The organism is Hydrogenophaga sp., from assembly GCF_030656115.1.
Lineage (GTDB): Bacteria > Pseudomonadota > Gammaproteobacteria > Burkholderiales > Burkholderiaceae_C > Hydrogenophaga.
The window spans coordinates 1-55,580 of the sequence record NZ_JAUSOO010000044.1 but is presented as its reverse complement, the minus strand read 5'-3'; the positions used below and the strand labels follow the sequence as shown (position 1 = coordinate 55,580).

The window sequence follows — 55,580 nt, the reverse complement described above, 5'->3', positions numbered from 1 at the left end:
ATTGATCCACGTCCCAAGACAAAGGGGCCAGCTGGCCCCTTTGTCTTTGCTCCATATTCGAAGGTCTCCGCCACTCACGTGGCCCCAAATACGCTCAAAGGCTGAGCGTATTTGGGGCGTGTCCGAGCAACACCTCAAAACGTGCCTGGTCAAGGCGCCAAGCACGGCCCTCGCTCGGGCCAGTGAAGCGCATTTGCAACACGCAGCGCGGGTGCGTTTGAGGGGGGTGAGCGGGCATGAGCGAGGGGCCCTCAACCGCTCAGCTCTTCAACGCCACCAACACCTCGTCCAGCATTTTCTTGGCGTCGCCGAACAGCATGCGGTTGTTGTCCTTGTAGAACAGCGGGTTGTCCACGCCGGCATAGCCGCTGGCCATGCTGCGCTTCATCACGATGGAGGTGCGGGCCTTCCAGACCTCCAGCACCGGCATGCCGGCGATGGGGCTGGTCGGGTCGTCCTGCGCGGCCGGGTTCACGATGTCGTTGGCGCCGATGACGATGGCCACGTCGGTGTCGGGGAAGTCGTCGTTGAGTTCGTCCATCTCGAACACGATGTCGTACGGCACCTTGGCCTCGGCCAGCAGCACGTTCATGTGGCCGGGCATGCGGCCGGCCACCGGGTGGATGCCAAAGCGCACGTTCACGCCCTTCTCGCGCAGGGTGCGGGTGATCTCGAACACCGTGTGCTGCGCCTGCGCCACCGCCATGCCGTAGCCGGGCACGATGATCACATTTTTGGCGTCGCGCAGCAGTTCGGCGGTCTCGCCGGCAAGGATGGGATTCACCTCGCCCACCGGCTCGGCGGCGGCACTGCCCGCGGCCTTGGGTGCGGCGGCGGTGGTGCCGAAGCCGCCAGCGATCACGCTGATGAAGCTGCGGTTCATCGCGTTGCACATGATGTAGGACAGGATGGCGCCGCTGGAACCCACCAGCGCACCGGTCACGATCAGCAGGTCGTTGCTCAGCATGAAGCCCGTGGCCGCGGCGGCCCAGCCCGAGTAGCTGTTGAGCATGGACACCACCACCGGCATGTCGGCGCCGCCAATGGCCATCACCATGTGGATGCCGAACAGCAGCGCGATGGCGCTCATGATGAACAGCGGCACCATGCCGTCCTGCAGCGTCTCGGCCTGCAGGAACAGGCGGCCGAAATAGACCACCGCCAGCAGACCGGCCAGATTCATCCAGTGGCGCCCGGGCAGCAGCATGGGCTTGCCGCCGACACGGCCCGAGAGTTTGCCGAAGGCGACGACCGAGCCCGAGAAGGTGACCGCGCCGATGAAGATGCCGATGTAAATTTCCATCGAATGGATGGCATGCGCCGCACCTTCAAAGCCCTTGGTGGCCTCCGGATCGACATAGGTGGCGTAGCCGACCAGCACCGCGGCCATGCCGACCATGCTGTGCATGAGCGCCACCAGTTCGGGCATTTGCGTCATTTGCACGGTGCGCGCGGCGTACAGGCCGATGGAGCCGCCGATCACCATGGCGCCGATGATCCAGGGAATACCGGCGGCGGTGACCTGCGGGCCAAACACCGTGGCCACCACGGCCAGCGCCATGCCGACCATGCCGAACAGGTTGCCCCGGCGCGCGGTTTCCTGGTTGGACAGGCCGCCCAGGCTGAGAATGAAAAGAATGGTCGCGCCAATGTAGGCGACCGTGGCCAGACTTGCAGACATTCAGGGTCTCCTATTCTTATTTGCGGAACATCGCCAGCATGCGCTGGGTGACGGCAAAGCCGCCGAACATGTTGATGGCAGTGAGCACCAGCGCCAGCGCAGCCAGGCCGATGATCAGTGTGTTGGGCCGCTCGGTGGCGTGGGCCAGGGGCGAGATCTGCACCAGCGCACCAATGGCGATGATGGAGCTGATGGCGTTGGTCACGCTCATGAGCGGCGTGTGCAGCGCGGGCTTGACGTTCCACACCACCATGTAGCCCACGAAACAGGCCAGCACGAACACCGTGAAGTGCGACAGGAACGCGGCCGGCGCGTAGGCACCCACCAGCGCGAACAACACGGCGGTAACGCCGGCCACGATGGCCAACTTGCCCGCCGGCATGGGCCCGGACGGCTCGCCATGACCGTGGCCCTTCTTGGCCGCCACAGCAGCAGCGGGCTTGGGCGCGGGTTTGGGGGCCACCACCAGCGGCGGTGCGGGCCAGGTGATTTCGCCGTTCTTGATCACGGTCAGGCCGCGAATGGCGTCGTCCTGCATGTTGACGTTGATGACGCCGTCTTTGGTCTTGCACAGCTCTTCCGTCAGACGGAACAGGTTGGTGCCGTACAGCGTGGACGACTGGCGGGCCATGCGCGAAGCCAGGTCGGTGTAGCCGACGATGGTCACGCCATGGCGCACCACCGCCTCGCCGGGCACGGTCAGCTCGCAATTGCCGCCCTGCTCGGCCGCCATGTCCACGATCACACTGCCGGGCTTCATGCTCTGGACCAGCTCGGCGGTGATCAGCTTGGGCGCGGGTTTGCCGGGAATGAGTGCGGTGGTGATGATGATGTCGACCTCGCGCGCCTGCTTGGCGTACATCTCGCGCTGCGCGGCCTGAAAACCCTCGCTCATGACCTTGGCGTAACCGCCACCGCCCGAGCCTTCCTCTTCATAGTCCACCTTGACGAACTCGCCGCCGAGCGAAACCACCTGGTCGGCCACTTCGGCCCGCGTGTCGTTGGCGCGCACGATGGCGCCCAGGCTGGCCGCTGCGCCAATGGCGGCCAGACCGGCCACGCCCGCACCGGCAATGAACACCTTGGCTGGGGGCACCTTGCCCGCCGCCGTGATCTGGCCGTTGAAGAAGCGGCCGAAGGCGTTGGCAGCTTCGACCACCGCGCGGTAGCCACTGACACCGGCCATGGAGGTCAGCGCGTCCATCTTTTGCGCGCGGCTCAGCGTGCGCGGCAGCGCGTCGATCGACAGCGCCGTGACCTGCTTGGCCGCCAGTTGCTGCATCAAATCGGGGTTTTGGGCGGGCCACAAGAAGCCGATCAGCGTCTGGCCTGCGTGCATCAGCGCCACTTCGTCGGCCGTGGGCGCGCGCACCTTGAAGACGATGTCGCAGCCGCTCCACAGCTCGGCCGCGGTCGGCGCGATGCGGGCACCGGCTTCAACGTAGTCGGCATCGCTGCAGTTGGCCAGCTCGCCCGCACCGCTTTCCACCACCACGACAAAGCCCAGTTTGACCAGCTTGACCACGGCCTCGGGCACGGTGGCCACGCGTTTTTCGCCAGGGAAAATCTCGCGCGGCACGCCAATGCGCTGCGGAGTGGGTGCGGCCGCGCTGGCTGCGGCTGTTTCGGTCGATGCGCCAGAAGTCATGGGAATGTCCTCAATGCAGGAATGTCAGGTGTTGGAAATGGAGCCAGGCGGTGCGGTGATCCCACACGGCAAGCCGGTGGGCGGTGGCATGCGCCACCACCGACTCGCCGGTCCACACAAAGCTTCAGCGGGTGGCCACGCCAGCGTGGGCCTGCACCTGGGTGGTGTGGCCCGGAGTCAGATGCTTGTGGGCCGTCTGGGGTGCGACGGCGCTCTGGGTATGGCCCACCGGGGTTTCGGCGGGTACGCCAATCTGCATAAGGTCTCCTCACTCGCGCGGTTGAAATGATTTCTGGCGCAGCTTAACTGAAAGCCGCCCGAAACCGATCAGGGTTCATCCCCGCCGCCGCCTGAAATCTTCGGCGGGCGGGCATGAAATCTCATTTTGAAACAAAGCACTTCTGTTTATAAGTCATTGCTGATATTTTGGAAAGCCCGCAACCCGTTTCCCCACCGGTCACCCCGCTGCGGGCCGTTGATAATGCGCCCATGAACACCCGTTGGAAACCCAGCGCCACCGTGGCGGCCATCATTGAACGCGACGGCCGCTACCTGTTGGTTGAAGAACACACCCCCGAAGGCCTGCGGCTGAACAACCCGGCCGGCCACCTGGACCCCGGCGAAAGCCCCGCGCAAGGCGTGGCACGCGAAGCGCTGGAGGAAACCGCGCACCGCTTCACCCCGACCGCGCTGGTGGGGGTCTACCTGTCGCGCTTCCAGCGCGAGGCCACCGGGGAAGACATCACCTACCTGCGCTTCGCCTTCTGCGGCGAACTGGGTGCCTTGGAGCCCGAGCGCTCGCTGGACACCGGCATCGTGCGCACCCTGTGGATGACGCCCGACGAGCTGCGCGCCAGCGCCGAGCGCCACCGCAGCCCGCTGGTGTTGCAGTGCATGGAAGACCACCTGGCCGGCCGACGCTACCCGCTGGATGTGGTGACCACCCACGCCTCGGTGCTGAGCGGGCCGGCTTAAAACCCACCGCTGCCCAGGCGATCAGTCGGCCCCCGACACGCGGCCGCGCAGCTGTTTCACCTGCGAACGCGTGGCCTTGCCGGCCAGGCGGCGCTGTTTCGATCCGAACGTGGGTTGGGTCGCCTTGCGCGCCTTGGGCACATGGGCCACGCGGTCGATGAGGGCCTGCAAACGCTCCAGCGCCTCGGCCTTGTTGTGCTCCAGGCTGCGGCTGGTCTGGGCCTTGATCACCACCACGCCTTCGGTGGTGATGCGCTGGTCGCTCAAGCCCAGCAGGCGTTCCTTGATGGCCTCGGGCAGCGATGAGGCGTGGATGGCAAACCGCAGATGCACCGCGTTGGACACCTTGTTCACGTTCTGCCCGCCCGCGCCTTGCGCGCGGATGGCGGTGAATTCCACTTCAGAGGGGTTGACGCGGGGCATGTGCGGCAGTGTGCCATGGGCACAGCGAACCCGGCATCGGCGCCCGGGTCATTGGGCTTATGTCGGGCCTTTGATGCCCAAATCCCCCCTCTTTCTCCCCTCTTTTCCCCGTTCAATTGTTATTTCAACCTTAAAGGATGGACCTTTTTTTCGGGACTGTTGCCTGTGATTGATGCTGTGCGGTCACACAGGGCAATTGTTGACAAATATCAACAAAACCCTGTCCGTGAGGCTTAGGCTGTGCGCTCATCTTCACAGGATCCACCCATGAAAAAGCCCCATACGCAAGGCGGCCTGCTGGTCGCCGTGGCGTTGTTCGGAGGAGCCTTGCTGCTCTCCTGGATCACCCACGGCACCGGCGTCGTCCGCGACGACCCGAAGCGAAACATCAGCGTGCCCAAGCAGTTGACCGTGCCCCTGCAGGTGCAGGCCGCCTACAACGGCAGCGACATGTTCTTCCGCTACCGCTGGCCCGCCGGGAAGCCGGGCATCTTTCACGACGTCGTCATGTACGAGGACGGCAAGTGGGTCACCAAAGGCAAGGCGGTCGCGGGCTCTGAGCCCGATGGCCTGCACGAGGACCGCGTGGCCATGATGCTGGACGACGGCAGCGTGCCCGAGTTCGCGCGCTACGGTGGTTACCTGGCCATCGGCCCCGGCATAGCCACCTTCACGCAGCATGCGGGGGGCGACGATGTCAAGGCACACCCCTACCTGGGCAAGAAGCTCAAGCAGGAAGAGGTCAGCAAGCACCTGCCGCAGACCCGCACCGACATCACGGACTGGGCCAGCGTGCAGCCCGAAGACACCTTGAAGGCGCAACGGGCCGCTGGCTACTTTCTGGACCTGTGGCACTGGCGCGGTCATCGCTCCAACCCGATCAACATGTCCGACGACCAGGTGGTGGCCGAGGCGCGGATGGGCGATGCCGGCAAGAGCAGCGCGGCGTCCAACTGGGACGGTGAACTCAAACAACCCAAGCTGATGTTCAACAGCGCCACCACTGGCTACAAAGCCCTGAAGTGGGACGATGTGGTGGGCGGCAAGCTGTCGCAGGACAGCACCTACTTTCTGCGCGATGGCGAGGCGGTGCCTTTCGATCCTGCAGCCGGTTGGCAGAACGGCGACACCCTGCCACGGCGCATCCTGCGCACGCCAGCGGAATCGATGGCCGACATTGCCGTGCAAGGCACAGGGCGCTGGGCCGATGGTTTCTGGGACGTGACGCTCACGCGCAAACTCGACACCGGTCATCCGCTGGACGACAAGATCCTGAAAGACCAGGGCGCCTACGCGGTGGCGTTCTCCATCCACCGCAACGCCACCGGTGGGCGCTGGCACTACGTGTCACTGCCCGCCACGCTGGGCCTGGGTCGTGACGCCAATATCGTGGCGCAGAAGTTCGACGGCGCCGCGCCCGTCTGGAAAGACCAGTGGACCGCGGTGGAACTCTTCTACCCCGGCCAGGTGAGCTGGCCGCACCTCAACAGCACCCAGCACGCGGGCGCGAGGTTCATCAAACAGGGTCAGCCCGTGACCACACACCACAGTGTGGACCAGCTCAAGCACTACGGGATCGAAGCCGAGTTCGCCAGCGAAATCTACAACCAATGGCGCTGGACACTGCTCGCCGGCCTCGCGCTGATCACGGCATTCGGTTTGGCCCTCAACCAGTTGCTCAAGCGCAATACAGGAGTTTGATCATGGATGCCTATCACGTCTTGATGGTTCACTTTCCCATCGCGCTGTGGATGACCGCCACGCTGGCGATCTTCCTGCGCGTGTTCTCCGACGGCCCGCTCGCCAAGTCGGTGGACCACGCGCTGGTGCCGCTGCTCAGCGCCAGCCTGGTGTTCGGCATCATCGCGTTTGCCATCGGCCTGATGGTGTGGCCCTGGGAAACGATCTCCGCGTCGGCCCTGGGCCGCAACCACGTGCTGCTTGCCAGCTGGACCGTGGCCTACTGGGCCGAGATCCTGTTCGTGCGCTGGCGCCGTGGCGAGAGCGTGTGGCAAGGCACATCGCGCTGGGTCATGGCCGGTCTGGCCTTCCTCGGCAGCGCCCTGCTGGGCATCACCGGCACGCTGGGTGGCCACCTCGTGGGCATCTACACCGAGGTGTCTGACCTGCTGCGCCTGCTGGGCTGGGAGGTGTACACCACCTACTACGTGCCCAACACCACGCTGATCGCCTTGGGTGTGATTTCGCTGCTGCTGCTGGTCATGGCGTTCCTGAACCGCAAGACGGCCTGAGCGCCGCAGGGGAACGCAGAAGCCTGGGCCGGGCCAGCCCCCGGGGCATTCAGGGTCGCAGGCTCTGCGGCCCTGACGGCGGGGCGGGCAACTGCTCGTCCACATCGTCCTTGAGGGCAATGCCCGTGACCTGGCGCAGACGCGCCTGCTGCAACAAGGCCAGCAGTTTCCCCGCCGCACGCTCGGGCGGCAGACCCGCATTGCGCACGTTGGAAATGCAGTTGCGCTGCGCATCGGTCAGACCCACGCGCGGCGCCCAGCTGAAGTAGATGCCCAGGCTGTCGGGCGAACTCAGGCCCGGGCGCTCGCCGATCAGCACCACCACACAGCGCGCATTCAGCAGTTGCCCGATCTCGTCGCCAACAGCCACACGGCCCTGCTCCACCAGGGCCAGGGGCGCGAAGGTCCAGCGCTGCTGCGCATCCGCGCGCAGGCGCTGCAGCAGCTGCGCCAGCAAAGGCACGGCGTTTTGCATCACGCCCAGCGCCGACAGGCCATCGGCCACGACAAACGCCAGGTCCGCTGGTTCGGCACCCGGGTGCGCCTGGCGCCCGAGCAGCAGCCGCTCGCGCGACGTAGCGTCGAGGCGGCGGCCCCAGTCGGGTCGTTGCAGGTAGGCCGCGCGGTCGGGTGCTGCGCTGTGCAGCGGCAGCACGTCCAGCCCCAGCGCCTGCAATTCAGGGGACAAGGTGGCCACGTCCAGCGGCAGGTGCACGGCGTCGCGCGCCTGTGCATGCGCCAGCTGGAACGCCAGGTGCGCGGCGGTGGTCTGGCTGTGGCCGGCGCGGCCCAGCGCGATGCGCGCGTCGGTGAAGCGCTTCAGCCCGTCCCACGGCGCGGGCGTGACGGGCGTTGTGGGCAGATGGTTCATGAGCCCTCCAGCCGCCGGATCGCCGGCACAAAAGCCGCGGGCAGCGCGGGCGCGAGTTGCAGGGCGCCGCCCGCTTCACGGATGCCCATGCGCAGCAGCCAGTCTTCAAACTCGGGCGCCGCGCGCAGGCCCAGCAGCTGGCGCATGGCCAGCGCGTCGTGAAACGAGGTGCTCTGGTAGTTGAGCATGATGTCGTCCGCGCCCGGCACGCCCATGATGAAGTTGACACCCGCCGTGCACAGCAGCGTGAGCAGCGCGTCCATGTCGTCGCTGTCGGCCTCGGCGTGGTTGGTGTAGCAGACGTCGCAGCCCATGGGCAGGCCCAGCAGCTTGCCGCAGAAATGGTCTTCGAGGCCCGCGCGCAGGATCTGCTTGCCGTCGAACAAATACTCGGGGCCGATGAAGCCCACCACGGTGTTCACCAGCAGCGGCTGGAAGCGGCGCGCCACCGCGTAGGCGCGCGCCTCGATGGTCTGCTGGTCGCAGCCGTGGTGCGCGTTGGCCGAGAGCGCGCTGCCCTGGCCGGTCTCGAAATACATCACGTGCTGGCCGCGCACCGGCGCCGCATCGGCGCCGCCGACACCGTGCGCGTCGTCGAACAGCGCGCCGCGCTGCAGCGACAGCGCCGCCGCATGCGCCTCGGCCAGCAGCGCCAGGTCGATGCCGAAGCTGCGGTTGGCGGCTTCGGTGCCGGCGATTGACTGGAACACCAGGTCCACCGGCGCGCCGCGTTCAATAGCCTGCAAGGTGTTGGTCACGTGCGTGAGCACGCAGCTCTGCGTGGGCATGCCGTAGTGGCCGATCACCTCGTCGAGCATGCCGAGCAGGCGCACCACCTGCGGCACGTTGTCGGTGGCGGGGTTGATGCCGATCACCGCGTCGCCGCTGCCCATGAGCAGCCCGTCGATCAGGCTGGCGGCGATGCCGGCGAGGTCGTCGGTCGGGTGGTTGGGCTGCAGGCGTGTGGCCAGCCTGCCGGGCAGGCCGATGGTGTCGCGAAAGCGCGTGACTACACGGCACTTGCGCGCGATCAGCGCCAGGTCTTGCACGCGGCAGAGCTTGCTCACCGCGGCCACCATCTCGGGCGTGAGGCCGGGCGCCAGCGCGCTCAGTGTGGCGGTGTTGGCGGCGTCGCCCAGCAGCCAGTTGCGGAAGTCGCCCACCGTCAGATGCGCCACCGGCGCGAAGGCCGCGGCGTCGTGCGTGTCGACGATCAGGCGCGTCACCTCGTCGCTTTCGTAGGGCACCACCGACTCGCTGAGAAAGTGCGCCAGCGGCAGCTCGGCCAACGCCATCTGCGCGGCCACGCGCTCCTGGCTGTTGGCGGCGGCAACCCCCGCGAGGCGGTCGCCCGAGCGCGCGGGCGAAGCGCGCGCCATCAGCGTGCGCAGGTCGTCAAAGACGTAGCGGTGCTGGCCGACGGTGTGACTGAAGCGCATGCGTCACCCCGGGCTCTGCGGCTTGCGCCACAGCAGCATCAGCGCCAGCAGGGCCGAGGCCACCATGAGAAACAGGCTGATCGCGTTGAGCACCGGCGTGGCGCCCTCGCGCATGCGGCTGTACATCAGCACGGTGAGCGGTGAGTCCGAGCCCACCAGCATCAGCGTGGTGTTGAAGTTCTCGAACGACATCAGGAACGCCATGGCCGCGGCGCCGATCATGCTCGGCCGCAGGTAGGGCAAGGTGATGGTCCAGAGCACGGCGAGGCGGCTCGCGCCCAGGTTGTAGGCGGCCTCTTCGAGCGTGCGGTCAAACCGGCGCAGGCTGGCCGAGATGGTGAGCGTGGCGATGGTCACGATGTAGCAGAACTGGCCGAGGATCACCAGCGGCAGGCCGGGCCGCAAAAAGTCCAGCTCCAGGCCCCAGGTCTCGTCGGCGAAGTTGGCGATGCGGCTGGCGAAGGCGAGGATGGAGATGCCCAGGATCACGCCGGGAATCACCAGCGGCAACATGGCCAGCAGCGCGATGGCGTTCTTGCCCGGGAACTCGAAGCGCTCCAGCAGGAAGGCGTTGCAGGTGCCCACACCGACCGACAGCAGCGTCACCCACAGCGCCACCCAGGCGCTCACGCCCATGCTCCGCAGCAGCTCGCCATCGGCCAGCAGCCCCGTGCGCGCGTCGTTGTTGGCGGTGAACCAGTCGAGCGTGAAGCCCATCCAGGGCGGCGTCGGGTAGTCGGCGTTGTTGAACGCAAACACCGCCACCACCAGCAGCGGCACGAACAGGAACACGAAGAACCCGGTGACGAAGGCACCGAGGCCGAAGCGCTGCAAGGCGGGACGGGGCAGGCTGGGGATCATGTCTTCATGACAGCGCCGAAGCGCTGGCCAGTGAGTTTCAGACCCGCCCACACCAGCAGGCTGGAGAGGAACAGCAGCAGGAAGCCAAAGGCCGCGCCCTGGTTCCAGTTGAAGCGGGTGATGAACTGGGTGTAGATCTGCTCGGTGAACCAGAGCGAGTTCTTGCCGCCCAGCAGCGTGGGTGTGAGGTAGTTGCCCAGGCACAGCATGAAGACCACGATGCTGCCGGCCGCGATGCCGGGCGCCGCGTGCGGAATCACGATGCGGCGCACGATGTTGGCCGTCGAGCCGCCGAGATCGTAGGCGGCTTCGATCAGGCTGTCGTCGAGACTCTCCAGGCTGTTGACAAGGGGGATCACCATGAAGAGCAGCGATGCATAAACCAGGCCCACCAGGATGGTGGCGTCGTGGTACAGCAGTTCCACCGGCTGGTTCGCCAGACCCACGGCCTGCAGCAGGCCCGAGACCACGCCGGTTTCGCGCAGCAGGATCAGCCAGCCCAGCGTGCGCACCATTTCGCTCACCCAGAACGGCAACAGGCACAACACCAGCAGCACCATCTTGAGGCGCCCGCGCGCCACCTTGGCGATGTACCAGGCGGCGGGGAACGCCAGCAGCAGCGTGAGCCCAGTCGCCAACACCGAGATGACCGCGGTGCGCACAAACGTGTTCCAGTACAGCGGCTCGTCGACAAAGGTGCGGTACTGGTCCAGGCTGGGCGCGTATTCGCCCGGCCCCACGCGCGCCTGCAGCGAGAGCAGCAGCAGCTCCACATGCGGCAGGATCACCAGCCCGACCAGCCACAGCCCGGCCGGTGCCAGCAGCAAGCCCAACATCCAGCGACGGTGTGAGGACGGGCCCATGGCGTCAGGCCGTAAAACACCAGGCCTGGGAAGGCTGGTAGCCGAAGTGCACGGTTTCGCCGGCTTTCAGATCCGCGAGGCGGCCGGTGAGCGGCAGCGCGATGTGCAGTGGCGTCTGGCTCTTGTCTTCGAGCACCAGCACGGTGGAGTTGCCGCCATCGAACAGCACGCTCTGCACCGTGGCGCTCCAGGCCGGTTCACCGGCGGGCAACTCGCGCGGGCTGAGCCCGATCTCGATGGCCTCGGGGCGGATGAACAGGCTCGCCGACTGGCCCACGTCCAGCCCACCCTGGCGCTGTGACCACAGGCCCAGGCCACTGGCGGTGCGCAGCAGCACCTGTTCGCCGTTGCGCGATTCGATCGCGCCTTCGAAGCGGTTGTTGTTGCCCACAAACCCCGCCACGAAGGCGGTCTGCGGCTGGTAATACAGCTGCTGCGGCGTACCCAGCTGTTCAAAGCGGCCATGGTTCATGACCGCGACCTGGTCCGACATGACCAGCGCTTCCGACTGGTCGTGCGTGATGTAGACGAAGGTGGTGCCCACCTCGGCCTGCAGTTGTTTGAGCTCTACCTTCATGTGCTCGCGCAGCTTGAGGTCGAGCGCACCCAGCGGTTCATCGAGCAGCAGCAGCGCGGGCTCCAGCACCAGCGAGCGCGCGATGGCCACGCGCTGCTTCTGCCCGCCCGAAAGCTGGTCAATGCGCTTGCCTTCGCTGCCGGGCAGGCCGACGCGTTTGAGCATGTCGGTCACCTTGGCCTTGGCGGTGGCGCCCTTCACGCCACGGCGCTCCAGGCCGTAGGCGATGTTTTCGCCCACGCTCATCATCGGGAACAGCGCCAGGTGCTGGAACACCATGTTGACCGGGCGCCTGTTGGGCGCCACGCCGCGCATGGACGCGCCCTTGATCACGATGTCGCCGGCGTCGGGTTCGATGAAACCCGCGATCATGCGCAGCAGCGTGGTCTTGCCGCAGCCCGAGGGGCCAAGGATGGAGAAGAACGAACCCCGCCGCACGGAAAAGCTCAGGTCATCCACCGCGGCAAACGCGCCATAGCGTTTGCGCGCGGACCGGATGTCGAGATCGTGCGTGGCGGAGCCGCCCGCGGCCGGCGTGGGCAACGCCACGGCTTACTGGGCGGCCTTGACGCGGTCGAGCACGCGGCCTTCGATGTCTTCAATGCCGGCCGGCACGGCCGGGTACCACTTGATGTTCTTCAGCGCGGCTTCGGGGAAGCTGTCGGCGAACTGCTTCTTGAGCACCGGGTCCATCATCTGGTCGGCGCCCTGGCTGGCGGTGAAGTTGCCGGCCGACGAAGCGACCTTGGCGGCGATCTCGGGGCGCATGTTGAAGTTGATCCAGGCGTAGGCGGCGGCGTCGTTGCGGCCCTTGGCGGGGATGGCAAAGGTGTCCACCCAGCCCAGCGCGCCCGACTTCGGTGCCACGAATTTCACGTCGGCGTTGGCCTTGTTCAGCTCCCAGCCGCCGGTGTCCCACATCATGGCCGTGGTCAGTTCACCCGAGCGGATGCCGGCGAGCAGCTGGTCCTTGCCGTCCCAGTAGAACTTCACGTTCTTCTTGCACTCGGTGAGCTTCTTGCCCATGTCGTCCATCAGGGCGCTGTAGGCCTTGGCGTCGCCGTAGAGGGCGAACGGGTCCTTGCCGGAGGCGAAGGCCATGGCGATCAGCGTCGGGCGCTTCAGGCGCATGCTGACCTTGCCGGCGTTTTCGGCCGCGCACAGGTCGGCGTAATCGGTGGCCTTGGAGGTCTTGGTGTTGACCACCAGGCCGTCGGTGCCCCAGATGTGCGGCAGGCCGTAGACCTTGCCGCTGACGGTGGTGTTTTTCTTCGTCGCGTCGAGCATGGACGGGATGAACAGATCGGCCTTGATCTTGGACAGGTCCAGCGGCTTGTAGATCTTGAACTCGGTCTGCGGGCCGGCGATGCGGTCCTGGCTGGGCTGGGCGAGGTCAAAGCCGGCGCCCGCGGTGGCGCGCAGCTTGGAGATCATCTCTTCGTTGTTGGAGGTGGTCACCTCGACCTTGAAACCGGTCTCCTTGGTGAACTGCTCGATCACGTCCTTGGGCGCGTAGCCGCCCCAGGTCAGCAGGCGCAGGGTCTTGTCTTGCGCCTGTGCGGCGCCAGCGGCCAGCAACAGCGTGGCCAGAACGATCTTGGACAGGGGACTTTTCATGGGAACTCGCTTTCGGTGGTGCATTGAAGTGTGTGACAGTGATCCGCCCCAAGACGTTCTCAGGAGCGCGCCAGCGCCTGGGTTGCAAGCGTCAACGTCCGACACAGACCAGCGTATTTCAAGCGTGTGAAACAACGGTGACAGCACGCCATGCGTCATCCCACCGTCGAAACGCACCTCGTCCAAGTTTTGCGTCCGCCTCGGCGCTGTACCCAGCGGCGAGAAACAGATCAATGGCGCGCTGCGCCTATCGGACGCACAAGCGCCTACGGGTTTGTCCGCTGTCCTCCCATTTTTCGCACCCATAACATTAACCATACCCCGTTCAGTATTTTTATGAGGAATTCGCTATGTCCGTACCGGTCACTTCCCGCCGCCATGTCCTACAGGCCACCGCCCTTGGCGTGGCCGCCCTCGCCACCGGCTGTGCCGCGATCGGTGGCAACACCAAACCGCGTGTGGTGGTGGTCGGTGGCGGCTGGGGTGGCCTGGGTGCGGTTCGCGGCTTGTTGGCCGCTGGCGCAGCCGATGTCACCTTGGTCGAGCCCAACGAATCCTTTATGTCGTGCCCACTGAGCGCACATTTCATTGCGGGGTTCCAGCCCGCCAGCGACTTTCAGCGCAGCTACGCCCGGGTGGACCAACTCGGTGCCCGCCGTGTGCGCGAACGGGTGCTGGAAATTGACCGCACCAAACGCGAAGTGGTCACGGGCACGCAACGCCTGCCCTACGACTTTCTGGTGCTTTCGCTCGGTGTGGACTACATGGAAGAAAGCATCCAGGGCTACGCCGAAGCCCGTGCGCAACTGCCTGTGGGTTTTCGGGCGTTTGAGCAAATGGCGGTGCGCCAGCAGGTGGACGAATTCCTTGTCAAAGGCGGCAACTTCGTCATCAGCGCGCCCAAGCCGCCTTACCGCTGCCCGCCCGCGCCCTACGAGCGCGCCTTCTTGATTGCCGAGCAGATGAAACAGCGCGGCACCAAAGGCAAGATCATCATCGTGGATGCCAACCCCAACCCGATGCCCATGCCCATCTCCAAGCCGATCTTGAACGGTATGAAGAGCCTGTATTCGGCACAAATTGAATACATGCCCAACGTAGACATCCGCGCAGTGGACATGGGCAAGCGCCAGCTCAACACCTCCGACGGCGACATTCCCTTTGCCCACGCCAACTTGGTGCTGCCCATGCGTGCGCCTGCGCTGATCCGCCAAGCCGGGTTGGGCGAACGCTGGGCTGCGGTGAAGCTGCCCAGCTTTCAAACCCAGGCCGACGACCGCATTTACGTGATTGGTGATGCGCAGGGCACGCCACTGCCCAAGAGCGGACACGTGGCTTTCGGCAGCGGCCAGCAAGTGGCCGAGGCCATTGCCGAACGCATCGCAGGCAAAACCCCGGTCGTCGCCACGGGCGCGGTCGATTTGCCGCTGGGCATCTGCTGGGCCAACGTCACGCACAGTGAGGCGATCAACATCAACGTGTCTTCAACCGTATCGCCAGGCGAGCCACCCAAACTCAAGTTCACGGTAGACCCCGAGCACAACGCACGCTCTGGTGCAGCAGCCATGAGTTGGGGCACCGGTATGTGGAAGGCCATGCTGGGCTGAGCGGTGCAGCGCTTTCCATGCAGGCCCTGGCCTGCATCGGCATGTAGGTCAGCTCGGTGAAAAGTCGCTAACGCCACCAAACACAAACGCATCCATCGACAACACCCCATGCGTCATGCCGCCGTCGATGCGCCGGGCCGCCACCTCGGCGCCCGCCGCTCCCGCCGCCACCATCAGCGGCCACAAATGCTCGGCCGTGGGGTGGGCGCGCTGCGCGTGCGGCGCCACCGCCATGGTCTGCTGCAGGCGCGCGTGGTCGCGGTCGGTCACCGCAGCGTTCACCCAGGCGGCGAACTCGATCGCATAGGTCTCGGCCGCTGCGCCGGGTGCCTCAAAACGCACCTCGTACAGGTTGTGCGTCAAGCTGCCCGAGCCCACGATGAGCACGCCCTCGTCCGCCAGCGGCGCCAGCGCCTGGCCGTAGGCGTAGGCCCGCTCGCCGTCCAGCCGCGCAGGCAGCGACACCTGAAACACCGGCACATCGGCCGCCGGGAACAGGTACATCAGCGGCACCCAGGCACCGTGGTCCAGGCCCCACTGCGCATCGGCCTCTGCGGCGTAACCCGCTGTCCGCAGCAGATTGATGGCCCGCGCCGCCACCTCGGGGGCGCCGGGCGCGGGGTACTGCAACTGGTACAGCGCGGGCGGAAAACCGCCAAAGTCGTGAATCGTTTCCGGGCGCGGCGTGACGGCCACGCGCGGCTCGCGCGTCATCCAGTGCGGCGACACCACCAGGATGGCCTTCGGGCGCGGCAAGGTTTGGCCCAGCGCAGTAAGCGCCGGGCCGGCCTTGCCCGGGTCGATGGCGAAAGTGGGCGAACCGTGGGAGATGAAGAGGATGGGCAGGCGGGGCATGGTGGTCTTTCTGGGCAGTGCCGCGCTGTGGCGGCGATGAAGACGACTGTAAGGAACTGACCCACCGCGAGGGTTCGAGGGGTTTGGAGGTTGACGTCAAACCTTTTGATGGATGGCGGGGGTTGGGGACCGTGGGTGGTTCGGGACCCTGAATTGTGATTGGATGCGGGGGAATGATGGTCTGTTAAGCAGCAGTTGCCGCCAGTAGGTTCAGCCTAGCGTACTCACAATCATTGCCATGTAGCGGCTGTTGGGCACTACGACTGGCGCTGACCCGAGTGGCGATGTGCGAGGTACTGCGGTCGTACCAGCGCCTACAAAACACCTTGGACGATATCTCGATAGGCCACCACCCAACCATTCTGTTGTCGCCAGAATGCAGAAGCGTCCATGTACTCCGGCCAGTGACTTTTGGGCATGTCTTGGCCAAACGCGCGAGCCACTGTGGGCGTCATGATCGAATCATGTGAAATGAACAGATGCAGGCCAGGTTCAACCCCAGCGCACTCAAGCAAATGCTCAATGAGGTCATTCGCGGCCTCTGCTGGATAAGCCATGCCGGGCAACGCCCCTGTTCCTGAAACCAGATGCTGGATCACACCTTCATTACCATGCGCCAACCAGTTGCCCCAAGCCACTTGTTCGTCCAGAACATAGGCACCAGGTGCGCCGAGGCGCTTGTCCAATATGACTTCTCCATCCGCATCCGCAGCTTGACCCAACAACTTGGCGGTCTGCACACACCGGAGAACGGGGCTTGACCGAGCAGACCTAACCCGCCCCACTAACTCACGACCTAACTCTTGGCACAGGCGAATGCCCAGATCATTGAGTGGCAACTCAATGCCCGTGCCTCCATCCGGAATGTCATCCCGAGCGGAGTGCCTGACGAGCAGCGCAACAGGCGAGCCTTCCGGGACAGACTGAATCAAGCGCAAGGTGCGCTTCACAGCTGAGTTCATCAACACAGTCACGTCGCTTCACCGATCAAAATCGAGGACAAAGCGTTCAAGCGTTTCGCCTCCTTGAGGTTGAAGCCGCTACGAGTCAACAAGTCCGCGTACTGGGCCAAGGTACGCTCGCGCCCACCCGTGACCATCAGTAAATGAAGATCGCAAAGGGCACCGCTGGGATCGCCATCGGGCAAAACCATTTCGACAATATGCAAGCGTCCACCTCTTGGCAGACTGTCGCGAGCACGGACCAAGATGCGAAGCGCGTCCGGATCATCCCAGTCGTGAAGGATGCGTGCCATCACCACGACATCGGCGGAGATGCCCCAGTCACCAAAAAAGTCTCCTGAGAGCCACGTGATCTGCTCGCGCCGTGGGTGTGCCGTACTGGCTTGCTGAATGACTTCTGGACGGTCCAGTACGGTCAAATGAAGAGAAGGATACCGTTTCAGCAACACATCGGCCAACTCACCCAACCCGCCACCGGCGTCAATCACACGCTCAGTGCCGACCAAACTCAAAGCAGCGGGAACGCAGGAATAGTCATGACGTGCATAACTGCGAAGCATCTGATGATGCAGGGCACCTCTCTTGGGGTCTGACGCCAGCATTCCGAAGATGTCGGGAGGTGACCACTCCCCCTCCCTTCTCAAAGCTGTTGGCAGCTGCATCCACATCACTGGAAAGTGATGGCCAAACTCTAGGGCTGCGTGCGACAAAGACATAGGATGATCTTGGCGCAAATATGCTCCACGCTCGGTTGCTCGCCACTCCCCCGAAACCTCCTGAATAAGGTTCAACTCACTCAAGGCACAAAGCAAGCGAACCAAACGATCGGAGTGCACCTGCAACTTTTGGACAATGGCGGTTGTAGTGGTTGGCAAGACATCAAACACACCTAGCTCCACTGCAGAAGCAATGGTTTGAGTGCGCCAGAAGCCGACCATGTCAGCTGACAACGCCGCGAATTCAGACCGACTTGGTGCACGCAGAACCGCTACGGTAAAACCCAGCTCATCAATGACCTCCAAGCCACTGCAAAGCGTTTCGACACGCGACTGTCCGTTGTAAAAGGGCTCGACGGAGGCAAAACGCCGCTCATAGTTCGATCGCCCATTTGTATTGATGTGCATCCAGCCGCGTGAATCTTTGGCTCTCGCAAATCCTTTGTGAAAGACATCCAGATCTTCGAACCAAACGTCATGGAGCTTCACGCCATGCATGTTGATGTGAGTGGAGAGGCCATCATCAGACTGAACGACTGCAACGCCATCGCGGAAGTCGCCGACATACCTCCAGTGCTCGGTGTAGGCTGGCCGACCATCTTGGGTAATGTGCAGGTAGGTGCCATCAGAGGTACGTACAGGACAACGGCCCTCTTGAAAATTGCCACACCAGTTGTATCGCTCGGAATAGGCGGCCTCTCCATCGGGCGTGATGTGAAAAGCCCTGTCCTTCGTAACGACTGCGGCTAATCCTTCATAGAAGCCGAACGTCCGCTTGAACCGGCTGACATAGGCCGGTGTGCCATCAGGTTGGATATGCCACGCGAGACCAGCGCAGCGCACCGGAGCCAAACCTGGTGAGTGAAACTTCAGAACCTCATCAAAGCGCTCTGAGTACGCAGGCGTATTGCTCCAAAGGTGGTGGGTGCCGCTAGGTGATACGACCATATCTGCCCAGTTCATGAGGTGCCTTCCACAGGCTTGCGCATATTGCAGCCTAAGCAGAGCGTCTTGTTCCTATAGGTCGATTTCAAGTCTTGATAGCCCTTGCCCTTCCAAATCTCGATGATGCCTTGCTCATGGAGATTGCCGAACTCGCCCAAAGAACGGCGCTGAGCGTCTGGGGCGCAACAAGGGTCAAAGCGCCCCTCGGCACTCACCCAGGACTCTTGCCCTAGGAAGGGGCAGCCCCCCTCTGGTGCGAGATCGGTCAAAGCGCCCTCGTCCAGAAGAAAGATGTTCTCTAGCAAGAGCGGCTTGCCATTGGGCAACATCCGCTCAGAGACTGCCCGACGAGCCTCCAACACTGCCTTATTCCACCGTTGAATCGACGCAGGACTGCGACGCATCGACATGCTCTCAATCTGCTTGAAATGCGCCCAAAGGTGATGGCCCTTCAGGCGATCCACACCCAGTTCGACGGCAAGCCGCACGATGTCAGCCAACTCGCCAACGTTGGACTCCAGAAAAGTCATCTGAAAAGTCACTCGACAACGATGACCACCACCAACTGCGTGAGCATCCCGAACGGCGATGAAGTCTCGGACGTTCCGAAGCATCGCGTCCCAGCGTGTGCCAATCATGAGTGCTTCCTGGGTCGCCTGGGTCGCTCCATTCCAGGAGATCTTGACATCAGATGTCACTGGCACGATGCGCTCGGCCCATGCCTTGGCACCCAGCCTTGGGAACGTACCGTTGGTCGTGAGATTCAACTTGATGCCATGCTGTTCGCACAACTCTAGGATGCGATCGAAATCATCGTAGACCAGCGGCTCGCCCATGGTGGAGGGAATGATTTCGCGCAAGCCATGAGGTACTGCCTGCTCAATCACCTGCTCGATCAAGCGAACAGGCATGATTCGACGAGCCTGACCACGAGCCTTGCGCTGTTCTTGCAAGGTGCTGTGAGGCGAGTGCTCCTCGCACATGACGCAGTTCAAGTTGCAGGTGTCAGGATTGGTGTCAAACGTGATGCGCCAAGGACCGTCTGTAGACGGAATATATGTGCGATCTCGACGCCGAATCAGTGACTCGTACAAGGCCTCGATGTCTCGAACGTGTTCATCAATGGGAGGGATCTGCCCACTCTCGCTAAAGAGATAGCCACGTTGCCCCAGACGCACCAGCAAACCGGGTTCATCTATCAATCGTTGCATTTGCTGCGCAAGTGCATGGTGTGATCGATGCTCGAACAGAAGGCCATTGACCTCGTGTTCAACATACTCGCTCATCCCGCCCGCGTTAGCTGTGATGACCGGCACTCTGGCTTGCTGAGCCTCATGAATTACCAAGGGTGAGTTTTCAACCCAGATCGACGGCACGACTATCGCATCCACCTTGTCAAAGACGTCGCAAACAATGTCCTGATTTCGATATTCAGGCATCCATTCGACACGATCCACAAGGTTTACGGGAAGGTCCCGAGCCAGCGCTTTAAGCGACTCCGTGTCCTGCCCACGATGACGCCCCCAGATCCGCAAGACCGCATCGCCGCGCAGTTGACCAAAGGCACGGATCAAATCGTGTATGCCTTTAGCGGGGATATGAGTGCCGATGTAGCCGAAGGTCACTGGCTCGCCCGCAGCCCGTGAACGACCCTCAGATCGCTTTTGGTCAAAGCCGTAGTCCAGGTATTTCAATTTCGCGGCGGGCAGGCCAAAGTCATTCCGGTATCGCTCAAGGAGGTACCTAGCTGGCGCCACAAACACATCGACCAACTCTGTCATCTCCCGCATGTGACTCATTCGCCGGCCCACCCATTGGGTCCAGAAAGAGATGTCAAGAGCATGTTCATCGGGAGCGCCACTGAAATAGCGTGAGTAACAGCGCTCGGCACACTTCCTGTCATCCTGACCATCACAGGCAGCCCAAAGATTGGCTGGATCCTCCGGGAAGGTCTGCATGAACTGACCACGTGGACACATGACCCAGTAGTCGTGAAGTGTGTACACGATGGGTATCTCTCGGCTGGCCGCTTCACTCAACAAGGATGTTGACAAGTGGTTGAGATGGCCGACATGAACGATGTCAGGCTGGAGGCGATCCAGCAGTTCGGCAAAGCGCTGATCTATTCCCGTAACGCGGTAGCGATCCTTATTGCGTGGGTTGTTCACCAGATGCAGAGTGATCCGCGCATCGTCAGGATCCAGTTCCGTTCTGAGACGGTAGTCGGGAGCGAAGGAGTCTTCTTCTCGGGTGAAGACGTGAACCTCATGTCGATCTGCTAGCCCGTGGCAAAGCGTTTGGCTGTAGACCTCCGAACCTGCGTTGTATCGCATCGGGTAGCCATGGATGACTTTCAAAATTTTCATGCGGCACTCAAGGTGGAGGTGGGCAAGGACGCCTCAAGTTGAAAATCTGCAATGAGCGTGGCCAGCCCATTTCGCAGTGGCACCCTGGGGGTCCAGTTCAAAGTGGTCGTGGCGCGTTGATGCGTTCCATAAAATCTGGCCACATCGAAGTTGCGCGGAAGTGCAGTTACAACGGATGATGAGCTGCTCGCAATTTTGATAGCCAACGCAGCCAGTTCTCCTAACGTGGTTGCCTGGCCGGAGACAAAGTGAATCGGGCGTGAACAGTCCTCACCGGCAGTCAAACGCTGAATCAACGAAACGATGCCACGACTGACGTCTTCCACATGAGTGAAGTCAAAGGTATGGCTCGGGCCATCCACGCGCAAAGGCTGACCTGTAACTGCAGCCCTCGCGAATGCCGGGACAACGCGGTCAGCATGATCGTGAGATCGTCCAAAGACGTTTGACAGTCGAATCACTGCCGTCTGTAGGCCGCGTTGGCGTGCCAGTTCCACCAGACGCTCCCCTTCTACTTTGGATCGCGCGTAGACATTGACAGGGGCCAATGGCGTGTCCTCAGTTGCCGGGAGTAACTTTGGCTGACCGTAGACCTCCCTACTGCTTGCAAAGATGACCCAAGGCATGCGCACATTCGCCTGCGCTGCCTCAAGAACATTGCAAAGACCACCAACGTTGGTCGCCCAGCAATGCTCCGGATCAAGCTCCCCCCAAACAACACGCGATACGGCTGCGAGGTGCAACACGCCATCGCAAGAGGCAATAGCGTCAACCACTTGAGCAGCGTTACAAACATCGCCTCTTTCATCATCTAAGCCCCGCAGGTCAAGGCCGTTGACCTGATAGCCGTGTGTGGTCAAGTCCTCTCGAACGACACGACCAATCAGTCCTTCTGATCCAGTGATCAGTATTCGTTGAGTCAATTTTTTGCTCCATGAGACGTGAGCCACCTAGGCCTCAAAAGCCACGGTGGCGGAACGACAGGGCTGTGTCGTGTCTTATTCGGAAGTTGGCTTGGCAGAACGTTTTGCATTCACAGGCAGACTGTTCACTGGCTGCGCTGGTACGGGGGAGATCAGTGCGCGTGATTCCCGCATTGCCTGCTCCGTATCTAGTCCCCGACTAAGGTAGTACACGGGGTGTTGCGGGTTCAGTTGGTTGGATCGATTGTCCAACGCGGCTTTGAGTAGGGATTTGCTCATGCGTTTGCTCCAGATAAGAGCCGACATGGACCAACAACGCCTCTTCGGGTCGGAGAGGCTGCCTGGAGCAAGGCATGCGAGATAACGCAGATGTGGTCAATGAAGGCCGGGTCACGTTCAACGAAGGTACGGACTCAACGGACAAACCGCCGCCCCGGACCCGAACCAAGGCATGAAGAGAAGTAACGACGCTGGTTGAGATAATAAGCTAGCACGCATACCCTCTGTCAATTCAGAATCAAGAGCGTGACGATTCAGCTTGCTGGCTGCTTTATCGCCCTTCACCAGAAACAGTCTAGGAGTCTGTCTGTTGAATTGGCCCGCCTGTGTTGAGTGGTCGGTGACGTAGGGACAGCGGTAACTCGACCCTTTCGCCCTCGAATGTCGTGTGACCATGGCGACCGACATTCAGGCCTGCAGGATCACCGGCAGCAACCGGCCTAGAACCACCATTGTGCAACCAGCATCCAGTGGCCTTTATGGCCGACTCCACACCTCATCAAAGCCCCAACCAGCCAATCGAAGCACCCCGCTTTCTGCTCTGCTGGCGCCTTCCAACGCGTCCCGATTCATGGCGCACCTTGCTGGCGTCGTCACCCAGCACAACACCTCTTCAGGCAGCGCGGCGATCAGCGATCAGCGGCCATGCCTGGCCCAGCCCCTGCGCACGGACCGCGCCCCGCTGCCGATGCCTCCCTCCATCAAGGGCATTCCGCCAGCGAGCGTGATCGATGGCGGCTAGGTGGTGCAGCAGCCGCTGGCTTCGGGCTGGAAGGAACAGCAGCGTGACAATTTCGGCGGCCCAGGTGTCCCCGTTGGGCGTTTGCCAGCGGGCGAACGCAGCCCCCCGCTGGGATAATCCCGCCCATGACAAACAAGCAACGTGTGGTGGTGGGTTTGAGCGGCGGTGTGGACTCTGCGGTGAGCGCGTACCTGCTCAAGCAGCAGGGTTACGAGGTCATCGGCATCTTCATGAAGAACTGGGAAGACGATGACAACAGCGAGTTTTGCTCGTCCAACATCGACTTCGTGGACGCGGCCTCGGTGGCCGATGTGCTGGGCATTGAAATTGAGCACGTCAACTTTGCCGCCGAATACAAAGACCGCGTGTTTGCCGAGTTTTTGCGCGAATACGCCGCCGGGCGCACGCCCAACCCGGATATTTTGTGCAACGCCGAGATCAAGTTCAAAGCGTTCCTGGACCACGCCATGCGTCTGGGCGCCGAGAAGATTGCGACCGGGCATTACGCGCGGGTGCGACTGAATGCCGCCACCGGAAAACACGAACTGCTCAAGGGCCTGGACCCGCTGAAGGACCAGAGCTACTTTTTGCACCGCCTGAACCAGGCGCAGCTGAGCAAAACGCTGTTTCCGGTGGGTGAGCTGCCCAAGACCGAGGTGCGCCGCATCGCCGCCGAAATCGGTTTGCCCAACGCGAAAAAGAAAGACAGCACCGGCATTTGCTTCATTGGCGAGCGGCCGTTCCGCGACTTTCTGAACCGCTACATCGCCAAGGAACCTGGCCCCATCAAGGATGAAAAAGGCCGGGTGCTGGGGCGGCACGTGGGCCTGAGTTTTTACACGCTGGGCCAGCGCCAGGGCCTGGGCATTGGCGGTGTGCGCGAAAAAGGCGCGCAAAAAGGCGGCAACGAACACGCGCCCTGGTTTGTGGCCCGCAAAGACATGGAAAAGAACACCCTGTGGGTGGTGCAGGGCCACGACCACCCGTGGCTGCTGTCGCCCGCCCTGCGCGCGCAAGACGCGAGCTGGGTGGCAGGGCACCCGCCCGCAGCGGGCGCGTTGGCCGCCAAGACGCGCTACCGCCAGGCCGACGCACCGTGCCAGTTTGCAGCCGAGGGCGAAGCCGGCTTTGCGCTGCGCTTCACCGACGCGCAATGGGCCGTGACGCCGGGCCAAAGCGCGGTGGTGTACGACGGCGATATCTGCCTGGGCGGCGGGGTGATCACCACCGAGGCGGCGAACGCGCCGGCCTGAGCCACAGCGCAGGTTCGCCCAAACCCTTGTTCCTCCAAGGGTTCAGGGGAAAAGCCAGGCTATCGAGGCGGTTGGAACTGCCAATGGCACGCTTGACAAAACGCAAGCTATTCAAATCCACGTATCCATAGACTTCATTCATCGGCCAAGCAATTCTGCTTTCCCGGTTCTTCCGAAACCCGCCCTGAATGGAGTACCCCATGGAAAACGCTGCCACCTTCCCCCGCCTCAACGAAGCCGCCCCCGCCTTCAACGCCAAGACCACCCACGGTGACCGCACGCTCGCCGACTACAAAGGCAAGTGGCTGATCCTGTTCTCGCACCCGGCCGACTTCACGCCCGTCTGCACCACCGAGTTCATCGGCTTCCAGAAACACGCCGAGACCTTCCGCGGCATGAACTGCGAACTGCTCGGCCTGTCGATCGACAGCCTGTATTCGCACCTGGCCTGGACGCAGAACATCCAGGAGAAGTTCGGTGTCGAGATCAGCTTCCCGATCATCGAAGACATCAAGATGGACGTGGCCAAGGCCTACGGCATGGTGCACCCCGGTGCCGCCGACACGCAGGCCGTGCGCGCCACCTTCTTCATCGACCCGAACGGCATCCTGCGCGCCATGGTTTATTACCCCATGAGCAACGGCCGCAGCATCGACGAGTTCGTGCGCCTGCTGCAGGCCATGCAGACCAGCGACGCCAACAAGGTCGCCACGCCCGAGGGCTGGACGCCCGGTTGCGACGTGATCGTGCCGCCGCCCAAGACGCCGGACGCCATCAAGGCGCGCATGGCCGAAGGCTACAAGACCACCGACTGGTACTACTCGACCAAGTCGCTGTGACCGGTTGAACGCTGCTGCGCCTCAGGCTCTCCGGCGCAGCAGCCGCACATGCATGGGCCGCACGAAGCTGGCGCCGTCGGGGCCGCAGTGCGGTTCGAACGAGGCGCGCACACGCGCCACGATGGCGGGCGTGATGCCGTGGTCGGCGAAGCTGGGGCAGAGCATGCGTTGCGCAAACGCGTCCCAGTTTTTGAAGTGCACCGGCTGCGCAAAGCGGTGTTCGCCCGCCGCCTCCCAGTGGGCGGCGGCGGCCAGCGCGCGGTCCAGCGCGGCCTGTGCTGCCGGACGCACCACACCCTCGTCGTTGAACAGGCGCACCACGTCGTTGAGCGCGCCGCCGTAGATCGGCTCGCTCACGTAAAACCAGCCACCGGGCCGGAGCACACGGGCCACCTCGGCCAACGCGCGGTCCATGGCGGCGAGCGGCACATGGTGCAGGCTCTTGAGCATGATCGCGACGTCAAAGCCGGCGTCGGGGCACGGCACGGCTTCGGCGCTGCCGGCCACAAATAGCAGCCGCTCCTGCGGGTGCGCAACGTTCTTCGCGTGTTGTTCCGCGTCCACCTCCAGCCCCACCACCCGGCTGCCCGCATGGCGCAGCAGCAGCGCACGCGCCAGCCGGGCATTGCCGCAGCCCAGTTCGATGATGCGCTGCCCGTCCAGCGGCACCCGCTCACCCAACACGTCGAGTTCGTCTCGCACGAGGGGCAGTTGATCGGGATCGGTGCTGGTGCGGTTCATCGGGGTGGTCTCCAATCCCCGCGCCCATTCAAAACCGGGCGTGGGGTGCACTTCGCCCGCCTGGCGGCCGTTCACAGCACGCCCCAGCGCAGCCACGCGGCCAACAACAGGCCGACGGCGCAGGCCCAGCCCGACAGCAGCCAGCGCCAACCGAACCAGCGCGGCACAAAACCGACGCCGCGCACCAGCCCTGCACTCATGGCCCAGAACAGGGCCATGGCCAGGCCGTGATCGGCTTTGCCGCTGGCATCGGCAAACAGCAGCGGGTAGATGCTGCCAACGAGCATGATGGTCAGTGCGGCCAGCAGGCTGGGAATGTGCACCCGGCTGGCCACCGGGTCGGGCCCCACGCTCTGCGGGCCCTCAGCAGAGGGGGCGGGCGTCATGCGTCGCCGCCTTTGGACAGCGCACGGTCCTGCTCGTGTTCACCCCACATGGCGTTGAGGATGGCGAGCAACACCGCAAAACCGACACCGAGCATCCAGGCGAAGTACCACATGTTGTTTTCCTTTCAAAAAAATGAACTGAGAGGCTGAGAGTCTTTCGCCCATGCCCGCTCACCCGCCTGGTCGGCGCAGGCCTGTTTGCGCCCACACGGCCCGCGGGGTGGGTGTTGGTGGCGCAGCCGGACTCGGGCGGCAGGAGACGTGCAGGGGCGTGTGACATGGAGAACGCCTCAATGGCCTTGCGGCGGAGCGGACGGTGTGTCCGCGGAATGGGTCTCGTCGCCGTGCAGTTCTTCCCAGCCGGTCACCATGGACTTGATGTGTGCCGTGGGCGTGTGGCCGGTGGTGGTCAGGTACACGTGAACGATGAAGAAAGTGAGCATCAGGAAGGCGCCCACCGTGTGCGCCCAGGCCACCCACTCCAGCGTGAGCCACTGGTCAAGGCCCAGCGAGGGCCAGAAGGCGCGGAACAGGTAGAGCAGGCCCGAGCCCCAGATCAGCGGCGAGATCAGGGCCAGCAGACCGAGATAGGCCAGGCGCTGCAGCGGGTTGTGCTTCTTCTGCACCGTCTTCGTGAAGGGGTGCGGCGCGCCACGGAACATGCCCCAGCTGTAGTACATCGCCATCGCCACGACCTTCTTGTGGGTCGGCAGGTACTGGCGCCATTCGCCGGTGGTGAACTGCCAGAAGATGGTGAAGGCCCAGAGCGTGAGCAGCAGCCAGGCGGCCAGCGTGTGCAGGCGCACGGCGGGCTCGAAGCCGAGCAGCGTGTAACTGCCGTGCACCTCGAAACCGCTGATGAGCATGGTGATGACCAGCGCGGCCTGCGACCAGTGCCAGAAACGCTCGTAGCGCTTGTAGATGTAGATGCGCGCGGGGATGGGGCTGGCGGCTTCCGCAACGCCGGCCACGGTGGTGGTGGTCTCAGACATGGCGGTTCTCCCGTTGGGTGCGGCGGCGGGTCAGCAGGCGGGCGGCGGCGTGCAGCAGCACGCCAGCGGTTGAGCCGGCCACGGCGAGCCAGCCGAGGCGGTCGATCCAGGGCTGGCTGTCGCGCCCGGGCAGGTAGACGCCGGGCAGATCGCCCAGGCGGCTTTTCGCGGCACCGGTGTGACACGAGGCGCAGGCCACCGCGTCCTTGGCGGGCGCGACCATGTGGGTGATGGGCCAGAGCATTTCGGTCTTCACGAAATCGTGTTGACCGCTGTAGGGCTGGCCGGTGGCGGTGGCGCCAGCCTGCAAGGCCTTGGGCCAGTCGAAGTTGAACCAGAACGCGGTGTCATCGGGCGTGGCGGTGTGCGGCACCAGCAGTTGCAGGTGCACCTTGTCGTAGGGCTGCTTGCCCTCAAAGCGTTTGACCGGCCAGATGCGTGCGGTGGGGTCGTCCGGGACGCCCATGAAGCGGTTGACCTGGAGCACCTGGGTCGGGTCGATCTTCATGTCCTGCGTGGTGAAGTGGACCTGGCCGTTGAACCAGACGTAGTCGGGCACCACGTTCTCGCCCAGCTTGAAGTCGCCCTTCTTGCTGTCGTAGATGACGTGGCCGTGCCCGTCCTTCTTCTGGAAGGGCTTGCCTTCGGCCGTGAGCCGGCCGGCGGTGGACCAGTCCCAGGCCATCTTGGTGGCCACGCCGCCGCGCGCGAACTCGGGGATGTGGCAGCTCTGGCAGGCCAGCTTGTTGGTGTGGTTGTTCAGCAGCTCAACCTGCAGCAGACCCTGCCTGTGGGGCTTGTCGCCGTGGCAGCTCTGGCAGGTGGCGGCGTTGCGTCCGGCGTGCACCGTGCCGCCGCGCAGCATCGGGCCGTGCGGATCGGAGCCCGACATGCTGATGCGGCTGCCCGCAATTTCGTGGCCGTCGGCCTGGTGGCAGGTGGCGCAGGTGAAGCCGGCACCGCCCCGGGCCTTGCTGGCCATGTGCACGTCCAGCGCCGGGGCGGCCTTGTTGAGCGAGGAATCCAGGTCACCGTGCTTCACGCCGTCACCGCCGCCGCCAGCGTAGTGACAGCTGCCGCAGGTGGCGACGCTGGTTTTTCCGATGTGCTGGGCCACCATGGCCAGGTCCACCGGGTCGATGAACTTGCCCGAGCCCGGTGGCAACTCGGTGCGCTCGACCGGCACCTCGCCGGCCATGCCCGCGGGCTTCTTGTAGCCGCCGGTGTGGTGGCAGACCAGGCAGTCCACCTTGCTCTCGTCGAAAAAGTTGAACTTGTCGTCTTTCCAGCCGTAGCCCACGTGGCAGCTCTGGCAGAAGGCCTCGTTGGAGCGGTCGCCGATGCAGAAGCTGTTGAGCATGGTCTTCTTGCCCAGCTTCTGCCCGGTGTCAGGGTTGGTGTATTCCCAGGTCCAGTGGCGCGTGCCCATGACCTGCTTGCCCGCTTCGGTGTGGCAGCCCAGGCAGGCTTTGGTGACTTCCGAGCCGCTTTTGAACGGGCCCTGCAGCTCCTTGAACTTGCTGTGGTCGGCAGTGGATTTGCTTGGGCTCGGCGCGGTCGCCAGCACCGCAGCGGCGCTGGGCGGGGCGGTAGCCGCGGCCGCGTTGGCGCCCGCCAGCGGGGCGGCCCATGCCAGCGCCAGCCCGGCGACCAGCGCGCGCCATCGGCTCAGACGCGGCCGCGGCGGGGGCTGTGGATGCTTGTTGTGGGTCATGCTTTGTCTCCAGCGCGTGGGGGAATGGAATCGAACGGAGAGCCAGTCTCACGGGCGTGTCTGCGGCCTGTCTTTGCGTTCCATCAACACCGGTAGGGGTATGAAAGCTCCCTTGCGCTGGCTCAAAAAGCTCAATAGGCGCCGTGCTCGTTTTCCCTGATGTACGCGGCGGTCACCTTGCCACGCATCACGCGGTACGCCCACGAGGTGTAGAGCACGATCAGCGGCATGAAGAGCACCGTGGCCCAGAACATGATGCCCAGCGTGAGGTGGCTGGAGACGCTGTCCCACACGGTGAGGCTGGCCGCCGGCAGGGTGCTCGACGGCATGATGAAGGGGAACATGCTGGCCCCTGCGGTGCCGATCACGCCGGTGGTGGCGAGCGACGAGGCAACGAAGGCGGTGAGCGTGCGGCCCCAACGCATGAGGGCGGCGGCAGCCAGCGCACCGAGCACACCAATGGTGGGCAAAAGCCACAGCAGGGGCTGGGCGGCGTAGTTGGCCATCCAGGCGCCGGCCTCGCGCACCACGGTCTTGCCCATGGGGTTGGGCAGCGCGGCGGGGTCGATGACGGAGCTGATGCGGTAGCCGTCGATGCCTTGCAGCCAGACCCCGGCGGCGATGAAACCGAGCACCATCACCAGCGCAGCGCCCGTGCCGGCGGTGATGGTGCGCGCCTGCACCACGCCTTCGGTGCGGTGCGCCAGGTAGGTGGCGCCCTGCAGCGTGATCATGGCGCTGCTGACCACGCCCGCCAGCAAGGCGAACGGATTGAGCAACTGCCAGAACGTGCCGGTGTAGGTGGAGATCAGATAGGCGTCGAACTGAAACGGCACGCCCTGCAGCAGGTTGCCAAAGGCCACGCCGAAGATCACCGGCGGGATGAAACCCCCGATGAAGAGACCCCAGTCCCAGGTGCTGCGCCAGGTGGCGTTGTGGATCTTGCTGCGGTAGTCGAAGCCCACCGGGCGGAAGAACAGCGCCCACAACACGGCCAGCATGGCCCAGTAGAAGCCGCTGAACGCGGTGGCGTAGACCAGCGGCCAGGCCGCGAAGATGGCGCCGCCGCCGGTGATGAACCAGACCTGGTTGCCGTCCCAGTGCGGACCGACGGTGTTGATCACCACGCGGCGCTCGATGTCGCTGCGGCCGACGAAGGGCAACAGCGTGCCCACGCCCATGTCGTGGCCATCCATGACGGCGAAGCCGATGAGCAGCACGCCCACGAGCAGCCACCAGATCAGTTTGAGGGTTTCATAGTCGAACATGGGGTGCTCCTTATGCGTGGGTAGGCTCTTGTTCGTAACGGCCCGTGCCCAGGCTGCCGGGACCGATGCGCGCGAACTTCACCATCAAATACATCTCGACGATCAGCAGCACGGTGTAGAACCCGATGAAGCCGGCCAGCGAGCCGTAGAGGCTGTTCACGCTGAGCGTGGAGACCGACAGGTGCGTGGGCAGCACGCCGTAGATGGTCCAGGGCTGGCGGCCGTATTCGGCGACGAACCAGCCCAGCTCGCAGGCGATCCAGGGCGCGGGCAGCATCCACAGCGCCCACTTGAGCAGCCAGGGGCGCTTGCCGCATTCGAGCTTGAGCGTGCACCAAAAGGCCATGCCAAACAGCAGCAGCATGGCAAAGCCCAGGCCCACCATGATGCGGAAGGCCCAGAACATCGGCGTGACCTTGGGCACGGTGCTGTCCACCGCTTTCTGAATCATCTCGGGCGTGGCCTGGCGCACGTCGACCACGTATTTCTTGAGCAGCAGACCGAAGCCCAGATCGGCCTGGTGCTGCTCAAACAGCGCCTTGGCGGCGGCGTCCTCGCGGTTGGCGCGCAGGGCCTCAAGCGCGGCCACGGCGTGAATGCCGCTCTCGATGCGCTCCCGGTTCTTCGCCTTGATCTCGTGGATACCGGGAATCTGTTTGTCCAACGAGCGCGTGCCGATCAGGCCCATGACCCAGGGAATCTCGATCTCCCAGTCGTTCTTCTGCTCGGCCTCGTTGATGCCGGCGATCAGCTTCAGGCCGGCGGGCGCGGGCTCGGTCTCCCACATGGCTTCGAGCGCGGCCATCTTGGTCTGCTGCGCCTCACCGACGGTGTAGCCCGACTCGTCGCCCAGCACGATCACGCTCAGCACGGAAGCCAGGCCGAAAGCGGCCGCCACCCGGAAGCTGCGTTTGGCGAATTCGATGTCACGGCCCTTGAGCAGGTACCAACTGGAGATCGACAGCACGAACATCGCGCCGGTCACGTAGCCGGCCGAGACGGTGTGCACGAACTTGGCCTGCGCGTCCGGGTTGAACAGCACGGCCCAGAAGTCCGTCATTTCCATGCGCATGGTCACGTAGCTGAACTCGGCGCCCACCGGGTTCTGCATCCAACCGTTGGCGATCAGGATCCACAGGGCCGAGAGGTTGGTGCCCACCGCCATCAGGATGGTCACCATCAAATGCTGCGTTTTCGACAGCCGGTCCCAACCGAAGAAGAACAGGCCGATCATGGTCGATTCGAGGAAGAAGGCCATCAGCCCCTCGATGGCCAGCGGCGCGCCAAAGATGTCGCCCACGTAGTGCGAGTAGTAGGCCCAGTTGGTGCCGAACTGGAATTCGAGCGTGATGCCGGTGGTCACGCCCAGGGCGAAGTTGATGCCGAAGAGCTTGCCCCAGAAGCGGGTCATGTCCTTCCAGATCACGTTGCCCGTCATCACATACACGCTTTCCATGATCACCAGCAGCCAGACCATGCCCAGCGTCAGCGGCACGAAGAGGAAGTGGTACATGGCCGTCGCCGCAAACTGCAGGCGGGAAAGGTCAACCAGTTGTTCGGAAATCAAGGCGTCACTCCTCAGGAACTGTGGGCACTGGGCGGCTGCCCAGCATTTGCATGGCGGCGGCGTCGGTGTCCACCGGCACGCGCTGATCGCGCACAAAACCCCACCACAGCCCCATCAAAACGGCGAGCTTGATCACCAGCACGACGGCCAGCTTGCGCAGCAGAAAACGGTCTCGGAGGTCCATGGGATGGCAGGGTTTGGAACAGTCTTTCCAAGAAACGTGCCATACCGATCCGTGCCAGAAAGTGCTTTTGAATCAAGCACCTGTGCGTTTCACGCCGTGATGGGAAAGCGGTTTTTCCGGGTGAAAACTGCCATTTTTGACAGTTGCCGTCATTCACTGGCAGAAGTTGGCAGCGTTCACGCCCCTTTTTTGGCGTTTTTTGAACGTGCCGCACGTCCGGGGAATCTTCTCCGCGGGTTTCAATCGCCAACATTCGCATATAACATCCAAATATTCGGAGACAAGCATGAAAAATCCCTTCCAGTTTGGTGAAACCGTGGACGGCTACCCGGTGCGGGTGCTCAACGAACGCACCGTGCGCGCTGCCGCCGGCCTGCTGTTTTTCCCGGCGCTCGTGTCGTTCATGAACGCGCTGCTGACGGCCAACTACCAGCCCACGCGCCTGTTTGTGATCGTGTTCCTGATCGACATGGCGTTGCGCATGCTCAACCCGCGCTGGGCACCGAGCATGATCGTGGGCGGCTGGATCGTGCGCAAACAGACACCGGAATGGGTGGGTGCGCCGCAAAAGCGCTTTGCCTGGGGCCTGGGCCTGCTGCTGGGCGCGGCCATGCTGTACCTGATGGTGTTCAACCGCTACATGGGTCCGCTGAACATGCTGGTCTGCGCAAGCTGCCTCACGCTGATGTTCTTCGAGACCGCCTTCGGCATCTGCCTGGGCTGCAAGCTCTACAACGTGTTCAACCGCGAGAAAGCCCAGCTCTGCCCCGGCGGCGTGTGCGAAGTGCCGACGCACAAGCCAGGCTGGGGCATCGCCCTGCCGCAGGTGGCCGTGCTGGTGCTGTTCGTGGGCGCCCTCACCCTGGCCAAAGGCTGGGTCGATGCAACCGGCCCGCTCGGCGGCTTTGACGACATGGCGACGCTGGAAGAGATGGGCCTGAAGCCCGTGGCCGGCGCACCGTCGGCCGCCGACGCAGAGCGCTGCAAGGTGCCTGCCTTCGCCAAGGCGATTGGCCATGAGGAGATGTGGAAGCAGCACAACGGCTGCAGCTGAGCATTTCCATGATTGAGCAAATTAACTCAATCATGTGCCCCCACCCCATGCGACGAAAACGGGCCGATCGAGCGCTGACACAGGCCCGGCCATGCGCCGGCAAGCCCCGCGGCCACGGGCAGGGCATTTTTCAGCCCCTTCAATGCCCCGCGTGCAGCTTCGCGTGGATCTTCTTGGTGGTGCGCCACACGCCCAACAGCACCAGCGGAATCATGGCGCCGGCCAGCATTTCGGGGTTCAGCGGCAAGCCCGCCGCCTTGCCCGCCTTGCCCAGGTACAGCACCAGGCTCACCACGTAGTACGAGATGGCCGCGATCGACAGGCCTTCCACCGTGCTTTGCAGGCGCAGCTGCAGCTCTTGGCCTTTGGTGAGTTTTTCCAGCAGCTGCTGGTTTTGCGCTTCGGTGACGATGTCCACCCGCGTGCGCAGCAAGGCGCTGGTGCGCGACACACGCTCAGACAGCGAGGCCAGGCGCTGCGCCGTGGCCGCCACGGTGGCCATGGCGGGCGAGAGCCGGCGCTGCATGAACTCGCCAATGGTCTGCGTGCCCGGAATGGGCTTTTCGCGCAGTTCACCGATGCGCTGGCTGACCAGCGTGTCGTACGCCCGCGTGGCCGCAAAGCGGTAGTTGTTTTCGGCGGTGGCGCGCTCCACCTTGGCGGCCAGCGAGACCAGTTGGTCCAGCAGCGCCTGTTCGGACGTGGACTTGTTTTCCAGCTGCGCGGTGATGGTGGCCAGCTGGGCTTCGGCGGCGGCCAGCATGGGCGACAGCGCCTTGGCCACCGGCAGGCCGCGCAGCGCCATGAGGCGGTAGGTTTCCAGCTCCAGCAAGCGCTGTGAAATGCGCCCGGCGCGGGTTTCGGTGGTGCCCGGCGGCGCCAGCACCAACATGCGTTCAAAACCCGAGGGGCGCAGGGCAAAGTCGGTCAGCGCCCACGAATGCCCACCCCCCAGCTGCGAGGCCACCACCGCACGGTCGCCAAACCAGTGCTGTGCCGGACCCATGAGCGCGGCCTGGGCCTCAGGCGTTGGTTCGGGCAGGACGGCGTGCAGCATCACCAGCTTGATGGCGGCCACGGTGCGCCCGGGAATGTCGCGCAGCCAGCCCGGCGGCGTGACCAGACCGTCCAGCAGCGCCGGGTCGGTGCTGCCCAGGCCAGCGCCCTCGGGCAGCTCCTGCACGATGGAATAACGGGTGAATTCGGTGTGGCGCTCCCACTTGAGCGTGTGCTCTTCAAAGCGCAGGCGCAAAAAATTGCCCTGCAAGCGCTCTTGCGGCAGCTGCGCCAGGCCGGGCAGACGGCGCAGGTGGTCGCCCTCTTGCTCGCGCGTCACGCCCTCGTTGAGCACGGCCACGAACACGATCAGTGCCGGCAGCCGGATGCGGGCCGATGGGCGCGCGTGCACCTCGTTGTGCAGCAGTTCGCGCTGGGGGTCGCTGTCGGGCAGCAGGCTGGGCTGAGGGGTTGGGGATGTGTCCATGGGCAGCATTGTGCCGACAGATGGCCCCCGTGCTGGCGGGGGCCCAGGCGGGCCGGGCTCGGCGGCGGGTTCTTACTCGCCCTGTTCGGCCGCGTTGCGGATGGTGTCGCGACCGTTGCGGTCCTTCACGCGGCCCAGATCGGTGTCCAGAGCGCGGATGAGCTTGTCCACCGCGTCGATGAAGGCGGTGGCCATCTTGTCGCCGTCGGCCGTGACGCTGACCGGTTGTCGGTTGGCCACGCGGGCTTCAAGGCGGCAGCGTTTGTCTTTGACGCCCGATTTGCTGCCGTCGAGATCGGTCAGAAACACCTCCACGCGGGTGATGTGGTCACGGAACCGGCTCAGGCGGCTGGTGGCCTCGTCGTTGATCCATTGGGCCAGGGAATCGCCACCCTGGATGTGGTCGTCGGTGTTGACTTGAACTTGCATGCAGTGCCTTTCTGAGGGTGTCCGGCGCGGTGGCCGGGGAAACAGGGTGCGTCAATGAAACCGCACCCGGTGTCCATAGTAGACCAGCCGAACACCCGCAGGTTCCGTGTGCGCCACACCCCGCTGCCAGAAACCAGTGCACAAAACCGCCCACACCGCCGCCGTGCACCGCCATCGCGCTGCGCAGCGGGCATCGACTCACCGTTTTGGCGCAGGCCGACGCCGTTTCGCAGGCCGGAACGCGCCCATGCGGCCTGCGGCTGCTGGCATGCCTCGTGCTTCATATCAGGAATCAAAGTTTCACCGTGTTTAACCATTTCACCGATAGGAGTACTTGCATGAACCAGCGCGTTGCCATCATTGGCGCCGGCCCCAGCGGCCTGGCGCAGTTGAGGGCTTTCCAGTCCGCCCAAGCCGCGGGCGCCGAGATTCCAGAACTGGTGTGCTTCGAGAAGCAGTCGGACTGGGGCGGTATGTGGAACTACACCTGGCGCACCGGCCTGGACGAGCACGGCGAGCCGGTGCACGGCAGCATGTACCGCTATCTCTGGTCCAACGGCCCCAAGGAATGTCTGGAGTTCGCCGACTACACCTTCGACGAACACTTCGGCCGCCCCATGGGCTCCTACCCGCCGCGCGAGGTGCTGTGGGACTACATCAAGGGCCGGGTCGAAAAGGCCGGTGTGCGCCCCTACATCCGCTTCAACACCGCCGTGCGCGATGTGAGTTTTGACGAGAACACCCGCCTGTTCACCGTCACCGTGCACAGCTACGAACAGGACCGGACCTACGCGGAGGTGTTTGACTACGTGGTGGTGGCCAGCGGGCATTTTTCGACGCCGAATGTGCCCTACTTCCCGGGTTTTGAAACCTTCGGTGGCCGGGTGCTGCACGCGCACGATTTCCGCGATGCGCTGGAGTTCAAGGGCAAAGACGTGCTGATCGTGGGCGCCAGCTACTCGGCGGAAGACATTGGTTCGCAGTGCTACAAGTACGGCGCGCGCTCCATCACCAGCTGCTACCGCACCAGCCCCATGGGCTACCAGTGGCCGGCCAACTGGGAAGAAAAGCCGCAGCTGCTGAAGGTGGAGGGCAACACCGCCCACTTTGCCGACGGCAGCAGCAAGCACATCGACGCCATCGTGTTGTGCACCGGCTACAAGCACCACTTCCCGTTTTTGCCCGAAGACCTGCGCCTGAAAACCGCCAACCGGCTGTGGCCGCTGAACCTGTACAAGGGCGTGTTCTGGGAAGACAACCCGCAGCTGATCTACCTGGGCATGCAAGACCAGTGGTACAGCTTCAACATGTTCGACGCCCAGGCCTGGTACGCGCGCGATGTGATCCTGGGCCGCATCCCGCTGCCCTCGAAAGAGGCGATGCACGCCGAGAACCAGCAGTGGCGCGAGGAAGAGCTGGCGCTGGAAGACGCGCAGCAGATGTTCGAATTCCAGGGCAAATACATTGCGCAGCTCATTGATGCCACCGACTACCCGAGCTTTGACATTGCGGCGGTGAACAAGACCTTCCTCGACTGGAAGCACGACAAATACGAGGACATCATGGGCTACCGCAACAAGTGCTACCCCTCGCTCATGACCGGCACCATGGCCACGCCGCACCACACGCCGTGGCTGGAGGCGCTGGACGATTCGCTGGCCAGCTACTTGGCCAAACCCTGAGGAAGGAGCGCTCCCAGACGGCCATGGGTTGGCGGGTTTTGGCACTTTTCTTGCAGGATCCGTCGAGAACATAGGCCAACCCGGAGCACGTCCATGGTCAGAACAGGTCAGCGAACCGGGCTGACGCCGTCCCGCGTGGTGGCGTCGGTCACCGTAGGTCTTGAAGAATTCATCGAGAGACAAGGCGGCCGCAGCGGCGAGGTGCTGGCCAGGGCCGGGCTGCAACCCGGTCTGTACCGCCAGCCCAATCGCCCCATTGCCCTGCGCAACTACTGCCGCTCCATGCACGAAGCAGCGCGTTCCACCGGCAACGAGCACTTCGGGCTGAGTTTTGGCGAACAGTTCGCTCCCGAGGGACTGGGGCTCTACGGCTACGGCGCCATCACCGCACCGGACCTTCGCACCGCCATCGGGCACATGGAGCGGTTCTTCCCGGTGTTCCAGGACAACAGCGTGCTGAGATTCAGCCGCCAGGATGGCCTCTGTGCCCTGGAGTACCAGCTGCTGGACGGCGACATTCCGGATCGCCGGCAAGACGCGGAACTGACCATCGGCATGATCAACAACGTGCTGAAGCGGGCCCTGGGCCCGGGTTGTGCACCCGAAGCGGTGCATTTCCAGCACCCGGCGCTGGTTCAGCATGGCCCGCACCGCGACGCCTTCCGGTGCGAGGTGCGCTTCAACCAGCCCAGCAACCGCATCGTGCTGCGCGAATCCTGTCTCGACCGGCCCATGCCCGATGCCGACGCCATGCTGCACAACGTGGCCCTGGGCACCTTGCAAGACCTGCTGGGCCAGGCCGCACGGCCCCTGAGCCTGACCCAGCGCGCGCGCAACGCCGTCATGGAGCGTTTGCCGCAAGGGGAAGCCGGTCTGGACGAGGTCGCCCGGGCGCTGGCGCTGTCGCGGCGCAGCCTGCAGCGCCAGCTCGCGGACGAGGGCACCTCGTTCGCGGTGCTGGTCGAGGACGTGCGGCAGACACTGGCCGAACACTACCTGCGCCACGAGCGTCTGAGCGTCTCGGACGTGGCCTGGCGGCTCGGCTACTCGGAAGTGAGCGCGTTTTCCCGCGCCTTCGTGCGCTGGAAAGACCTCAGCCCGTCCGCCTGGGCGCAGCAGGCCGCGCATCCGTAGGCGCGCGGCGTTCATCCGTTGCGCCTGCGGCGGCCGCGACCGCAGTTTGGCGCCGGATGTCAAAACGGCGGCATCCGCTGTCAAGGGCTTTTGACCCCTCCCGCGAGAGACTGGGCTTCACCCGAACACGGAGAAAGCCCGATGACCCAAGTCTCTGAAACCCGCTGGGATTGCCCGGCAGACAAGCCCCTGGAGGCCGCCCAGGCCTTTCTGAAACAGCACCAGGTGCGCTACCTGCTGGCGCAGTTTGTCGACATGCACGGCAGCCTGAAAAGCAAGTCGGTGCCGGTCGGCTGCCTGGCCGATCTGGTGGAAACCGGCGCCGGTTTTGCCGGTGGCGCCATTCTCGGCTTCGACATGAAACCGCAGGACCCGGAATACCTCCTGCGGGCCGACCTGTCCACCCTCACCCTGATGCCCTGGATGCCCGGCTACGCCTGCATTCGCGGCACGGGCGTCGTCGCCGAACAGGCGTACGAAATGGACACCCGCAACCTGCTTGCCGCCCAGACGGCCCGTCTGGCCCGCCGTGGCTGGCGTCTCATGACCGGGCTGGAGCCGGAGTTCTATCTGGTCAAGCGCGACGCCAACGGCGCCGTGGTGCCGTTCGACAGCACCGACACGCTGGCGCGCCCGACCTACGACTACCAGGGCCTGACCCGCAACGCCGCCTTTCTGGAAGGGCTGTGCGAGTCGTTGCAAACCGTGGGGCTGGAGGTCTACCAGATCGACCACGAAGACGCCAACGGCCAGTTCGAGCTGAACTTCAAGTACGACGAGTGCCTGCGCTCGGCCGACCACATCCTGTTCTTCCGCATGGCAGCGAAAGAGATCGCCCACCGCCTGGGCGGCATCGTCAGCTTCCTGCCCAAACTCAGCGCCACCACCACGGGCAACGGCATGCACGTCCATGCATCCCTCGTGGATCAGAGCAACAAGAACCTGTTCCACGATGCCAGCGACCCCAGCGGCATGGGCCTGTCGAAGCTGGCGCACCAGTTCATCGCCGGAGTGATCGCCCATGCGCCGGCACTTTGTGCGCTGCTGTGCCCCTCGGTGAACTCCTACAAGCGCCTGGTCACCGGCACCCTCGAACAACCCAGCTGGGCGCCGGTGTTCATGGCCTGGGGCGACAACAACCGCTCCGCCATGGTGCGCATTCCCTACGGGCGCATCGAGGTGCGCATCGGCGACAGCGCCATGAACCCCTATCTGGCCACCGCCGCGCTCATCGCCGCCGGGCTGGACGGCATCGACCGCGAACTGGAGCCGCCACCGCCGCACGCGCGCAACTTCTACGCCATGAGCGACACCGAGCTGAAAGCCCTCGGCATCGAGCGCCTGCCAGAAAACCTCAAGGAGGCCCTTGACGCCCTGGAGGCCGATCGCTTCATGGCCGAGGCACTGGGCGAGCGCTTGATGGGCAGCTACCTGAGCCTCAAACGCCAGGAATGGCAGGAATACCACCGCTCGGTGTCCGAGTGGGAAATCAACCGTTACCTCAGCTTCTTCTGACCTCAGCAACCAAGGACTGTCACCATGATTCACCTGACCCCCGACCAGATTGCCCAGTTCCGCCGCGACGGTTTTCTGATCGTCGACAAGATCATCGAACCGGAAGCCGCTGAAGCCATTCGCGATCGCTTCGTCCCCCTGTTCGACAAGGGCGAATACGAAACCGGCATTCGCCCCGATGAAGTGAACAAGCCGGTGGGAACCCCGCCCTTCACCCTGCAGATCTGCAATGCGTGGAAGTCGGACCTCACCGTCGCTCGCCACGTCCTGTCGGAAAACCTGGGCCAGGCCTGCGCCCAATTGGGCGGCTGGACCGGTACGCGCCTGATGATCGACAACCTGCTGTGGAAACCGGTCGAAGGCCGCGCCATCGGGTTCCACCAGGACAGCATGTACTCGCTGTGGATCGACAAGCCGGCCCTGGTGAGCTGCTGGGTGGCGCTGGACCAGACCTCAGCCGACGGCGGCACGCTGGTGTACATCAAGGGCTCCCACACCTGGGGCGAAGCCCGCCCGATCATGCAGTTTCATGGCCCGGAAGACGACCTGAAGGAAGTGCGTGAATGGGCCGAGACCCACGGCCTCGAACTGGAACTGGTGCCTGTGGTGGTGCCGCCGGGCGGTGGCGCCTTCCACGACGGCTGGCTGTGGCATGGCTCGCGCATCAACAAGGCCGATGTGCCGCGTCGGGCGCTGGCCGCCCACTTCTTCCAGGACGACATCCGCTTCAACCCCGAAAAAATGAACATGGGCAACGGCCCCATGTATGGCCGCTACCGCAAGCTGGGCAGCAACGAAGTGGATGAGGGCTACTTCCCCATCACCTGGCGCGAGGACGGCTACCGCACCCCGGGTCTGGATGCGTATCTGGACAAGGGGATCGTCTGATGCGCATTCTGGCCATCATGGCGGGCGGTATGGACGGGCCGGTGGAGTCCGGGTGCATCGGCGAGGTGGTGGCCGAGCGCGGCGCCACCCTGCACTGGTGCTACCGCAGGCTGGGACAGCCGCTGCCCGAAACCACCACCGGCTATGCAGCACTGATCGTGTTCGGCGGTGAGCCCAGCGTGTACGACCCGGCCTTGCGGGATTACTTCGAGGCCCTGGCGGCGCTGATCCGGCTTTTCCACGATGAGGGCAAGCCGGTGCTGGGCTCCTGTCTGGGCTGTCAGTCCATCGCCTTTGCCTTCGGCGCCCGGGTGTATCCCGCCGGGGTGCTGGAATACGGTTTCACGCCCCTGACGCTGAGCGCCCAGGCGCAGGCCGACCCCTTGCTGCACGGCATCGCACCGGTTCAGACGCTGTTCGAGATGCACGCCGACACCTTCGACCTGCCCGACGGGGCCGTGCCCTTGCTGGAAGGGGAAACGGTGCGAAACCAGGGGTTCCGGCTGGCAGACAGCACCTGGGGTTTTCAGTGTCACTTCGAGGTCACGCCGAGCATTGTCGACACGTGGACCACCCGAGAGCTGATTGGAAACCCGGCTCACGACCAGCCCCAGGTGCATCAGCGTCTGCGGCAGGTGCACGAGGATTTCGGCCGGTACCAGGAGGCTCAGACCCGCTTTGCCCGTGCGCTGGTGGGACGCTGGATGGATCGGGTGGAAGCCCATGGGGCCTCCATCCACCAGACACCGGAGGTTCAGGCGCGCACGCGGCTCTTGTCGGGGTCGTAGAAGATCGGCGCACACACGGTGGCCGGCAGGCGCTTCTGGTGCCCGTCGAGCTTGCCGACTTCCACCCGGGTTCCCGCTGCCGCATGCGGCACGCTCATGCGGCACAGCGCGATGTTCTGCCCCGTCAGCGGCGAGCGTGTGCCGCTGGTGACCACACCCACCTGCGCGTGGCCCACAAACACGCCGTCGCCGTGTGCGGCCATCTCGTTGCCGTCGAGCTGCAGACCCACCAGCTTGCGCTGCGGGTGCGCGCTGCGCTCGATCAGGGCGTCGCGGCCGATGAAGTCGTCGGCCTTGCTCTTGAGCGGCACGCAAAAGCCAATGCCCGCCTCGAACGGATCGGTCTGGTCGCAAAACTCGTGGCCGGCAAACACCAGCCCGGCCTCGATGCGCAGGGTGTCGAGCGCGTCCAGCCCCAGCGGCGCCAGGCCCAGCGGCGCACCCAGTTCCCACAGGCGCGCCCACACGCGCGGCGCGTCGCTCGGGTGGCACCAGACCTCGTAGCCCAGCTCGCCGGTGTAGCCGGTGCGCGAAACCATGATGGGGCAACCGTTGTGGTCGTCGAGCCGGCCGACCAGAAAGCGGAACCAGCCCAGGTTCTCCAGCGCGGGTTGCGTGCCGGGTGACCACACCATCTGCTTGAGCAACTCGCGCGAGCGTGGGCCCTGCACGGCGACGTTGTGGATGTGGTCGCTGGCCGACTTGACCCACACCTTCATGCCGAGTTTTTCGGCCTGCTCGCGCAGCCAGATGCCGCTGTAGTCCTCGCCGCAGATCCAGCGAAAGTTGTCGGGTCCCAGGCGCAGCAGCGTGCCGTCGTCGAGCATGCCGCCGTGCGGGTAACACAGGGCCGAATACACCACCTGGCCCACGGCCAGCTTCTTGATGTCGCGCGTCAGGGCGTACTGCATCAGGGCTTCGGCGTCGGGGCCGATGATCTCGAACTTGCGCAGCGCCGACAGGTCCATCACCACCACCTGCTCGCGGCAGGCGTGGTACTCGGCCACCGCACCAAAGCCGTCGTAGCGCGTGGGCGTCCACCAGCCCCGGTAGTCGGTGAACTGGCGGGTGAGTGCCGAGGTGGCGGCGTGGAAGCCGCTTTCGCGGGTCATCTCGGGCACGGCGTCGGGGGTGGGTCGGTGGGCGATGGCCATGCTGAAGCGCTCCTGGGCGGCGTAGATGCGAACGTGGATGTCGGTCGGCATCCAGCCGTTGGCGGGGTCGATGTCGTCCGGGCACGAGGTGTTGGCGCAGACCATGTCGTCGAGCGCACGCATCAGCACATGGTCGCCCGGGCGCGACCAGGGTTCGTCCATGGTCAGTTGGTTGTGGGCATCGACGCCGGTGTTGTAGAAGAAATTGATGGCGGGCCAACCCGGGCGGGCGCGCACGCCGTAGGGGGCCAGCACGTGCGACAGGTTGTCGCTGCAGTTGGCGTGGCCGAAGTAGCCCATGCTCTCGTAATAACGCGCCGCGCAGGCCAGGCCGAAGGTGTCGTGTCGGCCCACAGTGTCTTGCACCAGCTCCAGCACCGGCTGCATCTCGCGGTCAAAAAAGCGCGAGTGCAGGCCCGGCCCGGGGTAGGCGCGGCCGCCGAGCGTGCGGGTGACCGTGGGGTCCAGTTCTTGTTCGGTGCCCCGGTCCAGCGCGCGGCGGTTGAAGGCCACGAAGTCGGAGCACTGGCGCCCGGCAACGTCGATCACCTGAATGTATTGGCCCTTGGCCACGGTGTAGCTGCGTGCCGTGCCGGGGGCGATGGTGAACTCGTCCACCACCTCGCCCAGCGGCTCGGGCAGGGGCACGGCGGTGAGGATGCGGCTGCCGCTGCGGTGCACATGCAGGGCCAGCGGCGTGGGCGCGTTCTGGGTGTGCACGCTGCTGTCGGCACCGGGGGCACACACCAGCACCAGCACCGCGTCGGTGGCGGTGCAACGTTGTCGCTGACCCGCCAGGCCGCCTGCGGGCCAGAGTTGGCAGGGCGTGGGCAACTGGTTCAGATCCACGCCCCGGCGGCGCAGCCCGGCGTGCACCGGGCTCAGCGCGGGGTGCGGGCGCTGCAACAGGTGGGCTGCGCCGGTGGCGCCGGGCGAAGCGCGCAGGCCCAGCGCGGCCAGGGCGTCGCGGCCCGCGCTGTCCCAGGCCATCAACTCGCAGGCTTGCTGGCCCTCGGGGTCGATCACCTCCAGCGCGTCGCCCGCAGCCAGCGCCACCACCGTCAGGCCGCCGCCGGACACGCGGTAGCGCTCCAGCGTGGGCGTGCGCAGGGTCAGCGCGGGCTCGCGCACCCGCGTGGCCACCGGGGGTCGGGCGGCGCTCAACGGGACATCGCCAGGCCAGCCCATCAGAGCGCCTCGTCGCCTTGTTCGCCGGTGCGGATGCGCACCACCTGCTCCAGCGCGGTAACGAAGATCTTGCCGTCGCCGATCTTGCCGGTGCGCGCGGCCTTCTCGATCGCCTCGATCACCAACGGCAAGCGCTCGTCGGACACCGCCGCCTCCAGCTTCACCTTGGGCAAAAAGTCCACCACGTATTCCGCGCCCCGGTACAGCTCGGTGTGGCCTTTCTGGCGCCCGAAGCCTTTGACCTCGGTGACTGTGATGCCCTGCGTGCCCAAGTCAGACAGCGCTTGGCGCACCTCGTCGAGCTTGAAGGGTTTGATGATGGCGGTGACAAGTTTCATGGTGTTCTGCCTGTTGGGGTATGCGGATTGGGGTTCATCACGACAGCTTGTAGCCCGGCTCGCCGTGCGCACTCATGTCCAGACCTTCCTGCTCGTCGTCTTCCGACACCCGCAGGCCGCCGCAAATCAAGGCCGTGGCCTTGAATGCGATGTAGCTGGTGATGGCTGAAAACACGATGCTGAAGCCGATGACCAGCAACTGAATGGGCATTTGCGAAGCGAAGTCGCGGCCCTCGGCAAAGCCCAGACCACCCAGGGCGGGCATGGCAAAAATGGTGGTCAAAATGCCGCCCACAATGCCGCCGACGCCGTGCACGCCGAACACGTCAAACGAGTCGTCCAGCCCGATCATGGGCTTGAGCTTTTCCACCGCCCAGACGCAAATGGGCGAAACAATCAGGCCGATGGCGATGGCGCCCATGGGGCCGACAAAACCGCAGGCGGGCGTGATGGCCACCAGGCCAGCAATCGCGCCCGACACCGCGCCCAGCATGCTGGGGCGGCCCCGGTGCAGCCACTCCACCAGCATCCAAGACAAAGTGCCCGCCGCAGCGCCCAGCATGGTGTTGAGCACCACCAGCATCGCAAACCCGTTGGCCGCCAGCACGCAGCCGCCGCAGAACGCCAGCCAGCCCACCCACAGCAGCGAGCCGCCGGTCATGGTCATGGTCATGTTGTGCGGCGCCATGGACGCGGTGCCCACGCCTTTGCGCGCGCCCACCATCCAGGCACCCACCAGCGCGGCAATGCCCACGTTCACGTGCACCACGTTGCCGCCGGCAAAATCCTGAGCGCCGAGCTGGAACACCCAGCCCCCGCCCCAGCCCATGTGCGCCATGGGCACGTAGTTGATGGTGAACCAGATCGTCATGAACACCAGCACGGCGGCGAACTTGATGCGCTCGGCAAACGCGCCCACGATGATGGCGGGCGTGATGGCCGCGAACAGCAGCATGAAGAAAAAGTACAGCAGCTCAGGAATGGTGCCCTGCAAGGAGTCTTTGGTGACCCCCTGCAAAAAGAGCTTGTCCAGCCCCCCGATGAACGACTGCGCGGAGCCGCCGTCGGTGAAGGTCAGCGAATAGCCGTACAGCGCCCACAGCACCGTGATGAGCGAAGTCACCGTGAACACCTGCATGAGGATGGACAGGACGTTCTTGGTGCGCGCCAGGCCACCGTAAAACAGCGCCAGGCCGGGAATGGTCATCAACCAGACGGCGATGCAGCAGGCGAAGACAAAGGCCGTGTCGCCTGCGTTGAGCGTGGGCGCATCGGCGCCCTGAGCCCAGAGGGAAGAGGCGCCGAAAACGAGGGCGGCCGGGGCGATCCAGCGCAAAAATGAGATGGGTTTCAAGGGAGACTCCATGTGGCGGTTGTGGACCTCCAGAGCTGTGCAAGGAGTGTGCCAAAGTTTCTTATCAGTAATATTGATTTCACTGCAAGAAACTGGTGCATGCACCTCAAACCACCCGCCCCCATGCACCGCCATCGCACCCCACACCCTGTGTGGACTCACCTTTTTGGCGCAGGTGGCTGGGCAACACCGGCTGGATATGCCGCCACCTTGCGCTCGGGCCCAGAAAATCACGCCAGGCGGGATGGCGTAGAAATATCATTCATATCAGATATGTTGACAATATCATTCAAGCCAGATAAAGTAAAAATATCTAACAAATTAGATATTTTTCATGGACTTGACCCTCGCCTTCCCGGAACAACTGTCGCAGCACCTGCGGTCTCTGCGCAAAGCCCAGGGCTTGACCCAGGCGCAACTGGCCGCTCGCATGGGGGTCACGCAATCGCGCATTTCCGCTATGGAATCGGATGCCACCAAACTCACCACCGAGCAACTCTTTCGGGTGCTGTCGAGCCTGGGTACGGGTCTTGTGCTTCGAACGCAAGACCTTGAACCACAGGCCGCCACCTCTCACACTCGGCCCAAGCCTCTTGAGGGCGGTACAGGCGGCCTGTGGTGATGGGGCGGCTGAACGTCTGGATGAATGGCGAGCTGGTGGGCCTGTGGTCGGTTGGCCGCACGGGGCAGCACGCCTTCAAATACGACGAGGGCTGGCGCGCGAATCCCAAAAGTCGCCCGCTGTCGCTGTCTCTGCCGTTAACGGCGGATGGCCAACTCACTGGCAAAGCGGTCGAAAACTACTTCGACAACCTGCTGCCCGACAGCGAGTCGATTCGAAAACGCCTGAGCGGCCGGTTCAGAACCCGAGACATCGGCGCGTTCTCGCTGCTGGAAGCCATTGGCCGCGACTGCGTCGGAGCGGTTCAGCTGTTGCCGGTGGATGCGCCCGCACCCGACGTGCACAGGGTGGAATACACCCCTGTGATGCCCGGGGAAATTGAGGCCATGCTGGCGGGTCTGGGGGCCAACGAGGGGTTGGGCGCCATGGATGGTGACGATGACTTTCGCATCTCGATGGCGGGCGCGCAAGAGAAGACAGCCCTGCTCAAAGTGGGCACGCAGTGGTGCCGCCCCCACCATGCGACCCCCACCACCCACATCTTGAAACCCCCTATCGGCGTGACACCGGGTCGCCATCTGGACCTGACGCTATCGCCCGAAAACGAGTGGCTGTGCTCACGCATCCTGAACGCTTTCGGGCTGCCAGTGGCGAATTGCCACGTGGAGCTTTTTGGTGCACGCAAGGCTTTGGTGGTCGACCGGTTTGACCGCCGCTGGTTGACCGACCCCGTCTGGCTGGTGCGCCTCCCGCAAGAAGACTTTTGCCAAGCGCTGGGCTGCTCCAGCGCGAACAAATACGAGGACAAAGGGGGACCCGGCATGGACGCTTGCTTGCGTGTGCTCAAGGGGGGCGCACGCTACGAAGAAGACGGCCGCACCTTCTTGCTGGCCCAGTTGGCCTTCTGGCTGCTGGCGGCTATTGACGGTCACGCGAAGAACTTCTCGGTATTCCTGCTGCCAGGTGGGAGCTACCACCTCACGCCCCTCTACGACGTGATGTCGGCATGGCCCATCATGGACTCGGGGCCCCACTCGCTCCAATACCGAAAGACCAAGCAGGCCATGGCGGTTCGCAGCAAGTCCGCTCACTACAAGCTGGGCGAAATCCAGCCACGCCACTGGAAAGCCGCCGCCTTGCGCAGCGGAATCCCGTTGATGTGGGAAAGCATGTGCGAACTGGTCGCTGGGGTACCCGCAGCGTTCGAGCGTGTCGCTGAAGAACTGCCACTGGACTTCCCGCGTGCGCTGGCCAAATCGGTGTTTGATGGCGCACATCGCCACGCTCAGCGGTTTCAGTCGCAGGCCTGATTCAGGGCCATGTCGAACGTCGCACGAACGTGGGGCAAGGCAAAACCGCCATGGCGGTTTTGCGCAAATCCTGCTTATTTGTTCTTGGCCTTGTACTGCGCAATCGCCCGGGCCAGGTCCTGGTATTCCTCGCAGGTGGTGTTGCCACAAATGCTCAACAGCTTGACCAGGTGTTCTTCGGCTTTGGCGGGATTGTTGTCCATCAGGTACGCCTCACCGATGTATTCGTTGGCACCTCGGTGCTCGGAGTCAAACCGCAGCGCGAGGCGGTAGTTCTCGAATGCGCGCGGCAGGTCTGGCTTGGCCTGTTTGCGGTAGGCGTAGCCCAGCAGATTGTGCAGCTCCGGGTTGCCCGGGTGCACCTGCACGGCTTCGGTGAGCACGGCGATGGCCCCCTTCCAGTCTTGGGCCTGGATCGCCTCGCGCGCCAAGGTGATGCGTTCTTTATGAACCACCCGGGGCGCGGGCTGCTTGACGGTGGCTGGGGCGGGCGGTTCGGGCGTATCGGCCGCCACGGCCGCGCCAGAGAAGGTCAGCGCACAGGCGGTGAGCAGGGCGATGAGCGGTTGGTGGAGCGTGAAAGTGTGCATGGGTGTGTGTCTCGAACAGCGTGGTCTGCGGCATGTCGGCGGCTGGTTTCAGCTGGACAGCGCGGCCAAACCCTGTTGTAGCATTTTTTGCAACAGCGGCTGCACCGAGGTGGCTTTGTATTCCAGGTAGGTGAACGGCGGGTCTTCGAGCATGTAAAGGTGCTGCGCCATTTCCAGCTGGATCGCGTGCACACCCGCGTCGGGCGCGCCGTAATGGCGCGTGATGTAACCGCCTTTGAAGCGGCCATTCACCACATGGCTGAAGGGGGTTGCAGCCACCTCGGCCACCACGCGCTGAAGGATGGACGGCGCGCAGCTGCGGCCATCGGCGGTGCCGAAGTTCAGGTCGGGCAACTGGCCTTCAAACAGGCGCGGCAACACGGCCGCGATGGAGTGCGCGTCCCACAGCAGCACCGCGCCGTGTTGCGCCTTCAGGCGGTCCAGCTCGGCGCGCAGCGCGCCGTGGTAAGGCTGCCAGTAGCGCGCCAGGCGGTCGGTTTGTTGGGCTGCGTCGGGCGCCTGCGCTTCGCCGTAGAGCGGCTCGCCACGGAAGGTTTCGGTGGGGCACAGGCCGGTGGTGGTCTGGCCGGGGTACAGGCTTTCGCCGCCGGGCGGGCGGTTCAGGTCGATCACGTAACGCGACACCTTGGCCTGCAACACCGAGGCGCCCAGGCCAGCGGCAAAACCGTAAAGCCGGTCCAAGTGCCAGTCCGTGTCTTGTTTCAGCGGCGCGGTGTCGCTCATGTGGGCGGCGAACTCGGGCGGCAGGTCGGTGCCCAGGTGCGGAATGGAAATCAGCAGCGGCACGCGGCCCGGGCGCAGCGTGTAGGTTTCGGTGTCGATGGGGGTGCTGGCGTAGGTGGTCATGGGGTTTCCTCCAGGGGGCAAAACAGGGCGTCGGGCGACAGACCGGGCATGGCGCGGCGAATGGCGGGGGCGGTGTCCTGGCGGATCACGTCGCGCGTGATGCGGGCGATGTGGTCGTCCAGACCGGCCCATTCGTCCTCGCGCGAGAGCAGAAAAAAATGGCGCTGCCCCAGGCGCGTGGTGGGAATGGGCAGCACCACCACGTCGTCCAGGTACTGGCGCGACTGCCACAGGCACAGCGGCGTGGACAGCGCCCAGCCCAGGCCCGAGGCCACCAGGCTCAGCAGCGGGTCGGTGGCGTCGAACTCGTAGCTGCGCGGCGCCTGAACGCCGATGTGGCGCAAAAAACGCTCAATCTGCTGCCCGATCACCGAACGCTGGCTGTAGCGGATCAGCGGCAGGCCCGCAGGCAGGTCCGACAAGGCGCGCACCGAGGTCAGCCCCGGCACCGCATGCGCCTTGGGAAACACCGCCACCCACGATTCAGAAAACAGCAGGCGCTGCACGATGCGCGGGTCGTCAATGGCCGAATCGGTGCAGATGGCAAAGTCCAGCTCGCGCCGGCGCAGCTGCTCGGTGAGCGTGGGCGTGAGGCCCGACCACATCAAAATTTGCTGCGCCGAGCCCGAGAGCGCACGGATCAGGCGCGGCCCCACGGTGGCGGCGAACGAATCCACACAACCCAGGTGAATGCGCGCATGTTCGTGGCGCGCGGTGGCACGCACCTGCTCCACCAGGTTGCGCGCCTGGCCCAGCAGGCGCGTGGCGCGTTCGCGCAGCATGCTCCCAGCGTGCGTGGGCACGGCGGGGCGCACCTCGCGGTCCAGCAGCGCAACGCCCAGCTCGGCCTCCAGCGTCTTGATGGCCTGGCTCACCGCGCTCTGGCTCAGCCCCAGCTGCTGCGCCGCCAACGCCATCGAACCCGCGTCGCACACCGCCACAAACGCTTCGAGCAACTGCAGGTCGGGCAGCGGGCGGGCGCGGCGGGCTTTGCGGGTGCCAAGGGCGGTGGGCAAGGGTTTGGGCATGGTGTTCCAGAAGGGAAAGTCATGGTGACGGACAACGTGGCAACCGACCACAGCATTCGAAAAACCAAACCATAGCATTCGTTTGGCTTCAGTTGTGCGGCACTTGGCCCGGGGCTTCTAAGCTGAACCCCATTGGTCACCCTCAGACCCCCCACAACCCACTGACTGCCCAGAAAGGCTCTCCCCATGCAAAGTTATGACGCCATCGTGATCGGTGCAGGTGTGATCGGAACTTCGGTCGCCTACCACCTGGCCCGCCTGGGGGCTGGCAAGGTGCTGGTGCTGGACCGCTCGCAAATCGGCTCGGGCACCAGCACCCAGTCTTCGGGCATTTTGCGCACCCACTATTCCGTCATTGAAAACGTGGAACTCGCCCAACGCTCGTGGTCGGTGTTCAACGATTTCGCGGGCTACCTGGGCGACGAAGAAGCGTCCGCCGGGCTGGTGAAGTGCGGCTACCTGATCAGCTCGCCCGACGGCCCCAAGCTCGAACCCCTGCGCGCTGCGCTGGCAGGGCAGGTGGCCATGGGCATCCGCGTGGATCTGATCGACCAGGCCCAGGCCAGCGCCCTGCTGCCCATCGCCCAGTTTGACGACGCGGCCCTGATTGGCTTTGAACCCGAAGCCGGTTTTGCCGACGCCTACCTGGTGGCCACCGGCTTTGCCCGCGCCGCGCGCCGCCAGGGCGTGAAGATCATGGAAGGCGTCAACGTGGAGCGCCTGCTGATGGAAGGCGGGCGCGTGGTGGGCGTTGAAACCAACCAGGGCACGTTCCACAGCCACACCGTCATCAGCACCCAGAACATCTGGGCCGGCGACATTGAGCGCTGGACCGGCGTGCCCACCCCGGTGAAGGCCGAACGCCACGCCGTGCTGGCCCTTGAAGGCCCCGAGGCCTACAGCTTCCAGATGCCGGTGTTCAAAGACCTGGGCTCGCCCGGCATGCTGTACTGCCGCAGCTACGGCGGCAACCAGATGCTGGTGAGCGAGGGCACGGTGGGCGAAACGCTGGCCGTGCCCGACAACGAACAGGGCGACATTTCCATGGACTATGTGGTGGAAGTGGGCGAGCAAGTGGCAGAGCGCTTCCCCTCGTTCGGCGAGGCCGGGCTGGCATCGTCGTGGACCGGCGTGTACGACGTGACCCCCGACTGGAACCCGGTGCTGGGCCGCCTGCCCGACGTGCCCGGCCTGGTGGTGGGCTACGGCTTTTCGGGCCACGGCTTCAAGCTCTCGCCCGGCGTGGGCCTGGTGCTGGCGCAAGAAGCGCTGGGCCTGCCCACCGACGTGTCGCTGGCGCCCTACGCGCACGAGCGTTTTCGGCGCGGCCAACTGCTCACCGGGCGCTACGGCCTGGGCGCGGTGTCCTGAGCGGCAAGGCTTTCATGCTTGCGCCGATGCCGTTGCCAGTGACTTCGCTCTTACCGGTGACTTTGCCGATAGCGACACCTGCGCCGATGCCAGTGACTTCGCCCTGGCCGTTGCACCGCGTGGCCGGTGCCCGCTTCTCGCAGCGGTGCTTCAGCTTGCTGGCGCTGCCGCGCGAGCCCTGGAAAAACCAAGGCGGCTGGACCCGCACCGTGGCCAGCGCCCAAGGCGCGGACGGCCAGACCGACTGGCGCGTGAGCGTGGCCGACATCACCGCCGCAGGCCCGTTTTCGGTGTTTGAAGGGCTGGACCGCCAAGCCGTGATGCTGCAAGGTGCCCGCCTGCGCCTGCGCGCCGAAGCGCCTGAACCACCCAACCCACCCGAACCCGACATCTGCTTCAACGGCGCAGGCAGCCGCGCCGCCTTTGCGGGCGAGCGCCGTCTGGTGTGCGACGCACCCACCGAACCCACCGCGCTCTGGAACGTGATGCACCGCCGGGGCCGCGTGCGCGCCGAGGTGTCGGTACACAGCGACACGGTGCTGCACCTGCCCCCGGCGCGCCACCTGTTCATCTACGTGATGAGCGGCGAGGTGGAACTGGCCCTGCCCCACTGCCGAACCCAAGGCCTGAGCGCAGGCCAAGTTTTGTACCTGCAACACATGCCGGCGCAGGCATTGCTGGCGCCTTGCCGGGTGGGGAGCCGGGTGGTGGTGACGGTGATTGCGGAAGAAAAAAACCCGCTTTGAGCGGGCTTCTGTCGTGGATGTCAGCCGGGCCTCACGCAACCTTGCGGGTCGGCTCCTCAACCCAGGCAGCGCTGTCACTGGCCTTTTGGGCTTTTGCTTGCTCGGCCTCAAAGATTTCCTTGAGAGCGCCCGGCACAAAACGGGCCATCACGTCCCGCATCAAAGGTTGATAACCGACCCCGTGAAAGTGGGCGATCAGCTTGTAGTGCTCGATCAACTGTTTCGGGAGACGGATCGAGATGGACTGAAGTTCAAGCGCCGCATTCAGGGCGTCTTCGTGCACAGGGTCAGCCACCTGCACGTGGTCTTCGTCGGCACCCAGCTCGCGCAATTCCCATGCTTCATGGGTGGTGTCCTTGACCTTTTGCTTAACCATATAAGTTTCTCCGCTATGTATAAAAATCCAGTATTCAGCAGGTTTAACCGTGTTTGCGGTATATGCGCTCTTCTGCTTCGTTGGGTTCAAAGGCCGACCGCAGGTGTATAAAACCTTCGATCTGTATATACACAATTTTCAGCATCCTGCCCTTGTTGGTCGGAGCAAGAAACCAAAGCGTGGGCGGGGTTGTTTTGTGTTCTTCCCTGCTGTCTGTCAGCAACCGGCCCGCCCTGTTAAAAAAGCACTGTTCAACCTCTGCTCGAACCACGTGGTGCTTTTCCAGAAGCTTCCGCTCCACATCGACTGAGATCTTTAAGTTCTTCAAGAAAATCCCCCTGAAAAGTCAACATCATATTTTTGTATATACAAGACCGACATTCTACTGGGGAGACTCACACCAAGTCCACAGGCCAATCTCTTGCCATTGGCCAACAAACCATCGTGCCGAATGTGCTTGAGCCCGCCGGGCATGCTGGTGGACGGGAGAGCATTCCCAGCACCACCCGCACCCCATCACGCCCCACTGCGCGAATAAACCATGTCAGGCGCCAGTTGCCATTGACGGTCACAGCCCAATGCCCGGCCAGCCTACGGTTCACACACCCCAAGGCGACACCCCTATCCATGCGCTGTGACCCCACACGGCAAAGCCTGCCCACGCGGCCACGCCCAGCGCTCCGGTGATGGCGTTGGCGCGCAGCGAACTGTGCCTGAGCGGCCCCGGGGCCAGGGCGGCGGCATCGTCGCGCTGGCGGGCGGCCCGAAAACTCAGCACCGCCCACACCAGAAAACTGCCGAACAGCACCACATCGGCCAGGTTGCCGTTGCTCAGCAGGTGCGCCAATGCCCACAGCTTCACGCCCAACACCATGGGGTGGCGCAGCCGGTTTTTGATGTGGTTGCGCGGCACATAAGCCGCCGCCAGCAGCACAAACGCCAACAACACCAGCAGCGAGGCCAGATGCCGCATGGCCACCGGCGGTGTCCACAACAGCACCGGGTCTTGGCGGGCCAGGCCGTATCCCCACACCACCAAGGCCAGCCCAGCCAGCGACACCAACGAGTAAGCGCCCTTCCAAGGCCCTTCGCCGAGGCGGGCGATGGTGGCCGAACGCCACCGGTCAGCCACCACGCGCACCGAATGCACACCCAAAAACAACACAAGGCCAAGCACGAGCAGGGTCATGGGAGCACTCCAAAAAAATTAGCAAGCCGACTATGCGCGCAATTCTTGCAAAACTTCAGGATGCGCCACGGCGACACGCAGCAGCGTTTTGGCTGCGCCGGTGGGTGATCGGCGGCCTTAGCCAGCAGCCATCGAGACGTTGATCGAGATGGTGCTTGCCACCGGCATCACCACTTTCTTTAGACCATGCCCCTCGTTGCAAACAGACTCCACCTTGACGAGGCCCAGCTCAGACAACTTGGACACGTCCTGCGACACCGCACTCGGGTTGCGATGGGAAGCCGTGGCGAGATCAGCGATGGAATCGCTGCCCTTTGCTGGCGATACGCAGCAACTCGAACCGCTTCGGGGTGAGCTGGCTCAGGAAATCTTGAAACTCAAAACTGGTGAACACCTTTGAGTAAGGCAGCGAATCGGCCCGCTCGTCCAAGGCTCGCGCAACCGCTTTGCTCTTGATCGAATGTGCCTTCAGGACAGGACTGTTGGCAAAGTCTGCCAGTGAAATTTTGGGTTTCGTCATATCTGTTCTCCGTTGACGAATCTGATAGCAATCTCTTGCCATTCCCGCTCGAACCGCTCATACAACGCTTCGTAGCTGGTGAAAGTGTCAGCGACGATGGAACCCATGTAGTGTCGATGCGCGTAATCGTAGCTGTTGTCGTAACCCAGTACACGCCCGTTGTCGCCGCTGAAAATCAATGGGTTGATGCACATCCGCCGGGGTGTAGATTTCTTGCCAATTTAACAGCCACCGACCCCGCCGAGGTGGCACGCTGCCAAGTGTCCGAATTCGCCAAGGCCATCGACTTTGAGACGCAGGATTGGAATCTGACCCACAATTTTCTAAAAATAGGGTTTTGCATACCTTATTTAGCTCAAAATATTGGCACTTCATCCAAAGACGATTGGTTTACTGGAAACTTGCAAGAATACCTATTCGTAATAGAAGCAACTAGCTCAGCATACCAAGATTCTGCGACTGGACTGATATAAAGATTTTCCACTAGGTGATCAAGGTTCACAGCAAAAGGTTTACCACCTTCGGTATTCCTTACGTGATGAGCGGCCGCTCGAACTTCCTCGCCTGTATTCTTGTCACGCCTCGTATATATGGGACTATCATAATGTATTGCTCGGAGTTCAGCCTCGTGGGCAAATGATTTTCGCTTGCACAAAAAAGGGCTAAAAGTATTCTTTAAATCAACTAGATCTTTCTCGTAGCAGATGTACTGCACCTTTCCCATGTATACATCATTCGGCAATGAATTTCGAAGCTTTCGATATGTGGACTGAAGGGCTACTCCATACCCTGAAGGTGCATATAACTGCCACATGGCGGATGACTCAACAGGATTCATGTGCCAACAGCTTATAAACATCCACTCGGCATCCCATCGAAGGCGATAAGTATCAGCTTCAACTGAATCCCATAGCTTCCCTTCAAATCCTGCCAGTTCGACTAATGCAGAACTCACGCCCTGTATTTCACGACCAAATTTTTCAGCGATGAATTTGCGAGCAGCCATTGATCGCTTACTTATAGAGCCTTCAAAGGGATCACCCAAACGATCAGCGCGCGAGAAAAATAAATTTTTCGACTCTAACAATGAAACGTACTTTGTGAAATCCATGAAACGCCATATCTTGATATCCTTATCTTCTGGAATTTCAAATAAAGGATGATCTTCGGGATTACTCATATATTGTCAGGTTCCGTGCGATTATGTACCCCGTCGCAGCTAGCCGTTGTTTCAGGCCCATGCTGCACAAAGGCTTGGTGTTTAGGTTGCCAGCCTGAGGGAGAAAGAACAACTTTCACCGTGTGAAAGCCAGCTTTAGTGAGGAAAGGTTGGATCCTGAGCGGGTGGTGACTGCTTAACCTTAGAAGGGGCGGATTTCAGCGTCCTCGACTAACGAATAGGTTACCCACATGCGTCTTTCATCAGGGTCCGCAGAGCAGAACGCACCCATATTCGTGACCGGTTGTGATTTCGTCGTCCACATTCTTTGCATGGGGTTTGGCGTTGGATTGAGCACAAACTGCGAAATTAGAATCCAGCCCTAATTTTTCCAAATCCGAGCTACAAATGAAAATCGTAATTTGAATTTTTTAAGACTCCAGTGAATTTATATTCTCTAGGGTCGCCATTTTCATCATGACAATGAATAACGAACTCAATCTGATGAGGGCGATCCGTTAAATCAACCTTGAACTCCTGAAACCCACCTCTTCTAATTTCAGGAATCGACTTAATAATAACTTCAAGGTATCTAATTTCTATATTAAAGCATTTACCGCCAACATTTTGCATTAAAAAAGTATATATTGTTTTATGCGGATAACCTCCATTAAACATGCCGGATTGAGTAATGCGAAATATCGGCCTAACCGTTGTCTCCGGAAATCTATTGAAACTCTGTGTTGTTTGAATCGATGTCGGCGAGTTTATGGTGATACTACTCTTATCGGTGGCTATTATTGCATTTCCGGACCCGTTAGAATCGGCATTATTTACATCTGCTTCTTTCGCCCTGGACGATCTCTTTGAAAATAATTTATAAATAATTGGTATTATTAAGGCGGCGATGGTTGCGTATGCTGCCATGTCCTCTAGTGTTATATTTAACATATTTTATGCTCGGTATTTTTGATATTGAAGGTGATGCATGAATGTTTTTTATTCAACTCTGCGGCAGGCTTGAAGCCTAATCGAGATAGGAAGAAGCCTCACGGCCCCTCCCTCTCACACCAATCCACCGAACTTAAGCCGGTATAATCCGTAAGTTGTTGATTTTGTTTGACTTTCATCTGAGGCTGGCATGACTTCTGCCTCAATACTGTGGTTTTGCACAGTCTTTTCTGACCGATTTCTCTGATCACCTGCACAGCCCGGCCTTTGCCGATCTGGCCCGCAGTCCCGATCACCC

At 63.3% G+C, this 55,580-nt stretch carries 55 protein-coding genes; 17 read left to right on the top strand and 38 right to left on the bottom strand.

Annotation, left to right across the window (positions count from 1 at the left end; all coding sequences use genetic code 11):
* Positions 1-259: 259 nt before the first annotated feature.
* The 3 genes from pntB to Q7J58_RS06210 form a co-directional block, all read right to left on the bottom strand.
* Positions 260-1,681, bottom strand: coding sequence for a Re/Si-specific NAD(P)(+) transhydrogenase subunit beta (gene pntB, locus Q7J58_RS06220; RefSeq protein WP_304824954.1), 1,422 nt, complete (start codon positions 1,679-1,681; stop codon positions 260-262).
* 16 nt (positions 1,682-1,697) lie between these two features.
* The gene (locus Q7J58_RS06215; protein WP_304824951.1) at positions 1,698-3,329 is read right to left on the bottom strand and encodes a Re/Si-specific NAD(P)(+) transhydrogenase subunit alpha; all 1,632 of its coding nucleotides are present in this window, start codon (positions 3,327-3,329) and stop codon (positions 1,698-1,700) included.
* A gap of 124 nt (positions 3,330-3,453) precedes the next feature.
* Positions 3,454-3,588 carry a hypothetical protein gene (locus tag Q7J58_RS06210; RefSeq protein ID WP_304824948.1) on the bottom strand — a complete coding sequence of 45 codons (135 nt, stop codon included), beginning with the start codon at positions 3,586-3,588 and terminating at the stop codon, positions 3,454-3,456.
* A 230-nt stretch (positions 3,589-3,818) separates the two neighbouring features.
* Between Q7J58_RS06210 and Q7J58_RS06205 the strand changes: the two genes are divergently transcribed.
* Complete coding sequence (locus Q7J58_RS06205; RefSeq protein WP_304824945.1) at positions 3,819-4,304, top strand: NUDIX hydrolase; 486 nt, start codon at positions 3,819-3,821, stop codon at positions 4,302-4,304.
* A 21-nt stretch (positions 4,305-4,325) separates the two neighbouring features.
* Here Q7J58_RS06205 and arfB read toward each other — a convergent pair whose 3' ends face one another.
* The gene (arfB, locus tag Q7J58_RS06200) at positions 4,326-4,727 is read right to left on the bottom strand and encodes an alternative ribosome rescue aminoacyl-tRNA hydrolase ArfB (protein WP_304824942.1); all 402 of its coding nucleotides are present in this window, start codon (positions 4,725-4,727) and stop codon (positions 4,326-4,328) included.
* A 267-nt stretch (positions 4,728-4,994) separates the two neighbouring features.
* On the opposite strand from arfB, the gene Q7J58_RS06195 reads away from it, so the two are divergent.
* Positions 4,995-6,428, top strand: coding sequence for an ethylbenzene dehydrogenase-related protein (locus tag Q7J58_RS06195; RefSeq protein ID WP_304824939.1), 1,434 nt, complete (start codon positions 4,995-4,997; stop codon positions 6,426-6,428).
* 2 nt (positions 6,429-6,430) lie between these two features.
* On the top strand, positions 6,431-6,979 hold the full coding sequence (locus tag Q7J58_RS06190) for a hypothetical protein (RefSeq protein ID WP_304824937.1): 549 nt from the start codon (positions 6,431-6,433) through the stop codon (positions 6,977-6,979).
* Positions 6,980-7,028: 49 nt separating this feature from the next.
* Here Q7J58_RS06190 and eutC read toward each other — a convergent pair whose 3' ends face one another.
* Genes eutC through Q7J58_RS06160 form a run of 6 tightly spaced genes read right to left on the bottom strand, consistent with a single transcriptional unit; the run spans position 7,029 to position 13,207 of the window.
* A complete protein-coding gene (eutC, locus tag Q7J58_RS06185; RefSeq protein WP_304824934.1) occupies positions 7,029-7,850 on the bottom strand; it encodes an ethanolamine ammonia-lyase subunit EutC in 822 nt (273 codons plus the stop codon).
* Positions 7,847-9,289, bottom strand: a complete 1,443-nt coding sequence (locus Q7J58_RS06180) for an ethanolamine ammonia-lyase subunit EutB (protein ID WP_304824932.1) — start codon at positions 9,287-9,289, stop codon at positions 7,847-7,849. The genes eutC and Q7J58_RS06180 overlap by 4 nt, the downstream gene beginning before the upstream one ends.
* Before the next feature lie 3 nt (positions 9,290-9,292).
* Positions 9,293-10,150, bottom strand: coding sequence for an ABC transporter permease (locus Q7J58_RS06175; RefSeq protein ID WP_304824930.1), 858 nt, complete (start codon positions 10,148-10,150; stop codon positions 9,293-9,295).
* Positions 10,147-11,013, bottom strand: a complete 867-nt coding sequence (locus Q7J58_RS06170) for an ABC transporter permease (RefSeq protein ID WP_304824927.1) — start codon at positions 11,011-11,013, stop codon at positions 10,147-10,149. The genes Q7J58_RS06175 and Q7J58_RS06170 overlap by 4 nt, the downstream gene beginning before the upstream one ends.
* A 4-nt stretch (positions 11,014-11,017) precedes the next feature.
* Positions 11,018-12,139, bottom strand: a complete 1,122-nt coding sequence (locus Q7J58_RS06165; protein ID WP_304824924.1) for an ABC transporter ATP-binding protein — start codon at positions 12,137-12,139, stop codon at positions 11,018-11,020.
* A 3-nt stretch (positions 12,140-12,142) separates the two neighbouring features.
* On the bottom strand, positions 12,143-13,207 hold the full coding sequence (locus Q7J58_RS06160; RefSeq protein WP_304824922.1) for an extracellular solute-binding protein: 1,065 nt from the start codon (positions 13,205-13,207) through the stop codon (positions 12,143-12,145).
* A 350-nt stretch (positions 13,208-13,557) separates the two neighbouring features.
* Here Q7J58_RS06160 and Q7J58_RS06155 point away from each other — a divergent pair, with 350 nt between their 5' ends.
* Entirely contained in the window at positions 13,558-14,814 is a 1,257-nt protein-coding gene (locus Q7J58_RS06155; RefSeq protein WP_304824920.1) for an FAD/NAD(P)-binding oxidoreductase, read from the top strand.
* Between the two features lie 48 nt (positions 14,815-14,862).
* Here the strand turns inward: Q7J58_RS06155 and Q7J58_RS06150 are convergent, their stop codons facing one another.
* The 5 genes from Q7J58_RS06150 to Q7J58_RS06130 all read right to left on the bottom strand — a co-directional run bounded on the left by Q7J58_RS06150 (position 14,863) and on the right by Q7J58_RS06130 (position 21,608).
* Positions 14,863-15,669 (bottom strand): class III extradiol ring-cleavage dioxygenase, encoded by an 807-nt coding sequence (locus Q7J58_RS06150; protein ID WP_304824917.1) that lies wholly within the window; start codon positions 15,667-15,669, stop codon positions 14,863-14,865.
* A gap of 314 nt (positions 15,670-15,983) precedes the next feature.
* Positions 15,984-16,631: a histidine phosphatase family protein gene (locus Q7J58_RS06145; protein ID WP_304824997.1), complete on the bottom strand. Its 648-nt coding sequence runs from the start codon at positions 16,629-16,631 to the stop codon at positions 15,984-15,986.
* 8 nt (positions 16,632-16,639) lie between these two features.
* The gene (locus Q7J58_RS06140; RefSeq protein ID WP_304824914.1) at positions 16,640-18,310 is read right to left on the bottom strand and encodes a methyltransferase; all 1,671 of its coding nucleotides are present in this window, start codon (positions 18,308-18,310) and stop codon (positions 16,640-16,642) included.
* Positions 18,307-20,658: a glycosyltransferase gene (locus tag Q7J58_RS06135; protein ID WP_304824911.1), complete on the bottom strand. Its 2,352-nt coding sequence runs from the start codon at positions 20,656-20,658 to the stop codon at positions 18,307-18,309. Before Q7J58_RS06135 ends, Q7J58_RS06140 begins: the two co-directional genes overlap by 4 nt.
* Positions 20,655-21,608, bottom strand: coding sequence for an NAD(P)-dependent oxidoreductase (locus Q7J58_RS06130; RefSeq protein ID WP_304824908.1), 954 nt, complete (start codon positions 21,606-21,608; stop codon positions 20,655-20,657). Before Q7J58_RS06130 ends, Q7J58_RS06135 begins: the two co-directional genes overlap by 4 nt.
* Positions 21,609-22,254: 646 nt before the next feature.
* On the opposite strand from Q7J58_RS06130, the gene Q7J58_RS06125 reads away from it, so the two are divergent.
* From Q7J58_RS06125 to Q7J58_RS06115, 3 genes are all read left to right on the top strand, one after another.
* Positions 22,255-22,602, top strand: a complete 348-nt coding sequence (locus tag Q7J58_RS06125; protein WP_304824905.1) for a hypothetical protein — start codon at positions 22,255-22,257, stop codon at positions 22,600-22,602.
* 125 nt (positions 22,603-22,727) lie between these two features.
* Positions 22,728-23,855, top strand: a complete 1,128-nt coding sequence (gene mnmA, locus Q7J58_RS06120) for a tRNA 2-thiouridine(34) synthase MnmA (RefSeq protein WP_304824903.1) — start codon at positions 22,728-22,730, stop codon at positions 23,853-23,855.
* Positions 23,856-24,055: 200 nt separating this feature from the next.
* Positions 24,056-24,694, top strand: a complete 639-nt coding sequence (locus tag Q7J58_RS06115) for a peroxiredoxin (protein WP_304824901.1) — start codon at positions 24,056-24,058, stop codon at positions 24,692-24,694.
* A gap of 21 nt (positions 24,695-24,715) precedes the next feature.
* On the opposite strand, the gene Q7J58_RS06110 is transcribed toward Q7J58_RS06115, so the two are convergent.
* From Q7J58_RS06110 to cydP, 8 genes are all read right to left on the bottom strand, one after another.
* Positions 24,716-25,435: a class I SAM-dependent methyltransferase gene (locus Q7J58_RS06110; protein WP_304824898.1), complete on the bottom strand. Its 720-nt coding sequence runs from the start codon at positions 25,433-25,435 to the stop codon at positions 24,716-24,718.
* A gap of 71 nt (positions 25,436-25,506) precedes the next feature.
* Positions 25,507-25,821 (bottom strand): cyd operon YbgE family protein, encoded by a 315-nt coding sequence (locus Q7J58_RS06105; protein WP_304824895.1) that lies wholly within the window; start codon positions 25,819-25,821, stop codon positions 25,507-25,509.
* On the bottom strand, positions 25,818-25,934 hold the full coding sequence (cydX, locus tag Q7J58_RS06100; protein WP_304824892.1) for a cytochrome bd-I oxidase subunit CydX: 117 nt from the start codon (positions 25,932-25,934) through the stop codon (positions 25,818-25,820). Before cydX ends, Q7J58_RS06105 begins: the two co-directional genes overlap by 4 nt.
* A gap of 177 nt (positions 25,935-26,111) precedes the next feature.
* Positions 26,112-26,813: a cytochrome b/b6 domain-containing protein gene (locus Q7J58_RS06095; RefSeq protein WP_304824889.1), complete on the bottom strand. Its 702-nt coding sequence runs from the start codon at positions 26,811-26,813 to the stop codon at positions 26,112-26,114.
* Positions 26,806-28,527, bottom strand: coding sequence for a tetrathionate reductase family octaheme c-type cytochrome (locus Q7J58_RS06090; RefSeq protein ID WP_304824886.1), 1,722 nt, complete (start codon positions 28,525-28,527; stop codon positions 26,806-26,808). Before Q7J58_RS06090 ends, Q7J58_RS06095 begins: the two co-directional genes overlap by 8 nt.
* A gap of 131 nt (positions 28,528-28,658) precedes the next feature.
* Positions 28,659-29,795 carry a cytochrome d ubiquinol oxidase subunit II gene (cydB, locus tag Q7J58_RS06085; protein ID WP_304824883.1) on the bottom strand — a complete coding sequence of 379 codons (1,137 nt, stop codon included), beginning with the start codon at positions 29,793-29,795 and terminating at the stop codon, positions 28,659-28,661.
* A gap of 10 nt (positions 29,796-29,805) precedes the next feature.
* Positions 29,806-31,362: a cytochrome ubiquinol oxidase subunit I gene (locus tag Q7J58_RS06080; RefSeq protein WP_304824881.1), complete on the bottom strand. Its 1,557-nt coding sequence runs from the start codon at positions 31,360-31,362 to the stop codon at positions 29,806-29,808.
* Between the two features lie 4 nt (positions 31,363-31,366).
* Positions 31,367-31,546, bottom strand: a complete 180-nt coding sequence (cydP, locus tag Q7J58_RS06075; protein WP_304824878.1) for a cytochrome oxidase putative small subunit CydP — start codon at positions 31,544-31,546, stop codon at positions 31,367-31,369.
* Positions 31,547-31,832: 286 nt separating this feature from the next.
* Here cydP and Q7J58_RS06070 point away from each other — a divergent pair, with 286 nt between their 5' ends.
* Positions 31,833-32,600, top strand: a complete 768-nt coding sequence (locus Q7J58_RS06070; RefSeq protein ID WP_304824875.1) for a DUF4395 domain-containing protein — start codon at positions 31,833-31,835, stop codon at positions 32,598-32,600.
* Between the two features lie 139 nt (positions 32,601-32,739).
* On the opposite strand, the gene Q7J58_RS06065 is transcribed toward Q7J58_RS06070, so the two are convergent.
* A complete protein-coding gene (locus Q7J58_RS06065) occupies positions 32,740-34,083 on the bottom strand; it encodes a DUF3422 domain-containing protein (protein WP_304824873.1) in 1,344 nt (447 codons plus the stop codon).
* Between the two features lie 72 nt (positions 34,084-34,155).
* On the bottom strand, positions 34,156-34,512 hold the full coding sequence (locus Q7J58_RS06060; protein WP_304824870.1) for an HPF/RaiA family ribosome-associated protein: 357 nt from the start codon (positions 34,510-34,512) through the stop codon (positions 34,156-34,158).
* Positions 34,513-34,850: 338 nt separating this feature from the next.
* Between Q7J58_RS06060 and Q7J58_RS06055 the strand changes: the two genes are divergently transcribed.
* The 5 genes from Q7J58_RS06055 (at position 34,851) to Q7J58_RS06035 (ending at position 40,519) form a co-directional block, all read left to right on the top strand.
* Positions 34,851-36,194 carry an NAD(P)/FAD-dependent oxidoreductase gene (locus tag Q7J58_RS06055; protein WP_304824868.1) on the top strand — a complete coding sequence of 448 codons (1,344 nt, stop codon included), beginning with the start codon at positions 34,851-34,853 and terminating at the stop codon, positions 36,192-36,194.
* Positions 36,195-36,287: 93 nt separating this feature from the next.
* A complete protein-coding gene (locus Q7J58_RS06050) occupies positions 36,288-37,328 on the top strand; it encodes an AraC family transcriptional regulator (RefSeq protein ID WP_304824865.1) in 1,041 nt (346 codons plus the stop codon).
* A gap of 141 nt (positions 37,329-37,469) precedes the next feature.
* Positions 37,470-38,843, top strand: coding sequence for a type III glutamate--ammonia ligase (glnT, locus tag Q7J58_RS06045; protein WP_304824858.1), 1,374 nt, complete (start codon positions 37,470-37,472; stop codon positions 38,841-38,843).
* Positions 38,844-38,867: 24 nt separating this feature from the next.
* The gene (locus tag Q7J58_RS06040; protein ID WP_304824855.1) at positions 38,868-39,731 is read left to right on the top strand and encodes a phytanoyl-CoA dioxygenase family protein; all 864 of its coding nucleotides are present in this window, start codon (positions 38,868-38,870) and stop codon (positions 39,729-39,731) included.
* A complete protein-coding gene (locus Q7J58_RS06035) occupies positions 39,731-40,519 on the top strand; it encodes a hypothetical protein (RefSeq protein WP_304824852.1) in 789 nt (262 codons plus the stop codon). The genes Q7J58_RS06040 and Q7J58_RS06035 overlap by 1 nt, the downstream gene beginning before the upstream one ends.
* On the opposite strand, the gene Q7J58_RS06030 is transcribed toward Q7J58_RS06035, so the two are convergent.
* Genes Q7J58_RS06030 through Q7J58_RS06020 form a run of 3 tightly spaced genes read right to left on the bottom strand, consistent with a single transcriptional unit; the run spans position 40,486 to position 44,553 of the window.
* On the bottom strand, positions 40,486-42,837 hold the full coding sequence (locus Q7J58_RS06030; RefSeq protein WP_304824849.1) for an aminomethyltransferase family protein: 2,352 nt from the start codon (positions 42,835-42,837) through the stop codon (positions 40,486-40,488). The genes Q7J58_RS06035 and Q7J58_RS06030 overlap by 34 nt on opposite strands.
* A 23-nt stretch (positions 42,838-42,860) precedes the next feature.
* Positions 42,861-43,199, bottom strand: coding sequence for a P-II family nitrogen regulator (locus tag Q7J58_RS06025; protein WP_304824847.1), 339 nt, complete (start codon positions 43,197-43,199; stop codon positions 42,861-42,863).
* 37 nt (positions 43,200-43,236) lie between these two features.
* Complete coding sequence (locus Q7J58_RS06020; RefSeq protein ID WP_304824844.1) at positions 43,237-44,553, bottom strand: ammonium transporter; 1,317 nt, start codon at positions 44,551-44,553, stop codon at positions 43,237-43,239.
* 334 nt (positions 44,554-44,887) lie between these two features.
* Between Q7J58_RS06020 and Q7J58_RS06015 the strand changes: the two genes are divergently transcribed.
* Both Q7J58_RS06015 and Q7J58_RS06010 read left to right on the top strand, forming a co-directional pair.
* Positions 44,888-45,175 carry a helix-turn-helix transcriptional regulator gene (locus Q7J58_RS06015; RefSeq protein WP_304824841.1) on the top strand — a complete coding sequence of 96 codons (288 nt, stop codon included), beginning with the start codon at positions 44,888-44,890 and terminating at the stop codon, positions 45,173-45,175.
* Between the two features lie 20 nt (positions 45,176-45,195).
* On the top strand, positions 45,196-46,485 hold the full coding sequence (locus Q7J58_RS06010) for a type II toxin-antitoxin system HipA family toxin (protein ID WP_304824838.1): 1,290 nt from the start codon (positions 45,196-45,198) through the stop codon (positions 46,483-46,485).
* A gap of 74 nt (positions 46,486-46,559) precedes the next feature.
* Here Q7J58_RS06010 and Q7J58_RS06005 read toward each other — a convergent pair whose 3' ends face one another.
* The 3 genes from Q7J58_RS06005 to Q7J58_RS05995 are packed head-to-tail and all read right to left on the bottom strand — an operon-like array spanning position 46,560 to position 48,970.
* Complete coding sequence (locus tag Q7J58_RS06005; RefSeq protein ID WP_304824836.1) at positions 46,560-47,075, bottom strand: hypothetical protein; 516 nt, start codon at positions 47,073-47,075, stop codon at positions 46,560-46,562.
* Between the two features lie 48 nt (positions 47,076-47,123).
* The gene (gene hutG, locus Q7J58_RS06000) at positions 47,124-47,942 is read right to left on the bottom strand and encodes an N-formylglutamate deformylase (protein ID WP_304824833.1); all 819 of its coding nucleotides are present in this window, start codon (positions 47,940-47,942) and stop codon (positions 47,124-47,126) included.
* A complete protein-coding gene (locus tag Q7J58_RS05995; RefSeq protein WP_304824830.1) occupies positions 47,939-48,970 on the bottom strand; it encodes a LysR family transcriptional regulator in 1,032 nt (343 codons plus the stop codon). The genes hutG and Q7J58_RS05995 overlap by 4 nt, the downstream gene beginning before the upstream one ends.
* A 186-nt stretch (positions 48,971-49,156) precedes the next feature.
* On the opposite strand from Q7J58_RS05995, the gene Q7J58_RS05990 reads away from it, so the two are divergent.
* Together Q7J58_RS05990 and Q7J58_RS05985 are read left to right on the top strand one after the other, a co-directional pair.
* Complete coding sequence (locus tag Q7J58_RS05990) at positions 49,157-50,341, top strand: FAD-binding oxidoreductase (RefSeq protein ID WP_304824827.1); 1,185 nt, start codon at positions 49,157-49,159, stop codon at positions 50,339-50,341.
* A gap of 86 nt (positions 50,342-50,427) precedes the next feature.
* Entirely contained in the window at positions 50,428-51,087 is a 660-nt protein-coding gene (locus Q7J58_RS05985) for a HutD family protein (RefSeq protein WP_304824824.1), read from the top strand.
* Positions 51,088-51,118: 31 nt separating this feature from the next.
* Here Q7J58_RS05985 and Q7J58_RS05980 read toward each other — a convergent pair whose 3' ends face one another.
* From Q7J58_RS05980 to Q7J58_RS05950, 7 genes are all read right to left on the bottom strand, one after another.
* Positions 51,119-51,463 (bottom strand): hypothetical protein, encoded by a 345-nt coding sequence (locus Q7J58_RS05980; RefSeq protein ID WP_304824821.1) that lies wholly within the window; start codon positions 51,461-51,463, stop codon positions 51,119-51,121.
* A 598-nt stretch (positions 51,464-52,061) separates the two neighbouring features.
* A complete protein-coding gene (locus Q7J58_RS05975; RefSeq protein ID WP_304824818.1) occupies positions 52,062-52,652 on the bottom strand; it encodes an NnrU family protein in 591 nt (196 codons plus the stop codon).
* A 292-nt stretch (positions 52,653-52,944) separates the two neighbouring features.
* On the bottom strand, positions 52,945-53,172 hold the full coding sequence (locus Q7J58_RS05970) for a hypothetical protein (protein WP_304824816.1): 228 nt from the start codon (positions 53,170-53,172) through the stop codon (positions 52,945-52,947).
* Positions 53,169-53,366, bottom strand: a complete 198-nt coding sequence (locus tag Q7J58_RS05965; protein ID WP_304824813.1) for a hypothetical protein — start codon at positions 53,364-53,366, stop codon at positions 53,169-53,171. The genes Q7J58_RS05970 and Q7J58_RS05965 overlap by 4 nt, the downstream gene beginning before the upstream one ends.
* A 161-nt stretch (positions 53,367-53,527) precedes the next feature.
* A complete protein-coding gene (locus Q7J58_RS05960; RefSeq protein WP_304824810.1) occupies positions 53,528-54,352 on the bottom strand; it encodes a hypothetical protein in 825 nt (274 codons plus the stop codon).
* Positions 54,353-54,733: 381 nt separating this feature from the next.
* Entirely contained in the window at positions 54,734-55,258 is a 525-nt protein-coding gene (locus Q7J58_RS05955; RefSeq protein WP_304824807.1) for a hypothetical protein, read from the bottom strand.
* 122 nt (positions 55,259-55,380) lie between these two features.
* Positions 55,381-55,580, bottom strand: a 200-nt coding sequence (locus Q7J58_RS05950; protein ID WP_304824804.1) for a hypothetical protein, incomplete at its 5' end; no start/stop codon positions are given.

Bases quoted from the DNA above. Each gene is read 5' to 3' on its own strand.
- pntB (WP_304824954.1), bottom strand. From the start codon at position 1,681: ATGTCTGCAAGTCTGGCCACGGTCGCCTACATTGGCGCGACCATTCTT.
- Q7J58_RS06215 (WP_304824951.1), bottom strand. From the start codon at position 3,329: ATGACTTCTGGCGCATCGACCGAAACAGCCGCAGCCAGCGCGGCCGCA.
- Q7J58_RS06210 (WP_304824948.1), bottom strand. From the start codon at position 3,588: ATGCAGATTGGCGTACCCGCCGAAACCCCGGTGGGCCATACCCAGAGC.
- Q7J58_RS06205 (WP_304824945.1), top strand. From the start codon at position 3,819: ATGAACACCCGTTGGAAACCCAGCGCCACCGTGGCGGCCATCATTGAA.
- arfB (WP_304824942.1), bottom strand. From the start codon at position 4,727: ATGCCCCGCGTCAACCCCTCTGAAGTGGAATTCACCGCCATCCGCGCG.
- Q7J58_RS06195 (WP_304824939.1), top strand. From the start codon at position 4,995: ATGAAAAAGCCCCATACGCAAGGCGGCCTGCTGGTCGCCGTGGCGTTG.
- Q7J58_RS06190 (WP_304824937.1), top strand. From the start codon at position 6,431: ATGGATGCCTATCACGTCTTGATGGTTCACTTTCCCATCGCGCTGTGG.
- eutC (WP_304824934.1), bottom strand. From the start codon at position 7,850: ATGAACCATCTGCCCACAACGCCCGTCACGCCCGCGCCGTGGGACGGG.
- Q7J58_RS06180 (WP_304824932.1), bottom strand. From the start codon at position 9,289: ATGCGCTTCAGTCACACCGTCGGCCAGCACCGCTACGTCTTTGACGAC.
- Q7J58_RS06175 (WP_304824930.1), bottom strand. From the start codon at position 10,150: ATGATCCCCAGCCTGCCCCGTCCCGCCTTGCAGCGCTTCGGCCTCGGT.
- Q7J58_RS06170 (WP_304824927.1), bottom strand. From the start codon at position 11,013: ATGGGCCCGTCCTCACACCGTCGCTGGATGTTGGGCTTGCTGCTGGCA.
- Q7J58_RS06160 (WP_304824922.1), bottom strand. From the start codon at position 13,207: ATGAAAAGTCCCCTGTCCAAGATCGTTCTGGCCACGCTGTTGCTGGCC.
- Q7J58_RS06155 (WP_304824920.1), top strand. From the start codon at position 13,558: ATGTCCGTACCGGTCACTTCCCGCCGCCATGTCCTACAGGCCACCGCC.
- Q7J58_RS06150 (WP_304824917.1), bottom strand. From the start codon at position 15,669: ATGCCCCGCCTGCCCATCCTCTTCATCTCCCACGGTTCGCCCACTTTC.
- Q7J58_RS06145 (WP_304824997.1), bottom strand. From the start codon at position 16,631: ATGAACTCAGCTGTGAAGCGCACCTTGCGCTTGATTCAGTCTGTCCCG.
- Q7J58_RS06140 (WP_304824914.1), bottom strand. From the start codon at position 18,310: ATGAACTGGGCAGATATGGTCGTATCACCTAGCGGCACCCACCACCTT.
- Q7J58_RS06135 (WP_304824911.1), bottom strand. From the start codon at position 20,658: ATGAAAATTTTGAAAGTCATCCATGGCTACCCGATGCGATACAACGCA.
- Q7J58_RS06125 (WP_304824905.1), top strand. From the start codon at position 22,255: ATGGCGACCGACATTCAGGCCTGCAGGATCACCGGCAGCAACCGGCCT.
- mnmA (WP_304824903.1), top strand. From the start codon at position 22,728: ATGACAAACAAGCAACGTGTGGTGGTGGGTTTGAGCGGCGGTGTGGAC.
- Q7J58_RS06115 (WP_304824901.1), top strand. From the start codon at position 24,056: ATGGAAAACGCTGCCACCTTCCCCCGCCTCAACGAAGCCGCCCCCGCC.
- Q7J58_RS06110 (WP_304824898.1), bottom strand. From the start codon at position 25,435: ATGAACCGCACCAGCACCGATCCCGATCAACTGCCCCTCGTGCGAGAC.
- Q7J58_RS06105 (WP_304824895.1), bottom strand. From the start codon at position 25,821: ATGACGCCCGCCCCCTCTGCTGAGGGCCCGCAGAGCGTGGGGCCCGAC.
- cydX (WP_304824892.1), bottom strand. From the start codon at position 25,934: ATGTGGTACTTCGCCTGGATGCTCGGTGTCGGTTTTGCGGTGTTGCTC.
- Q7J58_RS06095 (WP_304824889.1), bottom strand. From the start codon at position 26,813: ATGTCTGAGACCACCACCACCGTGGCCGGCGTTGCGGAAGCCGCCAGC.
- Q7J58_RS06090 (WP_304824886.1), bottom strand. From the start codon at position 28,527: ATGACCCACAACAAGCATCCACAGCCCCCGCCGCGGCCGCGTCTGAGC.
- cydB (WP_304824883.1), bottom strand. From the start codon at position 29,795: ATGTTCGACTATGAAACCCTCAAACTGATCTGGTGGCTGCTCGTGGGC.
- cydP (WP_304824878.1), bottom strand. From the start codon at position 31,546: ATGGACCTCCGAGACCGTTTTCTGCTGCGCAAGCTGGCCGTCGTGCTG.
- Q7J58_RS06070 (WP_304824875.1), top strand. From the start codon at position 31,833: ATGAAAAATCCCTTCCAGTTTGGTGAAACCGTGGACGGCTACCCGGTG.
- Q7J58_RS06065 (WP_304824873.1), bottom strand. From the start codon at position 34,083: ATGGACACATCCCCAACCCCTCAGCCCAGCCTGCTGCCCGACAGCGAC.
- Q7J58_RS06060 (WP_304824870.1), bottom strand. From the start codon at position 34,512: ATGCAAGTTCAAGTCAACACCGACGACCACATCCAGGGTGGCGATTCC.
- Q7J58_RS06055 (WP_304824868.1), top strand. From the start codon at position 34,851: ATGAACCAGCGCGTTGCCATCATTGGCGCCGGCCCCAGCGGCCTGGCG.
- Q7J58_RS06050 (WP_304824865.1), top strand. From the start codon at position 36,288: ATGGTCAGAACAGGTCAGCGAACCGGGCTGACGCCGTCCCGCGTGGTG.
- glnT (WP_304824858.1), top strand. From the start codon at position 37,470: ATGACCCAAGTCTCTGAAACCCGCTGGGATTGCCCGGCAGACAAGCCC.
- Q7J58_RS06040 (WP_304824855.1), top strand. From the start codon at position 38,868: ATGATTCACCTGACCCCCGACCAGATTGCCCAGTTCCGCCGCGACGGT.
- Q7J58_RS06035 (WP_304824852.1), top strand. From the start codon at position 39,731: ATGCGCATTCTGGCCATCATGGCGGGCGGTATGGACGGGCCGGTGGAG.
- Q7J58_RS06025 (WP_304824847.1), bottom strand. From the start codon at position 43,199: ATGAAACTTGTCACCGCCATCATCAAACCCTTCAAGCTCGACGAGGTG.
- Q7J58_RS06015 (WP_304824841.1), top strand. From the start codon at position 44,888: ATGGACTTGACCCTCGCCTTCCCGGAACAACTGTCGCAGCACCTGCGG.
- Q7J58_RS06010 (WP_304824838.1), top strand. From the start codon at position 45,196: ATGAATGGCGAGCTGGTGGGCCTGTGGTCGGTTGGCCGCACGGGGCAG.
- Q7J58_RS06005 (WP_304824836.1), bottom strand. From the start codon at position 47,075: ATGCACACTTTCACGCTCCACCAACCGCTCATCGCCCTGCTCACCGCC.
- hutG (WP_304824833.1), bottom strand. From the start codon at position 47,942: ATGACCACCTACGCCAGCACCCCCATCGACACCGAAACCTACACGCTG.
- Q7J58_RS05995 (WP_304824830.1), bottom strand. From the start codon at position 48,970: ATGCCCAAACCCTTGCCCACCGCCCTTGGCACCCGCAAAGCCCGCCGC.
- Q7J58_RS05990 (WP_304824827.1), top strand. From the start codon at position 49,157: ATGCAAAGTTATGACGCCATCGTGATCGGTGCAGGTGTGATCGGAACT.
- Q7J58_RS05985 (WP_304824824.1), top strand. From the start codon at position 50,428: ATGCCAGTGACTTCGCCCTGGCCGTTGCACCGCGTGGCCGGTGCCCGC.
- Q7J58_RS05980 (WP_304824821.1), bottom strand. From the start codon at position 51,463: ATGGTTAAGCAAAAGGTCAAGGACACCACCCATGAAGCATGGGAATTG.
- Q7J58_RS05975 (WP_304824818.1), bottom strand. From the start codon at position 52,652: ATGACCCTGCTCGTGCTTGGCCTTGTGTTGTTTTTGGGTGTGCATTCG.
- Q7J58_RS05970 (WP_304824816.1), bottom strand. From the start codon at position 53,172: ATGACGAAACCCAAAATTTCACTGGCAGACTTTGCCAACAGTCCTGTC.
- Q7J58_RS05965 (WP_304824813.1), bottom strand. From the start codon at position 53,366: ATGTGCATCAACCCATTGATTTTCAGCGGCGACAACGGGCGTGTACTG.
- Q7J58_RS05960 (WP_304824810.1), bottom strand. From the start codon at position 54,352: ATGAGTAATCCCGAAGATCATCCTTTATTTGAAATTCCAGAAGATAAG.
- Q7J58_RS05955 (WP_304824807.1), bottom strand. From the start codon at position 55,258: ATGGCAGCATACGCAACCATCGCCGCCTTAATAATACCAATTATTTAT.